Annotated in this window: 35 protein-coding genes and 1 tRNA gene; 11 read left to right on the forward strand and 25 right to left on the reverse strand. The window is 42.2% G+C overall.

Features of this window, described 5'->3' with window-relative positions; genetic code table 11:
- Positions 1-219: 219 nt before the first annotated feature.
- From H6G14_RS24655 to H6G14_RS24665, 3 genes are all read right to left on the reverse strand, one after another.
- Positions 220-927 (reverse strand): 16S rRNA (uracil(1498)-N(3))-methyltransferase, encoded by a 708-nt coding sequence (locus H6G14_RS24655; RefSeq protein ID WP_190570493.1) that lies wholly within the window; start codon positions 925-927, stop codon positions 220-222.
- A gap of 71 nt (positions 928-998) precedes the next feature.
- A complete protein-coding gene (gene sir / locus H6G14_RS24660) occupies positions 999-2,951 on the reverse strand; it encodes a sulfite reductase, ferredoxin dependent (RefSeq protein ID WP_190570495.1) in 1,953 nt (650 codons plus the stop codon).
- Between the two features lie 300 nt (positions 2,952-3,251).
- Positions 3,252-4,229, reverse strand: coding sequence for a DUF1517 domain-containing protein (locus H6G14_RS24665; protein ID WP_190570497.1), 978 nt, complete (start codon positions 4,227-4,229; stop codon positions 3,252-3,254).
- Between the two features lie 1,059 nt (positions 4,230-5,288).
- Between H6G14_RS24665 and H6G14_RS24670 the strand changes: the two genes are divergently transcribed.
- Complete coding sequence (locus H6G14_RS24670; RefSeq protein ID WP_190570499.1) at positions 5,289-6,512, forward strand: glycosyltransferase family 4 protein; 1,224 nt, start codon at positions 5,289-5,291, stop codon at positions 6,510-6,512.
- 15 nt (positions 6,513-6,527) lie between these two features.
- Here the strand turns inward: H6G14_RS24670 and thiS are convergent, their stop codons facing one another.
- On the reverse strand, positions 6,528-6,740 hold the full coding sequence (gene thiS, locus H6G14_RS24675) for a sulfur carrier protein ThiS (RefSeq protein ID WP_190570501.1): 213 nt from the start codon (positions 6,738-6,740) through the stop codon (positions 6,528-6,530).
- A 98-nt stretch (positions 6,741-6,838) separates the two neighbouring features.
- Positions 6,839-7,945: a thiamine phosphate synthase gene (locus H6G14_RS24680; RefSeq protein WP_190570559.1), complete on the reverse strand. Its 1,107-nt coding sequence runs from the start codon at positions 7,943-7,945 to the stop codon at positions 6,839-6,841.
- Between the two features lie 417 nt (positions 7,946-8,362).
- Between H6G14_RS24680 and H6G14_RS24685 the strand changes: the two genes are divergently transcribed.
- Positions 8,363-10,075: a DUF1565 domain-containing protein gene (locus H6G14_RS24685; RefSeq protein ID WP_242053533.1), complete on the forward strand. Its 1,713-nt coding sequence runs from the start codon at positions 8,363-8,365 to the stop codon at positions 10,073-10,075.
- Positions 10,076-10,126: 51 nt separating this feature from the next.
- Here H6G14_RS24685 and H6G14_RS24690 read toward each other — a convergent pair whose 3' ends face one another.
- Both H6G14_RS24690 and H6G14_RS24695 read right to left on the reverse strand, forming a co-directional pair.
- Positions 10,127-10,777, reverse strand: a complete 651-nt coding sequence (locus tag H6G14_RS24690; RefSeq protein WP_190570503.1) for a group I intron-associated PD-(D/E)XK endonuclease — start codon at positions 10,775-10,777, stop codon at positions 10,127-10,129.
- Between the two features lie 72 nt (positions 10,778-10,849).
- Positions 10,850-10,923, reverse strand: a tRNA-Arg gene (locus H6G14_RS24695).
- A gap of 364 nt (positions 10,924-11,287) precedes the next feature.
- Between H6G14_RS24695 and H6G14_RS24700 the strand changes: the two genes are divergently transcribed.
- The 3 genes from H6G14_RS24700 to H6G14_RS24710 all read left to right on the forward strand — a co-directional run bounded on the left by H6G14_RS24700 (position 11,288) and on the right by H6G14_RS24710 (position 14,269).
- Positions 11,288-11,947 carry an Npun_F0813 family protein gene (locus tag H6G14_RS24700; RefSeq protein WP_190570505.1) on the forward strand — a complete coding sequence of 220 codons (660 nt, stop codon included), beginning with the start codon at positions 11,288-11,290 and terminating at the stop codon, positions 11,945-11,947.
- Positions 11,948-12,121: 174 nt separating this feature from the next.
- Positions 12,122-12,979, forward strand: a complete 858-nt coding sequence (locus H6G14_RS24705; protein WP_190570507.1) for a hypothetical protein — start codon at positions 12,122-12,124, stop codon at positions 12,977-12,979.
- An 18-nt stretch (positions 12,980-12,997) separates the two neighbouring features.
- Positions 12,998-14,269, forward strand: coding sequence for a hypothetical protein (locus tag H6G14_RS24710; protein ID WP_190570509.1), 1,272 nt, complete (start codon positions 12,998-13,000; stop codon positions 14,267-14,269).
- Between the two features lie 277 nt (positions 14,270-14,546).
- On the opposite strand, the gene H6G14_RS24715 is transcribed toward H6G14_RS24710, so the two are convergent.
- From H6G14_RS24715 to H6G14_RS24730, 4 genes are all read right to left on the reverse strand, one after another.
- Positions 14,547-15,488: an ADP-ribosylglycohydrolase family protein gene (locus tag H6G14_RS24715; RefSeq protein ID WP_190570511.1), complete on the reverse strand. Its 942-nt coding sequence runs from the start codon at positions 15,486-15,488 to the stop codon at positions 14,547-14,549.
- Between the two features lie 208 nt (positions 15,489-15,696).
- On the reverse strand, positions 15,697-17,547 hold the full coding sequence (locus tag H6G14_RS24720; protein ID WP_190570520.1) for a bifunctional serine/threonine-protein kinase/formylglycine-generating enzyme family protein: 1,851 nt from the start codon (positions 17,545-17,547) through the stop codon (positions 15,697-15,699).
- 387 nt (positions 17,548-17,934) lie between these two features.
- Complete coding sequence (locus tag H6G14_RS24725) at positions 17,935-18,729, reverse strand: ABC transporter permease (RefSeq protein WP_338421216.1); 795 nt, start codon at positions 18,727-18,729, stop codon at positions 17,935-17,937.
- A 173-nt stretch (positions 18,730-18,902) separates the two neighbouring features.
- Positions 18,903-19,109: an NYN domain-containing protein gene (locus tag H6G14_RS24730; protein ID WP_190570524.1), complete on the reverse strand. Its 207-nt coding sequence runs from the start codon at positions 19,107-19,109 to the stop codon at positions 18,903-18,905.
- Between the two features lie 673 nt (positions 19,110-19,782).
- On the opposite strand from H6G14_RS24730, the gene H6G14_RS24735 reads away from it, so the two are divergent.
- Positions 19,783-20,862: a glycosyltransferase family 4 protein gene (locus H6G14_RS24735; RefSeq protein ID WP_190570526.1), complete on the forward strand. Its 1,080-nt coding sequence runs from the start codon at positions 19,783-19,785 to the stop codon at positions 20,860-20,862.
- A 161-nt stretch (positions 20,863-21,023) separates the two neighbouring features.
- Here the strand turns inward: H6G14_RS24735 and H6G14_RS24740 are convergent, their stop codons facing one another.
- On the reverse strand, positions 21,024-21,422 hold the full coding sequence (locus H6G14_RS24740; RefSeq protein ID WP_190570527.1) for a DUF1499 domain-containing protein: 399 nt from the start codon (positions 21,420-21,422) through the stop codon (positions 21,024-21,026).
- 169 nt (positions 21,423-21,591) lie between these two features.
- Here H6G14_RS24740 and H6G14_RS24745 point away from each other — a divergent pair, with 169 nt between their 5' ends.
- Both H6G14_RS24745 and H6G14_RS24750 read left to right on the forward strand, forming a co-directional pair.
- Positions 21,592-22,737, forward strand: a complete 1,146-nt coding sequence (locus H6G14_RS24745; protein WP_190570529.1) for an alanine--glyoxylate aminotransferase family protein — start codon at positions 21,592-21,594, stop codon at positions 22,735-22,737.
- Positions 22,738-23,034: 297 nt separating this feature from the next.
- On the forward strand, positions 23,035-23,685 hold the full coding sequence (locus H6G14_RS24750) for a sigma-70 family RNA polymerase sigma factor (RefSeq protein WP_190570531.1): 651 nt from the start codon (positions 23,035-23,037) through the stop codon (positions 23,683-23,685).
- Positions 23,686-23,747: 62 nt separating this feature from the next.
- On the opposite strand, the gene H6G14_RS24755 is transcribed toward H6G14_RS24750, so the two are convergent.
- Positions 23,748-24,341, reverse strand: coding sequence for a MarC family protein (locus tag H6G14_RS24755; RefSeq protein WP_190570533.1), 594 nt, complete (start codon positions 24,339-24,341; stop codon positions 23,748-23,750).
- Between the two features lie 288 nt (positions 24,342-24,629).
- Here H6G14_RS24755 and H6G14_RS24760 point away from each other — a divergent pair, with 288 nt between their 5' ends.
- On the forward strand, positions 24,630-25,445 hold the full coding sequence (locus H6G14_RS24760) for a carbon-nitrogen hydrolase family protein (RefSeq protein ID WP_190570535.1): 816 nt from the start codon (positions 24,630-24,632) through the stop codon (positions 25,443-25,445).
- A 180-nt stretch (positions 25,446-25,625) separates the two neighbouring features.
- Here H6G14_RS24760 and H6G14_RS24765 read toward each other — a convergent pair whose 3' ends face one another.
- The 7 genes from H6G14_RS24765 to H6G14_RS24795 all read right to left on the reverse strand — a co-directional run bounded on the left by H6G14_RS24765 (position 25,626) and on the right by H6G14_RS24795 (position 33,525).
- Positions 25,626-26,213: an HMA2 domain-containing protein gene (locus tag H6G14_RS24765; protein WP_190570536.1), complete on the reverse strand. Its 588-nt coding sequence runs from the start codon at positions 26,211-26,213 to the stop codon at positions 25,626-25,628.
- Between the two features lie 412 nt (positions 26,214-26,625).
- Complete coding sequence (locus tag H6G14_RS24770; protein WP_190570538.1) at positions 26,626-26,928, reverse strand: DUF5132 domain-containing protein; 303 nt, start codon at positions 26,926-26,928, stop codon at positions 26,626-26,628.
- A gap of 74 nt (positions 26,929-27,002) precedes the next feature.
- Complete coding sequence (locus H6G14_RS24775; RefSeq protein WP_190570540.1) at positions 27,003-29,315, reverse strand: heavy metal translocating P-type ATPase; 2,313 nt, start codon at positions 29,313-29,315, stop codon at positions 27,003-27,005.
- Between the two features lie 106 nt (positions 29,316-29,421).
- Positions 29,422-30,129: a hypothetical protein gene (locus H6G14_RS24780; RefSeq protein WP_190570542.1), complete on the reverse strand. Its 708-nt coding sequence runs from the start codon at positions 30,127-30,129 to the stop codon at positions 29,422-29,424.
- A gap of 35 nt (positions 30,130-30,164) precedes the next feature.
- On the reverse strand, positions 30,165-31,322 hold the full coding sequence (locus tag H6G14_RS24785) for an HMA2 domain-containing protein (protein WP_190570545.1): 1,158 nt from the start codon (positions 31,320-31,322) through the stop codon (positions 30,165-30,167).
- 91 nt (positions 31,323-31,413) lie between these two features.
- Positions 31,414-31,953: a peptide deformylase gene (gene def / locus H6G14_RS24790; protein WP_190570546.1), complete on the reverse strand. Its 540-nt coding sequence runs from the start codon at positions 31,951-31,953 to the stop codon at positions 31,414-31,416.
- 321 nt (positions 31,954-32,274) lie between these two features.
- Positions 32,275-33,525 carry an HhoA/HhoB/HtrA family serine endopeptidase gene (locus H6G14_RS24795; RefSeq protein WP_190570548.1) on the reverse strand — a complete coding sequence of 417 codons (1,251 nt, stop codon included), beginning with the start codon at positions 33,523-33,525 and terminating at the stop codon, positions 32,275-32,277.
- Positions 33,526-33,694: 169 nt separating this feature from the next.
- Between H6G14_RS24795 and dnaA the strand changes: the two genes are divergently transcribed.
- On the forward strand, positions 33,695-35,071 hold the full coding sequence (dnaA, locus tag H6G14_RS24800; protein WP_190570564.1) for a chromosomal replication initiator protein DnaA: 1,377 nt from the start codon (positions 33,695-33,697) through the stop codon (positions 35,069-35,071).
- A 283-nt stretch (positions 35,072-35,354) separates the two neighbouring features.
- Here the strand turns inward: dnaA and H6G14_RS24805 are convergent, their stop codons facing one another.
- The 4 genes from H6G14_RS24805 to H6G14_RS24820 all read right to left on the reverse strand — a co-directional run bounded on the left by H6G14_RS24805 (position 35,355) and on the right by H6G14_RS24820 (position 38,060).
- A complete protein-coding gene (locus tag H6G14_RS24805) occupies positions 35,355-36,218 on the reverse strand; it encodes a DUF4388 domain-containing protein (RefSeq protein ID WP_190570550.1) in 864 nt (287 codons plus the stop codon).
- A 137-nt stretch (positions 36,219-36,355) separates the two neighbouring features.
- Entirely contained in the window at positions 36,356-36,895 is a 540-nt protein-coding gene (locus H6G14_RS24810; RefSeq protein WP_190570552.1) for a GTP-binding protein, read from the reverse strand.
- A gap of 228 nt (positions 36,896-37,123) precedes the next feature.
- The gene (locus H6G14_RS24815) at positions 37,124-37,495 is read right to left on the reverse strand and encodes a roadblock/LC7 domain-containing protein (protein WP_190570554.1); all 372 of its coding nucleotides are present in this window, start codon (positions 37,493-37,495) and stop codon (positions 37,124-37,126) included.
- Positions 37,496-37,592: 97 nt separating this feature from the next.
- Positions 37,593-38,060, reverse strand: a complete 468-nt coding sequence (locus H6G14_RS24820) for a hydrocarbon-binding protein (protein ID WP_190570556.1) — start codon at positions 38,058-38,060, stop codon at positions 37,593-37,595.
- Positions 38,061-38,648: 588 nt separating this feature from the next.
- Here H6G14_RS24820 and dnaN point away from each other — a divergent pair.
- Positions 38,649-39,812: a DNA polymerase III subunit beta gene (gene dnaN, locus H6G14_RS24825; RefSeq protein ID WP_190570558.1), complete on the forward strand. Its 1,164-nt coding sequence runs from the start codon at positions 38,649-38,651 to the stop codon at positions 39,810-39,812.
- Between the two features lie 95 nt (positions 39,813-39,907).
- Here dnaN and H6G14_RS24830 read toward each other — a convergent pair whose 3' ends face one another.
- The gene (locus H6G14_RS24830; protein WP_242053532.1) at positions 39,908-40,585 is read right to left on the reverse strand and encodes an ABC transporter permease; all 678 of its coding nucleotides are present in this window, start codon (positions 40,583-40,585) and stop codon (positions 39,908-39,910) included.
- Positions 40,586-40,886: the final 301 nt, after the last annotated feature.

Consider the following 40,886-nt stretch of genomic DNA (forward strand, 5'->3'; position numbering starts at 1 on the left):
TGTGCTGTCGAGGGTTTGCTGATTTCTCTGATTGTTCGATACCTAGTGAGTAGATGATACTTTTTATCAATCCACTCTTTTGCCATTTTGTCAATGCGTAAGTCCTAGATCCATTCAATGCACGCTATTAATAGGTTTCCCAAAAAAGAGCGTTAGGGAAGCAGGGGGAGATGGGGGAGTAAGGGGAGAAAAGAATTTCAATGCCTAAAAAATCTAAATTCATCCTTCACAAGCTGCGCTAATTAAGGATAATGCTACTAGTGGGGCTGTAACTGCACGTAAGATTCTCCCCCCTAAGGATACTGGTTGAAAGCTAAGTGTAGTAGCTTCCTCTAATTCTCTGTCTGTCCATCCTCCCTCTGGGCCGATCGCTATTACAATTTCCCCAGATATGTCTGTGAGAACATTTTTCAGATGGACATACTCGCCACGGGCTTCACAAATGTATCGATATGTGGCTGTAACATTATTAACGGCATCACTAAAAGCCACAGGCTCTAAAATCGTCGGTACAAATGCCCGTTCCGATTGCTCGGCAGCTTCGCTGGCTATGCGTCGCCAACGTTCCAGCTTTTGGGAACTGGGATTTAGTAAAGTGCGATCGCTCAACACTGGAGCAATACAAGCTACTCCCAACTCCGTACAACTCCGCACAACTTCATCAAATCCACTACCTTTAGGTAAAGCAATCATCAACGTAATTGCTACAGGTAATTCTGTTTTTACGGCTAATTCTTCTAATACCTGGGCTTGTTCTTCCGTGAGTCTAGCCAACCACCACTTACCCAGTCCATCCATAACAATAAAGCGATCGCCCTCACGCAACCGCAGCACCCGTTTTAAGTAATGTTTTTGTTGGGTTGTCAGTAGAACTTGTTCTTGTTGGAGTTGAGAGGGTGCGATCGTAATTCGTTGTAATTGGCTCATGAAATTTTATTCTTACTCCCCTTCCCTTGTAGGGAAGGGGCTGGGGGTTAGGTCTGTATTTGACCCCTTCTTTAAGAAAGGCTTTGGAAGTAAGCCTCTAGGGCATCTTTGACTAAATCAGTCATCGAACGGCCTTGACTTGTAGCTGTCGCCTTCACTTTGTTATATAAATCATCGTGCAGGCTGACTCGATACCGGGCTTTACGCGATTTAGATACAGCTTCAGGCTGTTCCGATTCTATGGTGACTGGTGTTGTTTCCGGTTGGTACTGGGCAACAAATTCACGAATACCATCAAAGCCGACGCGATCGCAAAAATCACCGAAGCTTTCCCCGGACTTGCGTGATTTTCGGAAATACACAAAAATCGGCTCTAGGAAGCTTTCTATGTCGTTATCGTGCAGTTTTTCTACATAAGGCTGTGCCAAGCGTGTTTGATTGGGTGAACCCCCTAACCACACTTGGTAACTTTCCGGCGCGCTACCAACAAAGCCCAGTTCTGCCATGTAAGGACGGGCGCAACCGTTGGGGCAGCCTGTCATCCTCACCACAAAATGTTCATTTTGTAAACCCACTTTATCTAAGAGAGTACGGATTCTCTCCAAAATACCGGGGATGGCTCTTTCTGATTCTGTGATTGCCAGACCGCAGGTAGGTAGGGCTGGACAAGCCATTGCATAACGGACTAAAGGCTCGATGGTCGTGGGGTCGGAAACCACATTGCAACGGTCGAGAATGGCTTGAATTGCTGGCTTGTTTTCTGGGGTGATTTCGTAAAATATCAGGTTTTGATTGGGTGTCAGGCGAATGGGTAAGTTAAATTGCTCGACAATTTCCCGTAAAGCGGTTTTCAGTTGAAACGAGCCTTCATCTTTTACCCGACCATTATCGATGGAAATACCTAAAAATAAATTGCCATCGCCTTGTTCATGCCAACCCAAGAAATCGTGATATTTAAACTCTGGTAGTTGCTTGAAAGGAGCAATGGGTTTACCAAAATATTCTTCTACCTTGGCGCGGAACTTATCCACACCCCAATCATTGATTAAGTATTTTAACCGAGCGTGACGGCGGTCAGTGCGATCGCCATAATCTCTTTGAGTCGCAACAATGGCTTTGACGGCACTATATACATCTTCCTTGGCTACATAGCCAATGGGGTCTGCCAATCGAGCAAAAGTTTCTTCCTTGTTGTGTGTCCGTCCTAAACCGCCACCAGCAAAGATATTAAATCCTTCCAACTGGCCTTTTTTATCAGTCAGGACAACCAATGTCAGGTCTTGAGAATATAAATCAATGGAATTATCCCCTGGTACAGTCACACTGACCTTAAACTTACGCGGCATATAATAAGTGCCGTAGAGGGGTTCTTCGGTGTCGTGAATGATTGTCCCGTTACCATTGCTTTGTCTAGCTGCTTTTACTTCTGGACTTTCTTCCGCACTGATAGCTTTTTCTCCATCTAGCCAGATTTCGTAATAAGCACCTGTTTGGGGTGAGAGTAAGTCAGCGATATTTTGGGCATATTCCCAAGCGTACTGGTATTCAGCCCGGTTTTTAAAGGGGGCTGGGGGAGCCATAACGTTGCGGTTGATGTCGCCACACGCACCCAAGGTTGAACCTAAGTTTCTCACAATTGTAGCGATCGCTGCCTTGAGATTTTTCTTTAAAATCCCGTGCATTTGGAAACCTTGACGAGTGGTAGCTCGTAAGGTATGGTTGCCATATTCATCAGCTAGCTTGTCTAAAGCCAAGTAAAGCTGCGGCGGAACCAAGCCACCCGGATTTTTTGTCCGCAGCATAAATTGGTAATCTTTCTCTTGACCCTTGGTGCGATTGTCACGATTATCTTGTTGATAAGAACCGTGAAACTTCAGGATTTGTACCGCATCTTCAGTAAAATGAGTAGTATCCTCAAGAATTTGCGTTGCTACAGGTTCACGTAAAAAATTACTGTTTTCTTTCAGCCCTTCGACTTTAGAAGGTTTACGGCCAGTGGTAGGAGGAGGAGCAGATTTAACCATCAGAGTTCTATAGGATTCTCAATAAGGCATCGGTAATCGCCGAAGCAGCAAATAGGGGCATTTTTGCGGCCGATAGTTTCCCGGTAATCCGGTCGGAAATATGAATAATACCTCAATTTTAACACGGCGAAAAGCCGACTTAGTCAGTGATTCTACACTTAATTAAACCAGCTTTTTGTATTTGTGAGTAATGAGTAAGCTATTCTGCTTTTGAGTTGCAAAATCCATCGTGAAGTCTGTTAACAGTTAACTGTCAACTGTTAACAGCCCTTATTAGTAGTTATGCAATTTTGAAGTTGCTTACACCAGTTTCAAATCAGGATACTCAGCAAACAAATCATCAGATGTGAGAGTATCGCCTTCAGCTTGTGGTGTCCACAAGACTTCAAATGCTAAAAGTTGTTCAGATGGAATGCTACCAATTTGCCGTAAGGCTTGGCGCAAGTCATCAGAACTATTAACAGCCGGGAGTTCAAACTTACCCAATGTGGCCGCCAACAAGGTGACGATAATATATTCGCCAGGGCCTTCTGTAATTAGACGGGTGGGGTTATCTATTTCATCAGCCCCAGGTAAAGCATCTTTAGTTCGAGCTGCTTTTAGCTGGTTATTGACGTTAGACAGGGTTTCTTCGCTGAACTTACTACGTTCTGCGAGGGCTAGGCGGTTAAATTGAGATTCAGCCGAATTTAACTTCGCCTGTTGTGTACCAACACCTGCATATACCCAATATTCGGGATGGCGCAGCAAAGCTAGGCTGGCTTCTTGTAGTACTTCTGTACGTCCTGTAGGGGAATTGGTATCAGCCGTTTCCGCGATGTGGTTAAGTTCTGGTTGCAAATCTCGCGCTTGTGCTAATAACCCTACTTGCAAGCGAGTTACGGTAACGGTGGGGTTGCTGTTGTAGCCAACATCTTCGCTGACTTCACCACTAGAGACACGACGGAAGGTTTGTACTAGGAAATTAGCGATCGCAAAAAATATTAAAATGCCAAATAAACCGCCAAATCCTCCCCCAATACCCCACAAAGGCAGTAAGAAGGGGAAACCAAAGCCACCACCAGGGTAGGGAGAATAACCATATCCACCACCAGGAGGTGCGTAACGTGGTGAATAGGTGCGGCTAGAAGGCGCTCTAAAGGAACCACCACCGATTCGTCCACCACTGCGAGCTGCTAACGCGCCATCGGCGTGTCCCAACGCCAACACCAATACTAGCCCCAGGGTAAAGACTGTTTTTAAGAAAGGTTTGATGCTTTGTAGTAGTTTTTTAGGCATAGTCACATTCGCTTGAAAAACGATATTACTTATTTCATTGTTATCTTTGGTGGAAGCATGACGGTGCTTATGTGATGCCAGCCAGTAATTCAGTCAGCAATTTTTATGATTGGCAGTAGCTCGGTGTAATCCTTGGCTACATATTCAATCTATCGCGTCTTGTCTTGGCTGGGCAGCAAACCCAGGGGGGATTTCTGTAGTAGATAACCGTACCTCAAAAGTTATCTCCTTTCAGTGAACTTTGGGATGAATTAAGAATTAATGTCGAAAAATAGTACAAGCCAGGGGAGTAATGGTGGAGGGGTAGGTGTAAAAAATCATAACCAATTCCCAATTACTTATTACCCATATCCACAATATGTTTTTGTAAACAAAAATATCCCTTGAATCTCAGAATATGAGGCATTTTGGCATGATGTTGTTATGTTCTCAAGATATTATTTAAATAGGGGATAGTTTTAGTCGTTTTTGTGTCAGTTTTTTAGTTAATCCTACAAATGCAATCATTAAAATTTCGTGAGACAAATGTTTCTTGCTGACAGTTTTTTTATAAAAAAAATGAATACAACATATAAAACCTTTAATTAATAAATACTTCATCAAATTAATAAATAAATCTCTATATTTTCTCTTTTAAAATAGAGGTATATCCTAGCTTTCAAATCCTGTTTATTCAGGATGAAAAGTATGGAATAACACGAAAATACACGCTTTTCAGTTTGGAATGAATTGATCGCAATTTGTAAAAATTTATTAAGAAAATCTGTAAATACTTAGATTTTATCGGCTAACCGTTGGCTAAATAGAAAAAAAAGGAGAAAATTAGATACAAGACCAGTATTTCATTCAGTAAATCTACTAATAGTACAACTAAGTTCGGTAAAAGTATGTATTAATAGAAACAATAGATTTTTATTTTCGAGTAAGTACTAGTCCATGTAGGTACAGATGTAGTAACTCCTAGCTTTGATCATAATAAGCAAGCTCACACTCATTATTTTGGTTTAGTTGCAGTTTGAACTAATACAACTTATTTGAATTAACTTCATTCAACTTAACATGGAACATATCTCGCAACTGGCTACAAAAATCAGAGACACGACTGCGTCCCCAGATATCTTAGTAATATCTAGCCTTTTCTTGCCTAAAGAAGCTGTAATTGGGGAATATCTCTACAATCGCTGTCTTCAAGATCCAGAACAAGTAATTGTTCTAGCAGCTAGTTGTAGAGGTGATAAAGCGTTTGACCAAGCACAAAAATTTCCTGTATATCGCTGGCCAAACCCTAAATACTGGCTTGGTGGTTTTTTAGGAAATTGTTTGCAGCCGTTGTTTAATTTGGTCGCACCATTCTTTCTGGCGATTAAACTCTATTTTCGCTATCATTACCGCTATATTGAATGGGGACACGGCTATGACTTCCCCTCGCTCTTATTGTTAAGCTATATCTTACCCATACGCTTCTTTATTTACTTACACGGTAATGACCTTGCTGCTGCTGTGGGTAATCCTGTATGGCGATCGCTCTTTAAATTAACACTGGCACGAGCTGAAGGCATTGTGTGTAACAATTCCTTAACCCAAGACTATCTCAGAAATACCTTCCGCTTACAAACCCCTACCCACGTTGTCCATCCAGTAGTTAGACCAGAAAAATTCGGACTGGGAAGCAATAGCCAGAGTCTAGATGAATTAGGCGATCGCCTGCGTCAAGCTTATAATATTCCCCAAAGCGCCATAGTCATTCTTTCCGTAGGGCGTTTAGTCAAACAAAAAGGCTTTGACCGTGTTATCGAAAACCTACCACTACTTTTAACAATTGGTGTAGATGTTCATTACATGATCTGTGGTCAAGGTGCTTGTGAGTCTGAACTAAAGGCCTTAGCAGAGAGGTTGCGTGTAGATAAGCGGGTACACTTTGCTGGGTATGTAGACAATCGGGAATTAGCAAGTTATTACGCAGCTTGTGATATATTTGCCATGCTCACTTTGTCAAATACTCCAGCTAGCCGATTAGAAGGATATGGTATTGTCTACTTAGAAGCTAGCTATTTTGGTAAACCCGTAATTGCTTCTCGTCACGGGTCTTTAATTGATACGGTACGTCATGAAGAAAATGGCTTGCTGGTAAATCCCAAGTCTGGTTGCGAAGTTTTTCAAGCATTTAAACAATTGTGCCAAAATCAGCAATTGCGTGAACGACTTGGTCATCAGGGTAAAGAATTAGCCAAACGTAAAACCTTGCACCGTTCGTTATACATTGGGCAAGGGGTTAGAAGCTAGGGGCTAAAGTCACAACTAACCACCACCGACAATTGTCACTACCTCTAAGCGATCGCCTGATTGTACTTGAGTCTGTTCCCACAACTGGCGATGTAAAATTTCCCCGTTATACTCAACCGCCACTAATCGGGGATTGAACCCCAATTGTTGGAGTAAATCGGGTAAAGGAGTTTGAGATGAGCAATTATGGGTTTCCCCATTTACTTGTAAGGTAATTGGATTAGACATAAGAATAATTCGTAAGTCGTAATTAAGATACACAAAAATTAGACATCTTTTACCAATTGGATATGAGATGTCTTGATAAGCTTTAAATTGTCAGTTGATTAACTTTCTGGCTGAATGCGATGGAGTTGAGAAATCAAATATTGTGTGACTAAGGTAGGTTGTTCAGCCTGCATGAGCGATCGCACTACCGCCACTCTTTCTGCTCCCGCATCAATCACATCATTGATATTATTGGCATCAATGCCCCCAATCGCAAACCAGGGAACTGAACTATTTTTAGCCGCATAACTCACATATCCTAAACCAGCCGCCGCCTTACCTACTTTGGTGGGAGTTTCGTATACTGGCCCCACACCTATATAGTCTGCACCTTCAGCGATCGCCTTTTGCATTTCATCAGCGTTGGTAGTAGAACGACCAATGAGACGTTGGGGGCCTAATAATTGCCTAGCAGTAGCAATGGGCATATCTTGCTGACCTAGATGCACACCATCAGCATCCACCGCCAGAGCCAAATCCACCCTGTCATTGATAATAAATAAAGCGCCGTAGCTGTGACAGAGTTGGCGGAGTTTCGTCGCCAGTTCCAGACGCACAGAATCATCAGTGTCTTTGTCACGATATTGTAACAATGTCAAGCCACCCTTGAGAGCAGCTTCCACAGTCGGTAACAAATTTTCCGATGGGGAAGTAACCAGATATAAACGCGATCGCCACAATAGTTGATGGCGCTGATGACCCATCAAATTAGTTTCTAGGCTGTAAACTCGATATCGCATCTGCTTACAAGCCTGTCCCATTTTCGGGTGATAAAGCTTACCGTATTCCTCCAACACCCGCAAAGCTTCTTCCACACGACAAAAGTTAGCTTGTAACAACGCCTTAATACTAGAGCGTTGTTCCTCCTGTGGATGACTCAAATCAGTGCCGGGATCACCTGCTGTATCTCTGGCTGCGCGCAATTCTTCTGTGTGCCAAACAGCCACCTCTTGGCGCAAGTACTTACATTCCCCTGCCAACTGGCCGCTATTCAACCCAAAGCGACACCATTCTTCAATAATTCGCAACCCTTCACGAGCGCGGTCTAAATTAGCATCTAATATACGGTAAACAACCTGCTGGATTTGCTTTTGTTGGCTGTATGGTTCTACCATTACAACTACCCCATTAGTGATGCTTTCATCGTAATAGCCAGCCTCTTTCATATTTGCAATGTTTCTCGCATCATGGATTTGCATAGGTATTGGGGATTGGGTATTGGGTATCACGCGTTAGAATTTGGGAACTAGGAAAAAATGTTTCTAGTCCCCAGTCACTAGTACCCAGTCCCCAATCCCTTTATTAATTACTTTGTATTCAAAATAGCCAATAGGTCAATATAGCGGATAACATTATCGACATACTGAATATTGCGAGTATGAAACTTTATTATTACTTCTAAGGAGTGGTGTGAATTGATTTCCCCCATTTTGTTTAGATATCATCAGTTAGATACCTTGCAAGTTAAGCAAACTTCCCTGGAATTAGCAAGGTATGCGGTTTCTAGCCTGTCTATACTATCTACTCTGGCAGTATGCAGCGTAACCATGCTGGGTACTACCCCTAGCAGTGTTATTGCTCAGATGCCGCCTGTAGCAGAGCAGATGCCCCTCAGTGAAACAACAATGTCTCAGGTTAATGTACTCTTTGTCAACCCAAGTGCTGGAGATGACAAAGTAGGTAATGGTGGTGAAAGTACACCTTTGAGGACTATTACCCAAGCATTGAAACTTGCCAGCCCTGGTACAGTAATTAAACTGACACCGGGTAATTACAGTGTGGAAACAGGGGAGACGTTCCCTTTAATGCTCAAACCCGGAGTTTCGATTCAGGGAAACACCAGTAACAAAGGGCAGGAAGTTAAAATTCAGGGCGGAGGACTGTTTCTCAGTCGCAGTTTTGGAGGGCAAAATGTCGCCATCGTTGGTGCTAATCAAGCAGGCTTAACCGGGGTGACAATTACAAATCCCAATCCCCGTGGTTATGGCTTATGGATTGAATCGAGTAATCCAGTCATTAGTGAAAATACTTTCACAGGCAATACCCAAGATGGTATTTCTGTGACTGGTAACAGTGCTACCACAATCACCAAAAACTATTTTTATCGTAACGGAGCCAACGGCATCACTATTGGTGGTAATTCTCCCGCCCAGGTGCGAGAAAATGTGTTTGAGGAAACTGGTTTTGGCATCAATGTCGCCCAAAATGCCGTGCCAATGTTAGTTAGTAATCAAATTCAAAACAATCGTGCAGGAATTATTGTTCAAGCTAATGCTCGCCCGATTTTACGGAATAATTTAATTCAAGGTAGTAAAGAAGATGGCTTAGTGGCGATCGCTCAAGCAATGCCAGATTTAGGTAATGCTACTGAAGCAGGTGGTAATGAATTTCGTAACAACGCCCGTCATGACATTAATGCTAGTGCCGCTAAACAGGCGATCGCCGCAGTTGGTAATACTCTCGACAGCAAACGGATTACGGGTAAAGTAGCTCTCAACGCTCAAGATGCGCCCGTGGCTAATAATGCCCCACCTACTGCCGTATCTAGCCGTGTACTACCAATTAGCCCTAGTGAGAGGGAAGTTATATTTACTGCTCCTACTGTATCTAATACTACTAGTCAACCAAGCCAGCGTGTAGTTCGTAGCCAAGGTAATAGCCAATTACCAGCACTAATATCAGCTAATGCGCCCTTGACTGTACCTAGATACAATCAACAACCACCAGCCCCGATTCCCGAACGAGTCACAAACCAAAATATACCAGGAAATATTCCCACCACTTCTACAACTAATCTCACCCCCGTAGCCACAACGAGGACACAGACAGCACAGTTAAATTATGTGCAGATTGACCCCAACACCATTGAGTTTGTCGCACCCCAACCCGAACAACCAGAGCAAATCGTTCATACTCAAGCACCACCCTTGAATGTACCCCCCCAAGCAAGAGTTAGTGATACTAGTATTTTGCCTGTACCTACTGGTGATATTCCCCTGGGCGACACCCGCAATTTGCCAAAGATATCAGCACCCCAAGTTAATGCAACAGGTATCAGTGGTAATTATTTATCAGCCGCCAGTAGCGAATCTATACGCTATCGCGTAGTAGTAGAAGCCACAAACGAAAAAGAGCAAGAATTAGTGAAATTTCTGGCTCCTGGGGCATTTTCTACCTTCTGGCAAGGTCGCAGGGTGATTCAAGTGGGAGTTTTTAGCGATCGCAGTAATGCTGATGAAATGCTAAGAGTTCTCAATAGCAGTGGTTTAAGAACCATTGTAGAGCCATTAAATTGATCACAAAAAAGCAGACTAAGCTAATGCGCGTCTAATAAGGGCTGTTAACTGTCAACGATCAACAGCCCTCCCCTGCTTCGCCCAATACCCTCTGGGCGGCTTGTCTATCCCATAAGCCTTACACCACTTCTCCACAGATTTATCAGACACACCAAAATCTTTACCGATTTGCGCTGTCGGCTTTTCCCACACCAACTTTTCTAATTCTTCCTTAGACGGCCTGACCACTTTTCTCGTAAGAACTCTGGCAGCCAAATTCACCTTCCTGGTTGTCAAATCAACGCCAAACTCCTTATAGGTTCGCTTAGGCGCTGCTTCTGTAAAATCTGTGAAATCTTCCCACCAGTAAAAAGGACTGGCTGATTTAGGGGGTGTTGTTCTGATGCAGCAACCACCAAACTTAATTGATGGGTATACTATTTTGTCTATAGCTGGTAAGTAGATACCATAAAAGTCAAAATCGTCGGGCTTGTACTTCTTTTGATGATTTCCGTTTCTGTCAGCCCAAGTGCTTTTATTGCTGACAAAGTTATTAGCTGAATATTTGGCTTGGATTCGATAAAATTTTCCATGCTTGTAGGCAATAAAGTCAAAAGGAGCGTGTTCAGTGACTACTGGTACAAAAATGGAGTATTCCTTCTCGACTAAATCTGCTATGACTTTAGCGGCTGCAAGATCACCCTTATCTTTAGTATGGTGCATCAAAACAAACCCTCACATCTTTTAAGAAATTTACCCTAAATTTAGGTATGTGAGAAGATTATTTTTTATCAACAGGCGCGGCAGGACTTGAACCTGCGACAGTCCGCTTAGAAGGCGGATACTCTATCCAACTGAGTTACGCGCCCAAGTTAATACTCAGGCTCCCATAGGAGTCATCCAGGTAATTATATCGTTTTCTTTCATAAGAAGCAAACAAAAAATTGCAGATTTACCGATCGCAAGGCTAAGATGCTAGTCGCCAGTTCGTTGATTTAGATTAAAAATGCGGCAAACTGGCTATTGATTAGCTATATTGTGTGGTCAATGGGCAGTTATTTGCGTGTTGAGTTAGAAATTGACTAGATCATTTAGTCTAAAGTAAATTCTTTTACAAAGACTAGTTCAATTTCACCTACATCACGTAAGTAATCGCACTCTTGGCGATACTGCTAAATCAGACTATAAATCGCTTATCTACAAAGCCCCTGTGAGGAGTTATTTGCTAGTGCCATGTTTATTTTGAAACGGCAGGATGTTGAAATATCAAGCATTCAGCACCCAAAAAAGGATCAGCAAGTGCCGATCCTCCATTATCAGGGGCAGACTTTTCGCTTGATTAGCGTGTTTAAAGCTGGACAAGAGGAAGAGGCTAGAGCCTTGTGGAGAGAATTAACCGATAATCGGGGTAAAGCTTGTGTCTTGCTGGAAGAACCGGATCGCTTTAGCGTTTGGGGTAAGGTACGCTTAGACCAACTAGGTAATGATACTGGTGGCCATAATAAAAATGGGGTATTTGTTCAGGCGAGTATTTTGCTGTTGCAAGCCGTCCACATGGATATTGAAGATTTTTTAGGTACAAAGCAAGCTGCTTTATTTGAAAAAGATATCGCTGAAGTCATGCGACAACAGCAGTTTCCAGAAACTTCTTCTATTGAAGCAGTCAAACATTGGGTAAAAACTAATCCTTTGGAATCGGCCAAACTCCCAGCCTGGAAGGAAAATCATGTGACTAGCTTCTTGCAAGAACTACATAAGCTGGGGAAAACATATTTTGGTAACGCCAACTTTGCTTGCCAAATAGCCGATAAGTTACAAGATATGCCAGAAGGTGAGCGATCGCTGTTTATATCTTGGCTAAATCAATCTTCACTGAGTAAACTGTGGCAATAGCATAAAACTTGAAGAAAAAAAACTACCCATTGATAGTTTCTCTATGGGTGGAAAAGTGATGAGTACTGAGTCATGAGAAATTATTAATTTTGAATTTTGAATTGATTAGTCCCTAATCCCCTCTACAAGTTCTTGCACAACAAAATCTTGCCAAAGTGCATTTAGTCAAACTCTATGAATAGTTCTTACAAGAATTCGCCGCAAACTGTTAAATCCTGGTTCACCACCCAGAACATCGTTTTAGCTAGCATTGGTTGGGGTGTACTGGCACTGTTATACTTTTTGTTATTCAGTGCCAAAGTCCCAGGGGCAGATGGTGTCGAAAGCCGGGCAGAATGGTATGTACTAGGGACAAATATTTTTGAAGCCTTAGCTTACCTAAATGCCGGAATATTGTGCCTGCGGAATTGGCGGAGTCCACAAATTGTGAGCAGTCGTAATGTGTGGTTGGCGATCGCCATAGGTATGATTTCTTATTTCCTGGGGGGGATATTTTTTGGCTATACAGAAATAGTTTTAAAAGAAGAACCGGATGCCTCTATTGGCGACGTGTTTTTTGTATTAAGTTATATATCTCTAGGGATAGGCATGATTTTAGCAGTAGCTACCAGGCGAATTAATCTGGAAAAATGGCAATGGCTCATTGTCTTGGCAATTGGAGTATTCGGGAGTTTATTGGCATGGTGGATTTCTATCCAACAAGCCACAGGCGCAGAAGAAACAATAGTCACGATTTTGAATTGGTTTTACATAGTCAGCGACGTATTGCTATTAATCATCGCCACCACCCTATTACTAGCTTTTTGGGGAGGACGTGTTTCTCAATCCTGGAGAATGATTGCGGCGGCCGCCTTTTCGCTCTACATTGCAGATATGTGGTTTAAATACGCTCAAGGTCCCAATTATCAAAGTGGAGAAATACTAGAAGTGTTTTGGGTGTTTAGTGGAGTGTTATTTGGTATGGGCGCTGCCCTAGAATATGACGCATCATTAAGCCGGACTCGGCGGGAGCGCGGAAGAAAACGAGCATAGAAAAGATTGGTATCTACCGTGAGAAAACTAACAAACTCTGACAAACAAGAAATTCTCAAGCTATATCGAGAAACTGCTGAAACGACATCAACCTTAGCAGAACGCTATGACGTGAGTAATTCCACAATTAGCCGTCTGCTCAAAAGTACCTTGCCTGAAGATGAGTACGAATTCCTCGTTTCTTTGAAACGTGCTGCTAGGACTCCTGAAGGCAGAGCGCAGGTCAGTTATGACCAAATTCCTTTTGTGGGTCAACCAGAGGAAGCCCCGGTCATCAGCACTCAGAAGGTTGAGTTACCAGAGCCAATCACAAAACCGGAACCTTCACGGGTAGAAGACAAGCCAACCCCAGTCATTAGAAAGGGACGGCAAGCTAAACCGGCACCTCTGCCGGAAGAGAAACCCCAACCTTTGTTGGCAGAGGAGGAAAAACCAACCCCTGTAATTAGAAGGGGGCGGCAAGCCAAGCCAGTATCTTTACCTGAAGAAGAGAAACCAACCCCAGTTATTAGAAAGGTGCGGCAAGCCCAACCAGAGTTCTTTGCTGAGGAAGAAGAAAAGCCAACCCCAGTCATTAGAAAGGCACGGCAAGCCAAACCAGAGTTCTTTACTGAGGAAGAAGAAAAACCAACCCCAGTGATTAGACGGGTGCGGCGGCGTTCTGCTTCAGAGGAAGAAGACAGGGAACCCATAGCACGGCAATTGGAAATTCCAGTAGGGAAACCTCAGGAAATTATCAGTATTTCCAGTCCGTTGCTAGAAGATGAAACGGCGGAAGTCACACCGATGGGTTATGCTCCACCGCAGGTAATCGCCGAAATGCTTGGTGAAGACTTACTAGACGAATCCGAGGACTTAGATGATCTAGAGGAGGACTTAGACGACGATTTAGATGAAGAAGACTACGAGGACGAGGAAGACGACTTAGAGGAAGCAAGACCTCTAGTTACCAGAAGAAGATTTGGGGATGCCGCAGTGCAAGTTCTACCCCTATCTGTGGCATCTTTACCCAAGACCTGCTATTTGGTTATTGATCGCTCCTCGGAGTTAATTACCAGACCACTCAAAGACTTTGGTGATTTGGGGCAAATTCCTAGTCTAGAAACCCAGCAAAGAACGCTACCCATATTTGATAATCACCGTGTGGCTAAACGCTTTTCTACCAAGCGCGATCGCGTGATTAAAGTCCCCGATAGTAGAATGCTGCACAAAGCTCGCACCCATCTGCAAGCGAAGGGTATCACCAGACTGTTAATTGATGGTCAGGTCTACTCTTTGTCTCTGGTGTAGGGGTGTAGGGGTGTAAGGGAAAGAATTAACGGATAAAATCGAGATCCAATTGATTCAACACTGTTTACACGCGATGTGCGACTTATTTGTGAAACCCCTCTCCAAACCTCTCCCCGTTGGCGTTAGCCTGCCGTTAGGCAAGCGGAGAGAGGCTTTGAATCTTGCTCCCCTTCCCTTGCAGGGAAGGGGTTGGGGGTTAGGTTTGAGAGAAAGTTGCACACGGCGTTGTTTACGGTTTTACATATACCTTTATACCCTCATACCCCCATACCCCTATTTATAAATAAACAGCCGCCGCCAAGCGATTCGCCAAGTTAATGATGTCTTGTTTCCGAGCAATTTGATTGACCCATTGTTGGGGAATACATTCGATTCCATAGTAAATCCCCGCTAACCCCCCTGTTACCGCCGCCGTTGTGTCTGTATGCCCTCCCAAGTTAACCGCTTTCAGCACAGCCTCGGAGTAGGAAGAAGTATTTAACAAACACCACAGAGACGCTTCTAAGGTGTCAATTACATAACCACCAGAATTGATCTCTGCTGCCGATAACAGGGCAATTTCCCGGCTGAGGATTCGCTGAAAATGCGGGTGTTCTCGAAGATATTCTTCAGCCGAATAGATTTTGTGGATATTTTCCAGCCCTTGTAAATAAGCTGTGGGCAGATCAGCTCCTTTGAGGATCTCCACGGCAATGCTAATGTAAATACCGCAGGCCATTTGGGAACGACGATGAGCGTGAGTAATGCCAGAAACTTCATGCACACGTTGAATCAACTCACCAAAAGGTAAATTTTTATGGCAATAAGCCATCGGTAAAACTCTCATCAAAGAACCGTTACCATTGCTCGTTTCACTAATTCCCCCGGCGTGTAACGGGGAAATTCCCTGCTTGAGACGCATAATTACGGCATGAGTGCTTTCACCAATACCGAAGATTTCCCCACGGGGTGTCCAGTAAGCTTGTTTGTACCAACGCCAGAAAGAATGAGCGATCGCATCTAGTGAATAGCCTCTACATAGACTTTCTGCCAGGCAAAACGTCAAAGAACTGTCATCAGACCAAGTTCCTGGGGGTTGGTTCCATGTGCCGTAGCCTAGCATCTTTGTTACCGGAGATTTAGCTAGTTCGGCACGGCTAGTAAACTCCACCGGCACACCCAACGCATCACCGACACATAAACCCATCAAACCAGATAAAGTTTTTGGAGCGGTTAGCATTATCTAATCTCCATGTAGATGATCAAAAATCTACTTTATATATTTCCTGAAAAGCTTGTTGCCATAGTTGTTACAAGGCGGGGATTGGGGAAAAAAGTAAAAAGTAAAAAGGTAAAAGTAAAAAAGTAAAAGATTTTTTCTTTTGACTTTTGTCTTGAATTGGGGATTGGGGACAAATTAAATTCTCTTTCATTACCAATTACCCAATCTAACCTGGGGAAAATACCACCCGAAAACCGCATATTCTTAAGCCGCCGTCTGACTCATTCCAACTGCGGCTAGCGCTGCGACAAAGTTCCGCGCCAAAGTTCCAGGAACCGCCACGCAACACTCGGCGATATATATCACCACCTGCTTCCCACACACTACCATCGGTGGGTGCGCCGTTGTAGTTATTGTGCCAAGGATCAGCGCACCATTCCCAGACTAAGCCGTGCATATCGTATAATCCAAAGGCGTTGGCTACGCGAAAATTGCCGACATCTGTAGTTTCTTTGCGGTATCTGGTTTTGGCTTCAAGATTGTGAATATCGCTGTCGCTAAAGTTGGCTAAATCGGGGGTGATGGTTTCGCCAAAGTGAAAGGATGTAGTTGTTCCAGCACGACAAGCATATTCCCATTCGGCTTCGCTGGGTAGGCGATATTCCCGTCCGGTTTTTTCGGAAAGTCTGGCACAAAATTCTAAAACTTCGTGCCAAGAGACGTTTTCTACTGGTCTATTTTGACCTTTGTATTTTGAGGGGTAAGGATTTAAGGCTTGTTTAATTTTGGGTAAGCTAGCCACAGCTCGCCACTGTGCTTGAGTTACGGGATATTTTCCCATGAAAAAGGAGGCGATCGCTACTTGATGTTGGGGGCGTTCGTCGGCATCTCCTTCAAAGTTGGGCGAACCCATCAGGTATGCACCGCCGGGAATTGACACCATTTCTAGGGTGATGTCTTTGTTTAATTGTTCTACCAAAATTTGGGTATTGGTGCGATCGCGGTTGACGATGCGACCGGCTGTATCTACTGTAACTACCTCATACTCAAAGGTTTGTAGGGGAGGTAATGGCCGTTTTGTTCTTTGTGTTGCTGGTGCTAATGGGACTAATGTTGTTTGAGTATTTGGCAAAATTTGAGTTTCTTCAACTATTGCTGTGGAGACTTGTAAATCATGGAGAACTTCTGCGGCTGATTGATATCTTTCACTAGGTAAATGCTTGAGTAATTTATCTAAAATTTGACTTAAATTTTCACTAATCGTGATACCTCTGTCCTGTAGATATTCTTGCCATAACCATTTACCATTCATGGGATCATAAAGACCATCATCAATATGTCCGTAAGGATTTTGTTGCGGTAAGCATTGGGTTAATAATCTGACACAAGTAACACCCAAAGCATATAAATCACTAGCATGACAAGCGAACCCTGCCATTTGTTCAGTTGGTGCATAACCAAGGGTATAAATAGCTGTTGCTTGTCTAGCTATACTAGTTTGGGTAACTTGTTTAGCACCACCAAAATCAATTAATACTAATTTGCCATCACCATCACGCCGAATAATATTTTCTGGTTTAATATCTCGGTGGATAACTTGATGAAAATGAACAAAATCGAGAACTGGCAATAAATCAATTAACAGTTGCCGAATTTTTTCTTCGTTAAATGGTTCTTGCTGGACTTCTTGTAAGAGTGTTAGTCCTTTAATGAACTCCTGAACAAGATATAAGCTAGAACCTTGTTCAAAGTAAGCTAATAATCTCGGTATTTGAGTGTGATTTTCTCCCAGTTCATACAGACGGAAGGCTTCTTCTTTAAAGAATTCTGCCGCTTTGCTGCGCTGTCCGGTTCCTTGAATTTGTGGGAAGAATTGTTTGATGACACAAGGCGCATCTAGTCTATCTGCGTCTTCAGCTGCGTAGGTTTTGCTGAATCCACCTTCACCTAATAGTCCTAGTACGCGGTAGCGATTTCTTAGTAGTTTGCCAAAGTTGCTTTGTCCGCAACTCATGCAAAATCTATTGCCATCAGGATTGAATGGGTTTGAACAATTGGGATTTTGGCAGATTTGCATAACGAAGGGATAATAGCATCTTGTCCAAACTTAGCCCCAATATTATCGAATTGAAAAGGGATATCTAGACAAATAAATATTAATAATTTTCATCTGTATAAATACTTAAACGGCAAACACAGATGAATTTATTGAGTTAATCTGTTACTCGTTACTGGGTAGTTTGTGAAGATACATTGGTAAGATGAGTAAGCTAATGCTAATAAAGTTCTAGTTCGTAGATAGCAATTAATTACCCAGAAAAATAGTAACTAGGATTAAAGCCATGACTACAAACTTAAATTTATTTTCATTTACCTACAGAAAATGCACGAGTTAACAGATATTCATTTATAAAATAATATTAGAATTAAAGAATTGGGTTTGTCAAGTATGTTTATATTTTGTTTATTTTCGTGCTCCTAAGGAGCGAATTGATTCTGCTATAAAGGCAACAATTGCAGATAGAAAAATCAGCAAAACACTGAGAGCATTGATATCAGGTTTAACACCAGTTCTAATCCGACTAAAAATTTCCATTGGCAGAGTGTTGTAACCGCTACCTGAGGTAAAACTAGCAATGAGAAAATCATCTAAACTAAGAACAAATGCTAACAAACAGCCAGCAACAATTCCTGGCATTAATTGAGGTAGTAATACTTGCAGAAATGCTTGTATTGGTGTAGCGCCCAAATCAAGTGCAGCTTCTTCTAAGTGGGGGTCTAAATTTGTCAGTCGTGATGAAACTACTAAAGCGATATAGGCAATACAAAACACCACATGGGCAGCCACAATCGTCCATAAGCTGAGGGGGATGGCGAAGGTAGCGAGAAAGACGAGAGTGGCAACAGCGATCGCAATATCGGGGATAATTAATGGTAAGTAAGCAACGCCACGGTACAAATTCTTACCAGGAAACTGATAACGCGCCAAACCCACGGCCATTAAGGTTCCCAACACAGCAGAAATACCGACGGCACAGCAGGCAACCAGTAAACTATTCTTCAAAGCTGATAAGATGCGATCGTCACCTAATAGCTGGTAATACCAATCAAGGGTGAAACCTTGCCAAGTTGCACTGTAAGGTGATTTGTTGAAGCTATAAAATCCCAGTACCAGGATAGGTAGGTACATGAATATAAATATGAGTACGGAGAAAACCGCCTGCCATGAGGAAAATTTTAAACTCTTTTCTGACAACATTTTTAGCTCCTAATATCACTTTAATTCTCAAATAATTCTCAAAATCACTAATCCCAGTGTTTGTTATCCTATTTTAAGTGTTATTTTATATGCGTTTTTAATGCTAGTTTAATGCTCAATTTTATTATCTGTTACCCTGCATACGCAAAAAAGAAAGGGAGTGTAACAACTCCCTAACGCTTCACCAGCTTTAAAAACTCAGTTCCATTTAGTACAAGAGCATCAATAAGAGGCTTAAAATCTAAATCACCTGCAAGTAAAGTTGCTTCATCCATATTTTTTTGGAAGGAATGCGTAAGCATATCCACGGCAATCATAATATCAATTTCCTTTTGCTCCTTCTTAGCCTTACCTGTGGGTCTTTTTGCACTGTTCACCATAATGCTCAATTAATGCTCAAATGTGGATACTTAATATTATATTTATTGATTTGTAAGCATTATAAATCAATAAACCGCCTGCGTATACGTAGGCGGTTTATTGTGCGATAGAGAAATATTCACATTTTTGTGATCTATTAGGATTATCAAGCATAAAATACATTCCACTCGATATTAAACGTCAATATCGTAGCCGAAATTTCAGCCATAGGCTCAAAGAATTACCTAATCCAAAAATATATAATTGCTAGCTTATTTTAGTAACGAAGAGTATAAACAAGTGAATAGTGGCAAATCCCTTAAATATCGGTGCGGTAAATAGAAAAAACTATAAAATTGCTAATTTTCAGAGTTTTTACTTAGGTAAATTGGAAAAATAACTTGGAAAATTTGGAGTGATTGAGTTTAATTAGCCTGATAAATTATATTTGATAATTTATTAAATGCAACCAATTAATTGATTATAGAACAAAAATTATCTCTTAGGAATGGGTAGATTTCCCTACTAAGATAGACAAGGAATTAAGAATATAAAGCATAAGATGATGGGGCAGTCAATTTTAAAATTGGTGTTAAGAATTAGTTTCTAGTGCAAATTTAATCGTCCATCAGGCACTCTTGAAACAAAAAATAAACACACCTAATTCAAATCTTAGTTTGTAGGAGGTTTGTGATGCGAATTGCTCAAGTAGCCCCATTATGGGAGAGAGTACCCCCGCCTGCTTATGGCGGTATAGAGTTAGTAGTGGGGTTACTAACAGATGAGTTAGTCCGACGTGGACACGAAGTTACCCTGTTTGCATCGGGAGATTCTATCAGTTTAGCAAACCTAGTATCAGTACATCCCCGCGCCCTAAGGCTTGATTCCAGTGTTAAGGAATACGGCATTTATGAAATGCTCCAACTAGGCACAGTATATGAGCGTGCAGATGAATTTGATGTTATTCATTCACACATGGGTTGTGCATCATTACCTTACACAAAGTTAGTCAAAACTCCCACTGTTCACACCTTACACGGCATTTTTACACCTGATAACGAAAAAATGTTTAGGTATGCCAAAACTGAGCCTTTTGTGAGTATTTCTGATGCACAAAGGGATCTGAGATTAGGACTTAATTATGTGGGAACAGTTTACAACGGTATTGATGTTAATAGTTATCAGTTTTATCCCCAACCGGATGAACCACCATATTTAGCATTTTTAGGTCGAATATCTCCAGAAAAAGGTACACATCTAGCAATAGAAATTGCCAAAAAAGCTGGCTGGCATTTAAAAATTGCAGGTAAAGTAGATGTTGTTGATGTAGAATATTTTGAAAAGGAAATTAAACCATTAATTGATGGTAAGCAAATTGAATATTTAGGTGAAGCAGACCACACACAAAAAAATATCCTGATGGGAGGTGCAGTCGCCACCCTATTCCCTATTACATGGAGAGAACCATTCGGATTAGTAATGGTTGAGTCAATGGCATCAGGTACGCCTGTGATTGCGATGAATCTTGGTTCTACTACAGAGGTGATTGCCCACGGTAAAACAGGCTTCTTATGCAGTAATGTAGAAGAATGCGTTAGTGCGATCGCCAAGGTCACAAATCTAGACCGTTATGCTTGTCGGGAGTATGTGCAGAAACGTTTTAGTTTGCAAGCCATGACCGACGGCTATGAAGAAGTTTATCGACAAATTCTGCAACAGCGCTTTGTTAATAATGGGCATCACCGGAGTACAGTTGCTTTGAGTAAAGTATAGAATATGGGTGAATCTTGATACCTACTCATGTAAAGGGTGATAACCTAGCAACAAGGCTTGTTGAGTTGGTTTGGTTGGTAATGGTAATTATTGCTTATGATTACCCATTACCAATTACCAACTCCACAGATACGATAAGTGTTCAACTGGACATAAGATAACTAGTTGGTTTCGCCAAATTTAGCTCGAATTGTTTCAATTCTTTTGCGGTTAACACCTAAATCACTTTGACCTAAGCGGGAAGCAGAACGCACCTGGATGACATTAGCATTACGGTCTAAATAAAACTCGACATCATCGACAAATCCCAGTAAAGCACTTTGAAATTCTGCATATAAATAATCGGGACTTTCAGTAATGATTTTGGTGCGAGGTAAAGATTGAATTACACTTTTGAGCTTGTTTATCGCCTCTTCTGGTGTCGAGGTAAAATATATTGGTGCAATTTGGTGGACTGTATCGGTACTCTGGCTAGAAACACAATTAGGAGAGGTGGGACAAGTTGCTAATCTACCGTCGCGCACACCTAGATTGTTTGGGCGTTTACCTGTGAAAACCATAATTAGGAATTGGGTATTGGGGACTAATCAATTCAAAAGTATTATGCTGTGGGTATATCCAACTTCAGACTACATCTTTAGGCCACAGAGGAAAATAATTCTCTAGACTTATAAAACATGGGTGATGCGATCGCTTTATGATGCGGTAAGTGGTATATAGGCGATCGTTATGACGCAGATAATCTCAATCAATGACAATCAACGTTTACAATTAGAACCTTTAAAAGTTCCCTCCCGTTTGCTGTTGGGGCCTGGGCCATCAAATGCCCATCCCGCAGTCCTGCAAGCGATGAATGTTTCACCCGTGGGACATCTTGACCCGGCTTTCCTTTCACTGATGGATGAAATTCAATCTTTGCTGCGCTATGTATGGCAAACAGAAAACCCCCTCACCATTGCTGTGAGTGGTACAGGGACAGCTGCAATGGAAGCAACCATCGCCAATGCTGTAGAACCTGGTGATGTAGTGTTAATTGGTGTAGCTGGTTATTTTGGCAATCGTCTGGTGGATATGGCTGGACGCTATGGCGCAGATGTCCGCACAATTTCCAAGCCTTGGGGACAAGTTTTCTCACTGGAAGAACTCCGCACAGCTTTAGAAACCCATCGTCCGGCAATTTTGGCTTTAGTTCATGCAGAAACCTCCACAGGCGCACGTCAACCCTTGGAAGGGGTGGGTGAGTTGTGTCGAGAATTTGGCACTCTGTTATTAGTAGATACAGTTACTAGCTTGGGTGGTGTCCCTATCTTTTTGGATGAGTGGGGAGTAGATTTAGCCTACAGTTGCAGTCAGAAAGGTCTAGGTTGTTCCCCTGGCGCTTCACCTTTTACCATGAGTTCCCGTGCTATTGAGAAGTTGCAACGGCGAAGCACCAAAGTAGCGAATTGGTATTTAGATATGAACTTGCTGGGTAAGTATTGGGGTAGTGAGCGAGTTTATCACCACACAGCCCCGATTAATCTGTATTATGCTTTACGAGAAGCATTGCGTTTAATTGCCCAGGAAGGACTAGCAAACTGCTGGCAACGCCATCAAAAGAACGTAGAGTATTTGTGGGAAAGATTAGAAGATATAGGCTTAAGTCTGCACGTTGAGAAAGAATACAGACTACCAACCCTCACAACAGTCTGTATTCCCGACGGAGTGGATGGTAAAGCAGTCGCCCGTCAGTTACTCAATGAACATAACATTGAAATTGGCGGTGGTTTAGGCGAATTAGCAGGTAAAGTTTGGCGTGTGGGGCTAATGGGTTTCAATAGCCGCAAAGAAAGTGTTGACCAATTGATTCCAGCCTTAGAGCAAGTTTTACGTTAGGGTCAAAATTCTTTGTAAGTTATCAACTTGGTCTACAAGTCTGAATTTAGCTAAGAGGTTGTTACTAAATGTTTTTGGGGTAAATATTTTGTTTACACCCCTACATTTTGATAACTGTTACAAAAGTACTGAGTGAGTTTCCTAATTCACTCAGTACTTATTACTTATTTATGCTTACCCTTCTGATTTCAGAGATAACATTACGATACAGAGCTATCCTCTAGAGGATTGTGGCGCTTAATAATAATATATTCTTGCTGGTTTTAACGCTTTCTTGCTTTCTTCTCCAAGACAATTATGGTTGAATTTGATGAACAGCTACGCTCCTTAGTTGCTCAAGCCTGTGGACATCCACCCGGAAGCCCTCAGCGTCAAAAGCTGCTCACACAAATTATTCGCTTGACTTCCCGTAGACTTTGGAAGGAATACACTCCCTATTATCAAGATGCACTGCAACAAACTTGGCTGTACTTTTGTCGCAACGTTTGTGAAGGGTTGACAGGACAAAAATACGATCCTACTTATGGTACTGTAATTACCTGGCTAAATGCCTATCTGAGGCGTAGATTACAAGACTTTTATATCAACCACAATAAAGAACAAGCAACAACAGTTCCTTTAAGAATTCGCCAATCTAAATCAGGTGAAAGCAGTGATGTTATCGATCCTGTAGAGAATTTGGCAGCTACTCCAGAAACGCCACCAATTTTGGAAGAGTTAGAAGCTTGGGTAGAGAGGGATTTGAGCGGAGAATTGCGCGGTACTCATGTGAAAGGCCGTCCTGATGTAAACTGTCAGGTGTTAATTCTCAAGCGCTTACCTCCGGAAGTAAGTTGGAAAGAATTGTCTGAGCAATTTGGGCTGGCAATTCCTACACTGAGTAGTTTTTATCAGCGTCAGTGTCTCCCACGGTTACGGAAATTTGCTGAATCGGAAGGTTTAATTTGAAAGATTAATAATGGGTGATTGATAAGAACGTATTCTTAATTACCCATTAGTAAAGAATCAACTCACTGCAAAAATAACTCCCGAATCCCTGTACTACCAATCTCCACCGCCAACGCTGCCAAGAGAAAACCCAAAAGCTGGGTGACAATTACCCCACCCTCTAAACCAATCCGTTTTTCTATGGGATTTGCCAAGCGCAAAATCAACCAAGTGACAAACATCGCCGCCAAAATCCCTAACACTACCGCCAAATGTGGACTTTGGGATTTAGACATAAATAACATCACTGTTGTTAGCGTACCCGGCCCGGCTAACAATGGTAAAGCCAAGGGTGTAATTGCCACATCTCTTCCTTCTTCGGTAGTTGGTGTTTCCAATTCTCCCCGTAGCATTTGCAAAGCAATTAACAGCAACAACAGCCCCCCAGCTACCCGTAAAGATGCCATGCTGATTTCTAAATAAGTCAAAATATATTGACCACCAAAGGCAAATAGTAATAGAACTGCGATCGCCACAATACTCGCTTTATCAATTACTCTATTCCTATCCTCCGGTTCCATACCCTTGGTTAAAGCTAAAACTATGGGTATATTACCTATCGCATCTGCCAAGACGAACACAGCAATAAAAGTTTGAATCAGAATAGATGTATCCACAGCAATGCGCTTTTATCAAAGTTTGATAACAACTTACCTTGAGTGGGTTCAGTTGGCTATAGCCCGTAGGATGATTGAATTAGTTAGTTGTCAGTGGTCAGTGGTCGGTTGTCAGTTGTCAATACCCAATACCCAATCCCTAATCCCCAATCCCCAGTCCCTAATCCCTAATCCCTAATCCCCAGTCCCTAATCCCTAATCCCCAATCCCCAGTCCCTACTCCCAGTCCCCAACTAACGGTATATTTAAGTATCTATCTCACACAACTCTACTGTTTTTTTTAAGTCTATGAAGTCTTATTTAGCTGCTGCTATTCAAATGACCAGTGTGCCTGATTTACACAAGAATTTGGCACAAGCAGAAGAATTAATTGATCTGGCGGTGCGTCGGGGTGCTGAGTTAGTGGGTTTGCCAGAAAATTTTTCTTTTATGGGTGAGGAACAGGATAAACTGGCTCAAGCAGAGGCGATCGCTCGTGAAAGTGAGATTTTTATTAAAACGATGGCGCAGCGCTACCAAGTTACTCTTTTGGGTGGTAGTTTCCCCGTACCGGTGAGTGATACAGGTAGAGTCTATAACACCACTATTCTCGTCAGTCCCAGTGGTGAAGAACTTACTCGCTACAATAAAGTACACCTTTTTGATGTCAATGTTCCTGACGGTAACACTTACCGCGAATCTAGTACTGTTGTCGCCGGTCAGCAATTACCCCCTGTCCATTTCTCAGAACATTTAGGCAATATCGGCGTTTCTATTTGCTACGATGTTCGCTTCCCAGAACTTTATCGCCATCTCTCAGACAAGGGAACAGATATAATTTTTATACCTGCTGCTTTCACTGCTTTTACGGGCAAAGACCACTGGCAAGTTTTGCTACAAGCCAGAGCCATTGAAAATACTGCCTACGTAATCGCACCTGCTCAAACAGGTAATAACTACGGTCGCCGCCTCACCCACGGACACGCCGTCATTATCGACCCCTGGGGAACAATTTTAGCTGATGCCGGGGATAAACCAGGAATTGCGATCGCAGAAATCAATCCTTCACGCCTAGAGCAAGTCCGCCGCCAAATGCCTTCCTTGCAACACCGTGTATTTAGTTAATTTTAGAGGCGAGGGGTGAGAGGCTTTAACAATTCAAAATTCAAAATTCAAAATTCAAAATTCAAAATAAATTATCCCAGTCCCCAGTCACCAATCCCAGGCAAAATCAAAAGGCAAAAGTCAAAAGAAAAAATCTTTTACCTTTTTACTTTTTACTTGTTTGTCCCCAATCCCCAGTACCTATTCCCCAGTTTCAGTACTGGGTTTTTGTGGTGTAATTCCATGCAGTTTTATAAAACTATCGAAAGAGTACCAAGCCAACACATACCAGGGGATAATTTCAAATTGCAAACCTTTAATAATTAGCTGTCTCACAGCCAGAATACTAAGTCCCAAGGGGAAAAGGAAACGAATATCAACAACGCCATCGGTTGCTTGTCTGACTCGTTTATTCAAATCTACAACGGCACTGGATACCGTCGTCGCTGCTTCGGTGCTACCTTGGGTAATTTCGCCAAAAATAATTCCTAAATCTTTCAATGTCGCCAAGACATCATCTAAGGTGCCATTTTTCTCACTATATTTAATGACAATACTGCCATGATCAACATTAGTCCGCACCTGGTCAATATGAGCTTGTGCATCTAGTTTATTAGCAATATGTTCCATTGTTTCTGGTTGACGGTGACAGTGAGCAATTCTCAACCTTAATCTTCCTGGGGTATCACTAATAATTTTTGTAGATATAGGTAAGGATGGCGTATTGAAGTTAATTTTCTGTTTAACTTTTGGCATTTTCGTGAGATTACCATGACTATTTGTCAACATGAGCCACCCTCCAAACTGATACTTTGGTTTATTAATTAGTTATCCAAAATGTAGGGTGCGTCAGTGCAAGAAAACCTAGCTGCACCGAAAAATATTCATACTGACGTACCCTACTAACCTATAAAACTAGTGCTTGAATAGCAAATTTCTCAAATAGAACTATATTGATGAAAGTAATTATTAGTAGTGTTGCTTCAGCAATCATCAAATATCAACGTAGATAGGTATTGCTTACCATATCCGTTTTGTGGTGGGCATTGCCCATACTAATCAGGTTCCGCCAATAATAATTAGATATTAAAGAATTTCATCGGCGGTTAATTAGCGAGGAAATTTTAGAGATGGGTAATTTTCCCATCTCATCAATATCTAGATAAATCAAATCGCTTCTATAGAAACGAAATTGACTAACCTATACACCATTATCAGAGGAACTATCAATAGTGCTAGCAGCCTCAAATGCAGGTGTTTCCTTATCTTCTGCTAGTTCAGCTTTAGCTTCAGCTACGATATCTTCCCAGGTTTCACCCAGTTCTGCAAAAGCTCCCTTGCTCTTTTCATAAGCAACAAGACTGCCTTTGATGATTGATTTGGCGATGGGTTTACCAATACCTGCAACAACTGGGATGAGAACAGGAGCTAACAGCACTGCGCCAATACCTGCAATCAGTCCAGGTGCGCCGGCTTCTTCAACTAAATCAGTGATTTTAGGCATGATTAATTCCTCCAGTAATTTGTTTGAAAATTTGTATGAAAGCTATCTAGGCTAACCTATCTAGATTAGTCATTTCATCTCTCTGCTGGGAGAGCTTTTTTTGGGGATTGCTTGAGGATGGGGCGTAAACCGTTCACTCCAGCAACTATTGTTGAGCCATTGTTGACTACTGTGGCTGCTAATGGGTTTAGACCGAACAACACCGCTACCAATAAGGCTCCCAAGTTGGGAATAGCGACGATGCCGGTGTTTTGTCGAATCAAACTCTTAGCTTGACGAGCGATCGCAATTGCTTCTAATAATCCATGTAGGTCATTCTGCATTAGCACCACATCGGCTGTTTCACGGGCGATTTCCGAACCGTGGGCAAAGGACACAGAAACATCAGCGTAGGCTAAAGCTGGCGAATCGTTGATCCCATCCCCAACAAATGCAACTGTCTTACCTTGTTCGTGCAGTCCACGGACTACCGTTGCTTTTTGTTCGGGAAAAGCTTCTGCATGGGTATGCGCTGGGGCAATTCCCAATTCTGCCGCCACAGTCGTGGCTGTGCGCTTGTTATCGCCGGTGAGCATATGGACTTCCACACCTTCTACCGTCATGAGTTGGGAAATTACTTCTCGACTCTCAGGGCGGAGAATATCACTATATCTTATTTTACCTTGAAGTTGCCCGTTACTGGCGACATAAATCACTGATGTGGCTTTGTGTCCATTGCCGTTGAGGGCTGCCATATCAACGCCTTCCTGACGTAAAAAGCGCTCACTACCGACGTAAACAGTCTCACCGTCAATTTCTGCCTTCACACCCAAACCGAGTTTATAATCCCATTTGCTGCGGCTGGGGATCGCTACTTGTTGGGCTTCTGCATAGCGGACTATAGCTTCGGCTACTGGGTGGGTTAAACGCTGTTCGGCGGCGGCGGCGATCGCTAATATGCGATCATGGGAAACTTCAGGATTGTAACTATCAACGCCAATTACGGCCACTTCCCCTTGGGTGAGTGTGCCTGTTTTATCAAAAACAATGGTATCAATTTCTGCTAACTGCTCTAAGGCACGACCACTGCGGATGAGAATCCCTTGCCTTGCTGCATAGGAGAGGGCAGCTAAAACAGTTGTGGGGATAGATACGCGAATCCCTGTACATAAGTCGAGGGTAAGAATGCTGGCAACCCTGACTGGGTTACGGGTAACGGCAAATACGGCTGCCCCTAGTAACAAAGTTGGCACAACTGCAATTTCAGCAATTCTGGTTGCATGATTTTCCATCCGGGTATCGTGGACAGGGGCTTCTTCCATCAGCTTGATGCTCTGCCCCGCCCGCGTATCATTACCGATGCGTTCCGCTAGAATATATACTTGTCCTTCCCTGACCAAAGTTGAGGCAAATACAGACTGTCCCTTGTTTTTCAAAATGGGTACAGATTCACCTGTGAGTTTCTGTTCATCGAGTAAAGCCTTACCTCTGAGGATAGTCCCATCTATAGGTACTTGTTCCCCTGGATAGACAATCACAGTGTCTCCTGGTAACACTTGCTGGATGGGGATTTGGGTCTTCTCACCATCACGTTCCACCCAAGCAAATTGACCCAAGGAACCAAGAAGATCCAAGGTCTGCATTTTGGAAGAACGGGCTGTGCGATCGCGGATATTTTCACCAATTTCAATTAAACTCAACATCAGGGATGGGGTGAGAAACTGACCTTGGACTGTAGTAATGGCGATCGCAATAAAGTCCAAGAAATCTATACTTAACTTGCGTTCTTTGACAATTCCATCTACAGCTCTTTTAAATACGGGTAAGGTTGCTAGAGCGATGGTTCCCGCCGTGAAAATTGGTGGAACCGCTACCCCTAAAGGCCCCCCCAGCACCGCCAAACCGGTGGCTAAAACCGAAAGCTGCATTCCCGGCCAAGGCTTTTCCTCTTCTTGTGGAGATACCTTTTTGGGATTCAGCAGTACAATCCCAGGATCACTTGCAGCCACTATCAGACAATCAAGGCGCGATCGCATCTTGGCATCAGTTACAGCACTGGCTTTATAGTTAACAACTAAAGATGCGGCGGCTGGCTTAATTTTGACAGTTGTCACCAGGGGATCAGCTTCCAGCAAAGTTTGTAACCGTTGTCCATAGTCTTTATCGTTGCGTAAGCGAGGTACACGCAACCTCAACCTACCCTGAATTGCATGGACAACACTATAAGTGACATGGGGAGTTTTCTTAGAGGATTGTACTTGAGCAGAAGTTAACGCTACTCTGCCGTTTTGTTCCCCTACTGTCTTATAAGGTAGGGAAGTTATGGATGCTTCCCCACTCTTTTCTGCCAATGTCACATAAGACTCTTGCACAGGAAGCGACGCTAGTTGAACTGTCATTTTTGCCATTTCTTAAATCTCAAAATATGTTGGATAAGCTTGTTTTTTGGAAACTGCTGGGGAGGAGGACAGATGCACATCTAGCCTCTGACCTTGAGAGAATGCAGACTTGCTTTTATACACGACTGGATATCTTGGCAGTTGCCGCAGATTGAATCAGACTGGAAAAGTGTGATACTGCTACTGCGAAAATACTTTGCAATTGCTGTTTTGGCCTTTGTACTTTTCCCGGTTTGTAAATAATCACAACAGAAGCAGCCTCCCGATTAATTCGCTCACTGATCACTACTGGGTCTGATTGGAGTAAAGCTTCTAAACGTTGCACATAGGCTGGATCTGTAGCGACTTGCGGGACATGAAACCGCACTCGTCCAGGAATCGCATGAACGACGCTATGAGCTACTTTTATCGGTTGCTCAGTTGGTTGTGAATGAGTGACAGACTGAGGTGGAGGAGATGAAGTTACTGGTTCTATGACTGGTGATTTAGGCGTTAATTCTGTATCATCGGTCATATCAGCAGCCTGGATTAGACCAGCTAGATGCTCTCGCATCTCCACATCAGACATTAGTCCAGACTGATAAGCAATTACTACAGACCCTGTAGCGAGATTCACTTCCTCTGTAGTAATCCCAGCTTCCTGGTTCAATAACTTTTGTAGGTGTTGCAAGTAGTTTGCATCTTCACTAATTCGTGGGATACAAAATACTACTTGTCCGGGCAGGGCGTAGGTAATACTATAAGATACTTTTATGTGATGTGTGCAATTGTGGCGCGGCGGTCGCGGGACAGCATCTGATGATGAGGATGCAGAATCATCCATTTTGATTCCTCCATTGTTCCTGACTTGGGAACGTTCTACAACGGCAAGTTAGCTATAAAGTTTAAAGAATAGGATAATGCGGCAGGCTTCATATCAACCCATAAATTAGAAACATTTAGGGTTTGGTCTGCGCTGGGGGATAATTCTATTTTTGTTGGCTGAGTTGGCTGACTAACTGCTTCTGCTACCAACGTTGGTGAAGTTGTACTCAATTTTTCTATGGCTATATCTGTGGATTGATTGATTTTTGTTGTGGCTTGTGTAGGCGGGGTTGTCTGCAAGGCTAACTCCATCAGACTCACCCAATGAGATGTAGCTACTTTGCCACCTTGATAGGCGATCGCCAAAGACGCTGCATCGCCATTTATCCGCACGTTGCTAACCAAAGGATCAGCTTTTAATAGCTTTTCTAGACGCTTTGCATAGGCGCGATCGCTAGCTATTTGAGGTATGTGGAACCTAATCCTACCATGAATTTCATGGACAATACTATAAATTACTTTCGCAGACTTAATTGTTGTCTTAGTAATTTTATTTCCTGCGGTTGCTGGCTTGCTTTCTTCAGTTATGATAACAGCTTTTGCCGACTCTTTGACTGCATCTGATCCCTTAATTTGGGGTTCTAGATAGTCAATTACTAGCCGAGTTGCATCTGCCGTAATCATATAGATGGGAATCGCTGCTAAACCACTGACTCCTAAACCTCCTGTCACCGCCAAACCTGTCATTAAGGGAATAAACGAGACAGTCTGCTCTTTCCAAAAATCAATAGATTTCCAAGGAGCAAAGGGGTCTGATAAAGGTGAATTTGGCGATGTTTGAATATTAAGTTGTTGCAAAATACCCAACATCTGCGGTAGTGACAGTTGATGTTCATCAAAGATGACTACCATGCTACTGGTTTGCTCATTGGCAGCAACTTCTCTGATGCCTTTATACTGCTTTAAGTGTTGGGTTATCGTCTTGACGTTGGCGCTAAAACTACCATCAGTCGCCTTGATCCGTATGCGTCCATTCGTTGCGTGTACAACCTGCATACCAGTAGCAGAAAGTTGCAATTGGGGATATTCTCCCAATCTACTGCTATTCGTATTCACTTTTACTTCATCGCTTTGACGCTGATTAAAAGTTAAGTCAGAAGGTATGGTTAGATGCGGACTTAACTCTACACGACTACTAATAGTTTTTGCCATTTACTCGATAGCTACACCCGGCTTTCTAGGTTAACAATAGGTTAAGTATACATTAAAAAAACTTGTTGGTTCTCATTCTTAAGAAGAATTTTTATTTTGTATCTTTCACTACTAATTTTTGGTACTCTTCCTCCGTAATTATATTTAAATTACTTTCCACGCGGTCTATAAACAGTACACCATCTAAATGATCAAATTCGTGTTGAAATATACGAGCAACAAAATCAGTTAAGGTTTGTTTTTGTAAATTTCCGTAACGATCCGTGTATTCGACCTCAATTGCTTGATAGCGAGGAACTAATCCTCTAATTCCCGGAACACTAAGACAACCTTCCCAACCTTTGACTATGTCGGTTGAGTTTCCCACTATCTTAGGGTTGATCATGGCGGTGGGTTCCATTTCTGGAGCATGAGGATATCTAGGGTTAGGACGAGAAGCGACGATAAATAAACGATAAGACTGTGCTACTTGAGGGGATGCGATTCCCACACCATTAGCCTTGGCAACCGTGGCAATTAAGTCATCAATTAGTTGCTGTATAGTTGCATCATGAATATTTTCCACCCAAGCAGCTTTTTGGCGTAATGTGGGATTGCCTAATTGAATGATGGGGAGCAATTCGGGATTCATGTGAGGAATGGGGACTGGGGACTGAGGAATGGGGACTGGGGACTGGGGACTGGGGACTGGGGATTGGGGACTGGGGATTGGGTAATCGGGAATTGTAATACTCTACGCTCTGATACTAAGTACATGGTAACAACTTCAGATTTTTTGGGTAGTTTTGATTAATAGTGAACTATGTTTAACTATGGATTTTTGAACCCAATCCCTAATCTCCAGTACTCGTTACTCAATTCCCCAACCCCAATCCAAGGCAAAAGAAAAAATCTTTTACCTTTTACCTTTTTACTTTTTACTTTTTACTTTTTACTTTTTTGTCCCCAATCCCTACCCCTCTCTCCGTGCAGGTAAAGGTGCTGGACTGACAGCTACTTGTGTTGTTTGGCCATTGCGTTCTATTTGGACTTGTAAAGGTTGACCAATTTGGCTATTTTCTACAATTTTTTGGACTTGTTCAACGGTTGTTACAGATTGATTATTAATGCTTTGAATGATATCTCCTGGTCTGAGGCCAGCATCGGCGGCGGGAGAGTCAGGAACAATCCGAACTAATAAAACGCCTGTATCTGCTGTAATATTGATGCGATCGCCAAATCTTTCGTTAATTCTTTCCTTAACTTGTGGCGTGAGGGTTGCCATCTGTACACCCAAATAGGGATGATCTACCTTACCTTGAGTGATTAATTCCTGAGCAACTTTCTGCACAGTATTAATAGGAATAGCAAACCCCAAACCTTGAGCGCCTTGGATAATAGCTGTGTTCATACCAATTACCTGACCGCGAGCATTGAGCAGGGGGCCGCCAGAGTTACCAGGATTAATCGCCGCGTCTGTTTGCAGATAGTCAACGCGCTTATCACTTGCGCCAATATCACTACCAGAACGACCAGTGGCGCTGATAATTCCTGACGTAACGCTATTATTCAAGCCTAGAGGATTACCAATCGCAATAACCGCTTCACCCGGTTGTAAAACTTCAGAATTACCGACAGCAACAGTCGGCAAGTTATTAGCGTTTATTTTAATAACAGCTACATCCGTTACTGGGTCTTCACCAAGTACCTTACCATCAAAAGTCCTACCATCTTTGAGGGTAACTGTTACCTCATCAGCACCATCAACAACATGGGCATTAGTTAAAATTTGACCAGAGGAACTAATAATAAAACCTGAACCACTACCCCTTTCTACTCGCTGTCTAGGCTGTGCTGGTACTCCATCTCCGAAAAAGCGGCGGAAAAAAGGATCATTAAATCCATCTGGAACGCGGGAAGTCACCGTTCTGGCAGAATCAATCCGCACTACAGCCCCTCCCACTTTTTGTACTACTCCGACGACAAAATTAGGGTCGCCGGTGGATGAAAAAATAGCTGGGGGGACAATTGCTGGACTATTGTCATTAGGCTGGGGCTGAGATTGATTGGCTTGGGATTGTATTGTCCTTGTGGGTAGAAGGGAGCAGCTTCCTAAAAACATAGCTGTTACCCCACCCAGCAGCATCAAAACCGCACTACTGCCACCCTTGTGGGGCAGACTCCAAGTATAAATCTTGTTATGTGCGCCATTATATGTCTTCATGTGTCTTTGTTTCTCCGTGTTGGTCAGTGAGTGCTAGGATGTTGCCTACTGGGTTTGTCCCAACATGATTACAACTCAAAAGCTAGTTCCAGGTCTAGAGCGTCTGAATGCTAAGTTGGTGCTTGCTTATATCTTCTATTGTGACGATTAGCAGCAAAGGTGGTAAATGATGGAAATTTCCATTGACAGTTTATGGAGTCAGGTACTAGAGCGCCTACAGATAGAACTATCTCGCCCCACCTTTGAAACTTGGATTAAAACTGCTAATGCAGAACGCCTAGAAAATAATTGTCTAGTAATAATTACACCTAACCCTTTTGCACGCAATTGGTTACAAAAGTATTACATCACTACTATTGCTAATGTTGTACAAAGTATTTTGGGACATCCTGTAGAAATTTACATTACAGTAGCTAAAGGCGAGGAATTTGAAGAGATTGGTGGGGGTGGAGCGTGGGAACTACCAACCACAAATAGTATCTACGAAACTCCGAATCAAAACAGGCAACCGAATACAGAATTAAATGCCAAGTATGTATTTTCGCGGTTTGTCGTCGGAGCTAATAATCGGATGGCTCATGCAGCGTCTTTAGCTGTGGCTGAATCTCCAGGGAGAGAGTTTAACCCTTTATTTTTATGTGGTGGTGTAGGACTGGGAAAAACTCATCTTATGCAGGCAATAGGGCATTACCGTTGGGAGATTTGCCCAGATTCTAAGATATTTTACGTTTCTACAGAGCAATTCACTAATGATCTCATTACAGCTATTCGTAATGATAGTATGCAGAGTTTTCGAGAACATTATCGAGCTGCTGATGTGTTGTTAGTAGATGATATTCAATTTATTGAGGGTAAGGAATACACCCAAGAGGAATTTTTCCATACTTTTAATACATTACATGAGGCTGGTAAGCAAGTAGTGATTGCTTCTGACCGTCCACCAAATCAGATTCCTAGTCTGCAAGAGCGTTTGTGTTCGCGGTTCTCGATGGGTTTGATTGCAGATATTCAAGCACCAGATTTAGAAACAAGAATGGCGATTTTACAGAAAAAATCAGAGTATGAAAAAATCCGTCTACCCCGCGATGTCATTGAGTATATTGCTACTAACTTTACTTCTAATATTCGGGAGTTGGAAGGGGCTTTAACTAGGGCGCTGGCTTATATTTCCATTTGGGGTTTACCCATGACGGTCGCTAATCTTGCACCAGTGTTAATGACACCAACAGAGAAAATAGAAGCTACCCCTGAGGCGATTCTCACGGTGATTGCTGACAATTTTGATATCTCAATTGAAGACCTGAAAAGTAACTCCAGGCGGCGGGAAATTAGCTGGGCGCGCCAAATCGGGATGTATCTCATGCGCCAACATACGGATTTAAGTTTCCCTAGAATTGGTGAGGAGTTTGGCGGGAAAGATCACACAACGGTGTTATATAGTTGTGACAAAATTGCTCAATTAGTAGAAAGCGATCGCGGTTTATCTCAAACTTTACGTCAATTGAGCGATCGCATCAAGATGAATAGCCGTTCTCGAAAACCGTGATCATCACAATTTGGTGTTTTCCATAACCCCAATCTTATTAAGGACTAAGAATATTAAAACTTGTATAAAAATAGATTAAATTTATCTTTTTGCTGTGGAAAAATAGTTATTTTTTGTGGAAAACTTAGCACTTTGTGGGGAAAACTTAATTATAAGTATAATTACCCTGTGGAAAAAACATGGGGTTTTTCCACAAGTTTTCCACAGTTATTCAAGTTGATCAAGTTTTATCAGCCTATAGTTGTTGTGGGTTTTCCACAATTTCCACATTCTTCATGCTCAATTATGATCTACTGCGTAGAAAACCAACTAAACTGTTGAGAAACGACTGACTAACCGTTGTTTTTATACCAGGCTCTGGTACTGCTTCTTCTTCAGTGATTGTGGGATTAGGTAAAGCACAAGAAGTAGCCATGAAGTTTTCTTCTATTAAACCCACTACAATGAGTCGGTAAGCAATTTGCTGTACAATTTCTACTGGGATTTGCAGCTGATGAGCAATATCCTGGATAGAAACATTACCATTCACAAATTCCCATACTTGCCATTCTTGAGCTTTCAGGTGGATTTGGGGTTCTTTTACACTCAAACCTGACAAACTAGAAGTGGGGTCTGGAAGCTTATCTGCTAAAGCGCTCCAGTCTCGCAGCAATCTCAAACTCGTCAGCGTCACCTCATTTGCTGACATACTTAAACCCGTCATCTCTGCTAAGGGAAGGGGTAGTGTTTGTATCTGGTTAAATTTAAATACACCATCCCTAATTTGAAATAAATTACATATTGGTCGGAGTATTTGGTTGTTAAATAACAATTTCAGTTGTTCTGGTTGGAGTAGTCCTTGAACCTTGAGAACTAAACCCAACGGCGTATTGATGGAGTTGGAGGAAATTTGATTGACTCTAGAGATCACGCGCTCACTAATCCACCCACGTTGGTCAATCATTAAGGTTAAACATTTTTGATCTAGGCGATCGGCGGCGGCGATTATCCGACCTTGATGTAACCAGACGTAGTAGGGTATAGCTTTTTTGTTATCACTCGTGTTTTGTGAAACCTCTATATAAAGTATGCCTGTCTTTTTTCCCTGATCTAAAAATTGTAGTAGTTCTGGTAAAGAAAAATCGGAAAAAGTACCAGCGATCGCCATAATCTCAGACCTTTTATTTGTTTAAAATAACTATTGTGTATACAGATTTAACGAACTACCAATCTACCCAAATTTATTATCAACCAGCTACTATATCATGGTTAACTCCACCAATAATTACCGCATTTAAAAAGATATTAAACTGCACAACTTTGGAGCAAATGCTGTACTAAAACAATGACTGCCTCAGATACAGATTCCTGCTTTGTTGGGTCTACTTTCACTATTGGAGGTCGATTATTTTCATCCATGAATCCTAGTGCAAGAAAAACATCTTCTTCTAACCAAGCACCAGGACAATCAGTATGGCTTAAACCAATAATCATGGGAATCTGCATTCTTTGGTTCATAAAGGTAAGAATGTTACGTGCCTGACGAAATTCACGAGGTCGATGTGCTGCTACTAATAAGATATAAGCATGAGCCTTACGAATCAAAATATCCCACATAAAATCAAAGCGGGACTGACCGGGAGTACCATAAAGGTGTAGTGCCATATCAGAACCAAATTGCAGTCTACCAAAGTCAAAGGCAACAGTCGTCTTTTTCTTCAGAAGTGCCGTTTCATCAGTTGCACAGGTATCAGTATCTACTACTTCTATTTCACTGACAGAACGAATAAAAGTAGACTTGCCAGCACCTACAGTTCCTGTCACGATTAAACGCATGATTTCCATTTTTTTACTCCATTTACACCAGTGCTAGACAAGAGAGATAGGCAGTTCATTAGGAACAGGTAAACAAATGGCTTGAATGAAGATAAAAATTTATTGCTAGTGATTGCACAATTTCTAAATCAATTCTGCTTTTTTTCCAGCGAGAAGTTAAAAGTTCCCTACAAGTGCAAATATTTGTCGAATAGGGAACTTATAATTAAGTTATTTTTCAACCTGAAACGCTAGCGATTACATCAAAATTAGCTTGAGTTCTGAGAGAATCTTCTTAATCTCTAACATGAGAATGCCCTGTTTAGCTTTCTCACTAGCTAATACCAGCAAAACAGCCTCTTCACCGCAGCCTATAAGAATGCCAAACCCTTTATTTCCTTCCACAAAAATTCGGTCAATGTTACCTCTAGATAGTTCAATCCCAATACGTTCGCCCAAGGAAAGCATAGATGCAGACATTGCCGATACCCGTTCTTCATCCATTCCACCAGGTAAGCTAACTCCTAAAGGTAGACCGTCTGGTGTGACAAGTGCTGCTCCTTGAACATCACTCGTTCCTGTTACGAAATTCTGCAAAACCATGCCAAGCTTTTCTGTATTAATTGCCATTTGAGTTGCTTATTTTGTGAGAGTTAAGTAAGATTTGTCTGAGGTTTGACTATATTTAAATTTGAAATGTACTATCAAAGAAAATTTAATTTTCTTGTCACAGCAGAGTAAATTCAAATACGTCGTAATCTCCACCCCGCAACACAGATTCACTGTGAACTCCCTTAAGTCGCTTACCTAATATTTGTTCAATTGCTCCCCAAACCGCACCCATTGTAAATGTACATTTACGGGTTGAATTAAGTGGTTCACCCGCAGAACATAGAGTCTCGGATGTATAGACTTTAATAACATCCCCCTCAGAAAGAATTTTCTCAATTTTGCACAATCTTGTACCTTCTGCACCTAAAGCTACTGCTAATTTTTCGGCTGCATTCTCTAGGGAAATTGATGCTCCTACCAATCCTAAAGTTTCAGCTAATTTTTTGCCTCGCGCACGGCCTGCTGTTGTTAATGCAATGGCTGTAGCCTTTTCTCCCAGGGCTTCTTCCATACCTGAGATTGCTGCTTTAAAACAAACAATACTACTAAATTCACCTAATTCTTTTCGCAGTAGTTCTGGCATATTTTTTTGTTAGGTAGATGATGCTAAATTTCATTGAGTAAAGCGAATTCAATCAGAAAAGCTAGACCATTAATAAAAGAATAATATAGTTACTATAAATATCAATTATCAAAAGTCTGACATCATTTTAAATCCACACTTAGGGTAATGATGGAGTTAGTTAGAGATTTATCTATGATTTCCATCGCATAGACTCAATTATGTTTTAGTCCAGATGATACTCAAACCGAATAATTACGGAGTAGATATAATCCGCTATGAATCTTCACAAAATCTAATATTATGTAAAGGCAATCTGAATAGTTAGGACACAAATTGGCTATTACTCTAAGTTTGTAAAACCTTTATAAAAATAAGATTTACGCAATCTGTTCAGATTTACTACAGTTAGTTTTTAATATTTCTAGGATTTATGTGTGAGAGGATGTTTTAAAAGTCCTCTTATGTGTAGCAAAAAGTTTTAGATCCCCCTCAATCCACGACACTTGCTTTAAGATCCCTAAAATGGCGTAGTTTCAAAGGTATTGTCTCTGCCGCCTAATGAGCGATCAGGATGTTACCATATTCATTCACCTGCCGAATCTGACAATGAAATTAGTTTGCGCCCAAAGCGACCTCAGTACAAATCTTTCCCTCGTCAATCGTGCTGTACCATCACGACCGACTCATCCAGTACTTGCTAATGTGCTGTTGCAAGCTGATGCTGATACTAATCAAGTAAGCTTAACAGCCTTTGATCTCAGTTTGGGTATCCGTACTAGCTTTAATGCTGATGTATGGCAAAGTGGAGCGATCGCACTTCCTGCTAAATTGTTGGTAGATATCACCTCACGTCTGCCAGAGGGAGAAATTACCCTAGATGATGAATCAGCCACCGACGGTACAGCAACCGGAGAAGGTTTAATAGTTAGCCTGACCCCAAAAACTGGAAAGTACCAATTACGAGCAATGGGAGCGGAAGAGTTTCCCGAATTACCCCTAATTGAGAACACCACAGCTATTTATCTCACAGCTACTTCCTTAATTGAAGGATTGCGAGGTTCATTATTTGCTACTAGTGGCGACGAAACTAAGCAAGTCCTCACAGGAGTACATCTGACAGTTAAACAAGATACCTTGGAATTTGCCGCTACTGATGGGCATCGTCTAGCCGTAGTCGAAACCACTAATGAGCGTCCCTTAGAAGATAACGACCAGCAATTAGAGGTAACAGTACCAGCTAGAGCCTTACGCGAACTAGAAAGGATGTTGGCTCATAATGCTGCCTCTGAGGAACCCATAGCGTTATATTTAGACCAAGGTCAAGTCATATTTGCATGGCAAAACCAACGCCTAACTAGTCGCACATTAGAAGGTCAATACCCAGCTTATCGCCAACTTATTCCCCGCCAATTTGAGCGACAAGTGACCATTGAACGCCGACAATTCTTAAGCACATTAGAAAGAATTGCTGTACTAGCAGACCAGAAAAATAATATCGTCAAGCTAACTATTGATAGTACTGCCCAAGAGCTGACCTTATCTTGTGAAGCTCAAGAAATGGGCAGTGGGAGAGAGTCGATGAATGCGGAAATTGCTGGGGAAGATATAGAAATTGCTTTTAATGTCAAATACTTAATGGAAGGACTCAAAGCCTTACCATCCCCAGAAATTCAAATGCACATCAACCAAAATCTAACTCCAGTAATTTTCACTCCCCTGGGTGGTTTGAAGATGACTTATTTGGCTATGCCGGTGCAATTAAGAAATTAACTAATTGTGGGGAATGGGTAATGGGTAATGGGTAATGAAAGAGAATTTAATTTGTCCCCAATCACCAATTACCAATCACCAATCGCCTAGCTAATTTAAGACAATCGAGGATCAAGGGCATCCCGTAAACCATCACCTATATAGTTAATACTCAGCACAGTCAGAAATATGGCCGTCCCTGGAAAAACCACCATATAGGGCGCAAACTCCAAAAAATTTTGTGCATCGTAAAGCATCCGCCCCCAAGTCGGGACATCAGGAGGAAAGCCCAGACCAAAAAAGCTGAGTGTAGATTCCGTGACGATGGCGGTACTCACAGAGAGAGTCGCTGCTACCAATACCGGACTGATGACATTTGGCAAAATATGAATCCAGATTAACCGTCTGGGGGAAGCACCGAGGGCGCGGGCGGCGGTGACAAATTCCTGTTCGCGCACAGTTAAAAACCCAGCCCTAACTAACCTAGCGACAGACATCCAGTTGAGTCCGCCGATAACTAGCACGACTAAGACAAATATACCTAGTTCTGGGCCAGCGATCGCCTTAATTGCATCTCGAAACAAAAATATCACCAATAACAATAATGGTAGGCGCGGTAAAGCCAGACACAAATCAGTTAACCGCATCAATACCACATCCAACCAACCGCCGTAAAATCCTGAAAGTGCGCCGATGAGTATCCCCAAGGTTATCGCCACCACCATCGAAAACACACCCACCGCAATTGATATTCTGCCACCATACAAAATCCTAGCTAATATATCTTGACCCAAATCATTAGTCCCAAATGGATGTTCCCAACTAGGTGGTAGGGTGGACTTAGCAAAATCAATTTTATTGATAGGGACAGAGTAAATCCACTCGTGAGGGGTTAGATTAAAGTGTATTTTGTCAATGAGCTAAAATACTTAAACTTATCTAAATAAAAATGATAATCATGTGGTGGGGAGGGGGAGGAGGCGAGCGACGCTCGCCTCCTCCCCCCTCTTTTCGATTATCATTATCATTAAAATTTTTAGCAGATAAAATATGGAACGAAAAAGCATTGTAACAACACAATAACTTGGGAAGAAT

Origin of the sequence: Nostoc parmelioides FACHB-3921 (assembly GCF_014696625.1) — a bacterium.
GTDB classification, from domain to species: domain Bacteria; phylum Cyanobacteriota; class Cyanobacteriia; order Cyanobacteriales; family Nostocaceae; genus Trichormus; species Trichormus parmelioides.

Bases quoted from the DNA above. Each gene is read 5' to 3' on its own strand.
- def (WP_190570546.1), bottom strand. From the start codon at position 31,953: ATGAATCCCGAATTGCTCCCCATCATTCAATTAGGCAATCCCACATTA.
- H6G14_RS24690 (WP_190570503.1), bottom strand. From the start codon at position 10,777: ATGCACCATACTAAAGATAAGGGTGATCTTGCAGCCGCTAAAGTCATA.
- H6G14_RS24770 (WP_190570538.1), bottom strand. From the start codon at position 26,928: ATGCCTAAAATCACTGATTTAGTTGAAGAAGCCGGCGCACCTGGACTG.
- H6G14_RS24765 (WP_190570536.1), bottom strand. From the start codon at position 26,213: ATGTTGACAAATAGTCATGGTAATCTCACGAAAATGCCAAAAGTTAAA.
- H6G14_RS24805 (WP_190570550.1), bottom strand. From the start codon at position 36,218: ATGGCGATCGCTGGTACTTTTTCCGATTTTTCTTTACCAGAACTACTA.
- H6G14_RS24665 (WP_190570497.1), bottom strand. From the start codon at position 4,229: ATGCCTAAAAAACTACTACAAAGCATCAAACCTTTCTTAAAAACAGTC.
- H6G14_RS24775 (WP_190570540.1), bottom strand. From the start codon at position 29,315: ATGGCAAAAATGACAGTTCAACTAGCGTCGCTTCCTGTGCAAGAGTCT.
- dnaA (WP_190570564.1), top strand. From the start codon at position 33,695: ATGGAAATTTCCATTGACAGTTTATGGAGTCAGGTACTAGAGCGCCTA.
- H6G14_RS24735 (WP_190570526.1), top strand. From the start codon at position 19,783: ATGCGAATTGCTCAAGTAGCCCCATTATGGGAGAGAGTACCCCCGCCT.
- H6G14_RS24810 (WP_190570552.1), bottom strand. From the start codon at position 36,895: ATGGAAATCATGCGTTTAATCGTGACAGGAACTGTAGGTGCTGGCAAG.
- H6G14_RS24720 (WP_190570520.1), bottom strand. From the start codon at position 17,547: ATGCAAATCTGCCAAAATCCCAATTGTTCAAACCCATTCAATCCTGAT.
- dnaN (WP_190570558.1), top strand. From the start codon at position 38,649: ATGAAATTAGTTTGCGCCCAAAGCGACCTCAGTACAAATCTTTCCCTC.
- H6G14_RS24820 (WP_190570556.1), bottom strand. From the start codon at position 38,060: ATGCCAGAACTACTGCGAAAAGAATTAGGTGAATTTAGTAGTATTGTT.
- H6G14_RS24685 (WP_242053533.1), top strand. From the start codon at position 8,363: ATGCCGCCTGTAGCAGAGCAGATGCCCCTCAGTGAAACAACAATGTCT.
- H6G14_RS24780 (WP_190570542.1), bottom strand. From the start codon at position 30,129: ATGGATGATTCTGCATCCTCATCATCAGATGCTGTCCCGCGACCGCCG.
- H6G14_RS24680 (WP_190570559.1), bottom strand. From the start codon at position 7,945: ATGAAAGAGGCTGGCTATTACGATGAAAGCATCACTAATGGGGTAGTT.
- H6G14_RS24730 (WP_190570524.1), bottom strand. From the start codon at position 19,109: ATGGTGAACAGTGCAAAAAGACCCACAGGTAAGGCTAAGAAGGAGCAA.
- H6G14_RS24760 (WP_190570535.1), top strand. From the start codon at position 24,630: ATGAAGTCTTATTTAGCTGCTGCTATTCAAATGACCAGTGTGCCTGAT.
- H6G14_RS24670 (WP_190570499.1), top strand. From the start codon at position 5,289: ATGGAACATATCTCGCAACTGGCTACAAAAATCAGAGACACGACTGCG.
- H6G14_RS24700 (WP_190570505.1), top strand. From the start codon at position 11,288: ATGTTTATTTTGAAACGGCAGGATGTTGAAATATCAAGCATTCAGCAC.
- H6G14_RS24715 (WP_190570511.1), bottom strand. From the start codon at position 15,488: ATGCTAACCGCTCCAAAAACTTTATCTGGTTTGATGGGTTTATGTGTC.
- thiS (WP_190570501.1), bottom strand. From the start codon at position 6,740: ATGTCTAATCCAATTACCTTACAAGTAAATGGGGAAACCCATAATTGC.
- H6G14_RS24655 (WP_190570493.1), bottom strand. From the start codon at position 927: ATGAGCCAATTACAACGAATTACGATCGCACCCTCTCAACTCCAACAA.
- H6G14_RS24785 (WP_190570545.1), bottom strand. From the start codon at position 31,322: ATGGCAAAAACTATTAGTAGTCGTGTAGAGTTAAGTCCGCATCTAACC.
- H6G14_RS24750 (WP_190570531.1), top strand. From the start codon at position 23,035: ATGGTTGAATTTGATGAACAGCTACGCTCCTTAGTTGCTCAAGCCTGT.
- H6G14_RS24745 (WP_190570529.1), top strand. From the start codon at position 21,592: ATGACGCAGATAATCTCAATCAATGACAATCAACGTTTACAATTAGAA.
- sir (WP_190570495.1), bottom strand. From the start codon at position 2,951: ATGGTTAAATCTGCTCCTCCTCCTACCACTGGCCGTAAACCTTCTAAA.
- H6G14_RS24815 (WP_190570554.1), bottom strand. From the start codon at position 37,495: ATGGCAATTAATACAGAAAAGCTTGGCATGGTTTTGCAGAATTTCGTA.
- H6G14_RS24740 (WP_190570527.1), bottom strand. From the start codon at position 21,422: ATGGTTTTCACAGGTAAACGCCCAAACAATCTAGGTGTGCGCGACGGT.
- H6G14_RS24705 (WP_190570507.1), top strand. From the start codon at position 12,122: ATGAATAGTTCTTACAAGAATTCGCCGCAAACTGTTAAATCCTGGTTC.
- H6G14_RS24725 (WP_338421216.1), bottom strand. From the start codon at position 18,729: ATGTTGTCAGAAAAGAGTTTAAAATTTTCCTCATGGCAGGCGGTTTTC.
- H6G14_RS24795 (WP_190570548.1), bottom strand. From the start codon at position 33,525: ATGAAGACATATAATGGCGCACATAACAAGATTTATACTTGGAGTCTG.